The organism is Nocardiopsis oceanisediminis, from assembly GCF_048595525.1.
GTDB classification, from domain to species: Bacteria; Actinomycetota; Actinomycetes; order Streptosporangiales; family Streptosporangiaceae; genus Nocardiopsis_A; species Nocardiopsis_A oceanisediminis.
Window position 1 is genome coordinate 550,029 of record NZ_JAFMZJ010000001.1, and the last position, 56,345, is coordinate 606,373.

General features: G+C 76.6%; 49 protein-coding genes and 1 tRNA gene (2 of these 50 cut by a window edge). 28 read left to right on the top strand and 22 right to left on the bottom strand.

Annotated elements, in window-relative coordinates:
* Together J0910_RS02960 and J0910_RS02965 are read left to right on the top strand one after the other, a co-directional pair.
* Nucleotides 1–858 carry the final stretch of an AAA domain-containing protein gene (locus tag J0910_RS02960; protein WP_420156961.1) on the top strand. The gene continues 3,195 nt to the left of window position 1, outside the view, so the window shows 858 of its 4,053 coding nt (coding positions 3,196–4,053); its start codon lies off the left edge, out of view; it ends in the stop codon at nucleotides 856–858.
* Entirely contained in the window at nucleotides 858–1,694 is an 837-nt protein-coding gene (locus J0910_RS02965; RefSeq protein ID WP_420156962.1) for a hypothetical protein, read from the top strand. Before J0910_RS02960 ends, J0910_RS02965 begins: the two co-directional genes overlap by 1 nt.
* Nucleotides 1,695–1,754: 60 nt before the next feature.
* Here J0910_RS02965 and J0910_RS02970 read toward each other — a convergent pair whose 3' ends face one another.
* The 4 genes from J0910_RS02970 to J0910_RS02985 form a co-directional block, all read right to left on the bottom strand.
* Nucleotides 1,755–3,158: a DHA2 family efflux MFS transporter permease subunit gene (locus tag J0910_RS02970; protein ID WP_420156963.1), complete on the bottom strand. Its 1,404-nt coding sequence runs from the start codon at nucleotides 3,156–3,158 to the stop codon at nucleotides 1,755–1,757.
* Nucleotides 3,155–3,802 (bottom strand): DsbA family oxidoreductase, encoded by a 648-nt coding sequence (locus J0910_RS02975; protein WP_420156964.1) that lies wholly within the window; start codon nucleotides 3,800–3,802, stop codon nucleotides 3,155–3,157. Before J0910_RS02975 ends, J0910_RS02970 begins: the two co-directional genes overlap by 4 nt.
* Nucleotides 3,803–4,032: 230 nt before the next feature.
* Nucleotides 4,033–4,977, bottom strand: a complete 945-nt coding sequence (locus J0910_RS02980) for a quinone oxidoreductase family protein (RefSeq protein WP_420156965.1) — start codon at nucleotides 4,975–4,977, stop codon at nucleotides 4,033–4,035.
* A gap of 413 nt (nucleotides 4,978–5,390) precedes the next feature.
* Entirely contained in the window at nucleotides 5,391–8,099 is a 2,709-nt protein-coding gene (locus J0910_RS02985) for an ATP-binding protein (RefSeq protein ID WP_420161873.1), read from the bottom strand.
* A 508-nt stretch (nucleotides 8,100–8,607) separates the two neighbouring features.
* Here J0910_RS02985 and J0910_RS02990 point away from each other — a divergent pair.
* The 3 genes from J0910_RS02990 to mobF all read left to right on the top strand — a co-directional run bounded on the left by J0910_RS02990 (nucleotide 8,608) and on the right by mobF (nucleotide 12,707).
* Entirely contained in the window at nucleotides 8,608–8,781 is a 174-nt protein-coding gene (locus J0910_RS02990) for a hypothetical protein (RefSeq protein ID WP_420156966.1), read from the top strand.
* Nucleotides 8,782–9,040: 259 nt separating this feature from the next.
* On the top strand, nucleotides 9,041–9,544 hold the full coding sequence (locus J0910_RS02995; protein ID WP_420156967.1) for a hypothetical protein: 504 nt from the start codon (nucleotides 9,041–9,043) through the stop codon (nucleotides 9,542–9,544).
* Between the two features lie 55 nt (nucleotides 9,545–9,599).
* Nucleotides 9,600–12,707, top strand: a complete 3,108-nt coding sequence (mobF, locus tag J0910_RS03000; RefSeq protein ID WP_420156968.1) for a MobF family relaxase — start codon at nucleotides 9,600–9,602, stop codon at nucleotides 12,705–12,707.
* A 54-nt stretch (nucleotides 12,708–12,761) separates the two neighbouring features.
* Here mobF and J0910_RS03005 read toward each other — a convergent pair whose 3' ends face one another.
* From J0910_RS03005 to J0910_RS03025, 5 genes are all read right to left on the bottom strand, one after another.
* Nucleotides 12,762–14,009 carry a relaxase/mobilization nuclease domain-containing protein gene (locus J0910_RS03005; protein ID WP_420156969.1) on the bottom strand — a complete coding sequence of 416 codons (1,248 nt, stop codon included), beginning with the start codon at nucleotides 14,007–14,009 and terminating at the stop codon, nucleotides 12,762–12,764.
* Nucleotides 14,006–14,362: a hypothetical protein gene (locus J0910_RS03010; protein WP_420156970.1), complete on the bottom strand. Its 357-nt coding sequence runs from the start codon at nucleotides 14,360–14,362 to the stop codon at nucleotides 14,006–14,008. Before J0910_RS03010 ends, J0910_RS03005 begins: the two co-directional genes overlap by 4 nt.
* A gap of 147 nt (nucleotides 14,363–14,509) precedes the next feature.
* Complete coding sequence (locus J0910_RS03015; protein WP_420161874.1) at nucleotides 14,510–17,032, bottom strand: PEP/pyruvate-binding domain-containing protein; 2,523 nt, start codon at nucleotides 17,030–17,032, stop codon at nucleotides 14,510–14,512.
* On the bottom strand, nucleotides 17,010–17,507 hold the full coding sequence (locus J0910_RS03020; protein ID WP_420156971.1) for a MarR family winged helix-turn-helix transcriptional regulator: 498 nt from the start codon (nucleotides 17,505–17,507) through the stop codon (nucleotides 17,010–17,012). The genes J0910_RS03015 and J0910_RS03020 overlap by 23 nt, the downstream gene beginning before the upstream one ends.
* A gap of 239 nt (nucleotides 17,508–17,746) precedes the next feature.
* Nucleotides 17,747–17,820 (bottom strand) — tRNA-Gly (locus tag J0910_RS03025).
* 130 nt (nucleotides 17,821–17,950) lie between these two features.
* On the opposite strand from J0910_RS03025, the gene dcd reads away from it, so the two are divergent.
* Nucleotides 17,951–18,526, top strand: a complete 576-nt coding sequence (dcd, locus tag J0910_RS03030) for a dCTP deaminase (protein WP_420156972.1) — start codon at nucleotides 17,951–17,953, stop codon at nucleotides 18,524–18,526.
* A 70-nt stretch (nucleotides 18,527–18,596) separates the two neighbouring features.
* Here the strand turns inward: dcd and J0910_RS03035 are convergent, their stop codons facing one another.
* A complete protein-coding gene (locus J0910_RS03035; RefSeq protein ID WP_420156973.1) occupies nucleotides 18,597–19,205 on the bottom strand; it encodes a rhomboid family intramembrane serine protease in 609 nt (202 codons plus the stop codon).
* 507 nt (nucleotides 19,206–19,712) lie between these two features.
* On the opposite strand from J0910_RS03035, the gene J0910_RS03040 reads away from it, so the two are divergent.
* The 3 genes from J0910_RS03040 (at nucleotide 19,713) to J0910_RS03050 (ending at nucleotide 23,310) form a co-directional block, all read left to right on the top strand.
* Nucleotides 19,713–21,065, top strand: coding sequence for a quaternary amine ABC transporter ATP-binding protein (locus J0910_RS03040; protein WP_420161875.1), 1,353 nt, complete (start codon nucleotides 19,713–19,715; stop codon nucleotides 21,063–21,065).
* Nucleotides 21,062–22,297 carry an ABC transporter permease gene (locus J0910_RS03045; protein ID WP_420156974.1) on the top strand — a complete coding sequence of 412 codons (1,236 nt, stop codon included), beginning with the start codon at nucleotides 21,062–21,064 and terminating at the stop codon, nucleotides 22,295–22,297. The genes J0910_RS03040 and J0910_RS03045 overlap by 4 nt, the downstream gene beginning before the upstream one ends.
* 74 nt (nucleotides 22,298–22,371) lie before the next feature.
* The gene (locus J0910_RS03050) at nucleotides 22,372–23,310 is read left to right on the top strand and encodes a glycine betaine ABC transporter substrate-binding protein (RefSeq protein ID WP_420156975.1); all 939 of its coding nucleotides are present in this window, start codon (nucleotides 22,372–22,374) and stop codon (nucleotides 23,308–23,310) included.
* A 99-nt stretch (nucleotides 23,311–23,409) separates the two neighbouring features.
* Here J0910_RS03050 and J0910_RS03055 read toward each other — a convergent pair whose 3' ends face one another.
* Complete coding sequence (locus tag J0910_RS03055; RefSeq protein WP_420156976.1) at nucleotides 23,410–23,898, bottom strand: hypothetical protein; 489 nt, start codon at nucleotides 23,896–23,898, stop codon at nucleotides 23,410–23,412.
* A 268-nt stretch (nucleotides 23,899–24,166) separates the two neighbouring features.
* On the bottom strand, nucleotides 24,167–26,503 hold the full coding sequence (locus J0910_RS03060; RefSeq protein WP_420156977.1) for a penicillin acylase family protein: 2,337 nt from the start codon (nucleotides 26,501–26,503) through the stop codon (nucleotides 24,167–24,169).
* 620 nt (nucleotides 26,504–27,123) lie between these two features.
* Here J0910_RS03060 and J0910_RS03065 point away from each other — a divergent pair.
* Nucleotides 27,124–28,455 (top strand): DUF5685 family protein, encoded by a 1,332-nt coding sequence (locus J0910_RS03065; protein ID WP_420156978.1) that lies wholly within the window; start codon nucleotides 27,124–27,126, stop codon nucleotides 28,453–28,455.
* 245 nt (nucleotides 28,456–28,700) lie between these two features.
* Nucleotides 28,701–29,201 (top strand): DUF6069 family protein, encoded by a 501-nt coding sequence (locus tag J0910_RS03070; RefSeq protein WP_420156979.1) that lies wholly within the window; start codon nucleotides 28,701–28,703, stop codon nucleotides 29,199–29,201.
* 494 nt (nucleotides 29,202–29,695) lie between these two features.
* Here the strand turns inward: J0910_RS03070 and J0910_RS03075 are convergent, their stop codons facing one another.
* The gene (locus J0910_RS03075) at nucleotides 29,696–31,333 is read right to left on the bottom strand and encodes a PH domain-containing protein (protein ID WP_420156980.1); all 1,638 of its coding nucleotides are present in this window, start codon (nucleotides 31,331–31,333) and stop codon (nucleotides 29,696–29,698) included.
* A 14-nt stretch (nucleotides 31,334–31,347) separates the two neighbouring features.
* Nucleotides 31,348–31,884: a PH domain-containing protein gene (locus tag J0910_RS03080; RefSeq protein WP_420156981.1), complete on the bottom strand. Its 537-nt coding sequence runs from the start codon at nucleotides 31,882–31,884 to the stop codon at nucleotides 31,348–31,350.
* 95 nt (nucleotides 31,885–31,979) lie between these two features.
* Between J0910_RS03080 and J0910_RS03085 the strand changes: the two genes are divergently transcribed.
* Nucleotides 31,980–32,897: an SPFH domain-containing protein gene (locus J0910_RS03085; protein ID WP_420156982.1), complete on the top strand. Its 918-nt coding sequence runs from the start codon at nucleotides 31,980–31,982 to the stop codon at nucleotides 32,895–32,897.
* 16 nt (nucleotides 32,898–32,913) lie between these two features.
* Nucleotides 32,914–33,168: a type II toxin-antitoxin system antitoxin gene (locus J0910_RS03090; RefSeq protein WP_420156983.1), complete on the top strand. Its 255-nt coding sequence runs from the start codon at nucleotides 32,914–32,916 to the stop codon at nucleotides 33,166–33,168.
* A 398-nt stretch (nucleotides 33,169–33,566) separates the two neighbouring features.
* Here J0910_RS03090 and J0910_RS03095 read toward each other — a convergent pair whose 3' ends face one another.
* Both J0910_RS03095 and J0910_RS03100 read right to left on the bottom strand, forming a co-directional pair.
* Nucleotides 33,567–35,576 carry a sensor histidine kinase gene (locus J0910_RS03095; RefSeq protein WP_420156984.1) on the bottom strand — a complete coding sequence of 670 codons (2,010 nt, stop codon included), beginning with the start codon at nucleotides 35,574–35,576 and terminating at the stop codon, nucleotides 33,567–33,569.
* A complete protein-coding gene (locus J0910_RS03100) occupies nucleotides 35,557–36,273 on the bottom strand; it encodes a response regulator transcription factor (RefSeq protein WP_420156985.1) in 717 nt (238 codons plus the stop codon). Before J0910_RS03100 ends, J0910_RS03095 begins: the two co-directional genes overlap by 20 nt.
* Before the next feature lie 173 nt (nucleotides 36,274–36,446).
* Here J0910_RS03100 and J0910_RS03105 point away from each other — a divergent pair, with 173 nt between their 5' ends.
* The 3 genes from J0910_RS03105 (at nucleotide 36,447) to J0910_RS03115 (ending at nucleotide 39,512) form a co-directional block, all read left to right on the top strand.
* Nucleotides 36,447–37,175 (top strand): L,D-transpeptidase family protein, encoded by a 729-nt coding sequence (locus J0910_RS03105; protein WP_420156986.1) that lies wholly within the window; start codon nucleotides 36,447–36,449, stop codon nucleotides 37,173–37,175.
* A 46-nt stretch (nucleotides 37,176–37,221) separates the two neighbouring features.
* Complete coding sequence (locus J0910_RS03110) at nucleotides 37,222–37,530, top strand: hypothetical protein (protein WP_420156987.1); 309 nt, start codon at nucleotides 37,222–37,224, stop codon at nucleotides 37,528–37,530.
* A gap of 464 nt (nucleotides 37,531–37,994) precedes the next feature.
* Nucleotides 37,995–39,512, top strand: coding sequence for an amidohydrolase (locus J0910_RS03115; protein ID WP_420156988.1), 1,518 nt, complete (start codon nucleotides 37,995–37,997; stop codon nucleotides 39,510–39,512).
* Between the two features lie 214 nt (nucleotides 39,513–39,726).
* On the opposite strand, the gene J0910_RS03120 is transcribed toward J0910_RS03115, so the two are convergent.
* The 3 genes from J0910_RS03120 to J0910_RS03130 form a co-directional block, all read right to left on the bottom strand.
* The gene (locus tag J0910_RS03120) at nucleotides 39,727–40,191 is read right to left on the bottom strand and encodes a hypothetical protein (RefSeq protein ID WP_420156989.1); all 465 of its coding nucleotides are present in this window, start codon (nucleotides 40,189–40,191) and stop codon (nucleotides 39,727–39,729) included.
* A 257-nt stretch (nucleotides 40,192–40,448) separates the two neighbouring features.
* The gene (locus J0910_RS03125) at nucleotides 40,449–41,207 is read right to left on the bottom strand and encodes a putative protein N(5)-glutamine methyltransferase (RefSeq protein ID WP_420161876.1); all 759 of its coding nucleotides are present in this window, start codon (nucleotides 41,205–41,207) and stop codon (nucleotides 40,449–40,451) included.
* Nucleotides 41,208–41,495: 288 nt separating this feature from the next.
* Nucleotides 41,496–42,353, bottom strand: a complete 858-nt coding sequence (locus tag J0910_RS03130; RefSeq protein ID WP_420156990.1) for a TetR/AcrR family transcriptional regulator — start codon at nucleotides 42,351–42,353, stop codon at nucleotides 41,496–41,498.
* A gap of 152 nt (nucleotides 42,354–42,505) precedes the next feature.
* On the opposite strand from J0910_RS03130, the gene J0910_RS03135 reads away from it, so the two are divergent.
* The 9 genes from J0910_RS03135 (at nucleotide 42,506) to J0910_RS03175 (ending at nucleotide 51,480) form a co-directional block, all read left to right on the top strand.
* Nucleotides 42,506–43,198, top strand: coding sequence for a GTP cyclohydrolase II (locus tag J0910_RS03135; RefSeq protein ID WP_420156991.1), 693 nt, complete (start codon nucleotides 42,506–42,508; stop codon nucleotides 43,196–43,198).
* Nucleotides 43,185–43,991: an inositol monophosphatase family protein gene (locus J0910_RS03140; RefSeq protein ID WP_420156992.1), complete on the top strand. Its 807-nt coding sequence runs from the start codon at nucleotides 43,185–43,187 to the stop codon at nucleotides 43,989–43,991. Before J0910_RS03135 ends, J0910_RS03140 begins: the two co-directional genes overlap by 14 nt.
* Nucleotides 43,978–45,321: a CDP-alcohol phosphatidyltransferase family protein gene (locus J0910_RS03145; protein ID WP_420156993.1), complete on the top strand. Its 1,344-nt coding sequence runs from the start codon at nucleotides 43,978–43,980 to the stop codon at nucleotides 45,319–45,321. The genes J0910_RS03140 and J0910_RS03145 overlap by 14 nt, the downstream gene beginning before the upstream one ends.
* A gap of 1 nt (nucleotide 45,322) precedes the next feature.
* Nucleotides 45,323–46,297 (top strand): zinc-dependent alcohol dehydrogenase, encoded by a 975-nt coding sequence (locus J0910_RS03150; RefSeq protein WP_420156994.1) that lies wholly within the window; start codon nucleotides 45,323–45,325, stop codon nucleotides 46,295–46,297.
* A gap of 34 nt (nucleotides 46,298–46,331) precedes the next feature.
* On the top strand, nucleotides 46,332–46,730 hold the full coding sequence (locus J0910_RS03155) for a 6-pyruvoyl trahydropterin synthase family protein (protein ID WP_420156995.1): 399 nt from the start codon (nucleotides 46,332–46,334) through the stop codon (nucleotides 46,728–46,730).
* A 47-nt stretch (nucleotides 46,731–46,777) separates the two neighbouring features.
* Nucleotides 46,778–47,890 carry a glycosyltransferase family 4 protein gene (locus J0910_RS03160; RefSeq protein WP_420156996.1) on the top strand — a complete coding sequence of 371 codons (1,113 nt, stop codon included), beginning with the start codon at nucleotides 46,778–46,780 and terminating at the stop codon, nucleotides 47,888–47,890.
* Between the two features lie 511 nt (nucleotides 47,891–48,401).
* Nucleotides 48,402–49,244, top strand: a complete 843-nt coding sequence (locus tag J0910_RS03165; protein ID WP_420156997.1) for a methyltransferase domain-containing protein — start codon at nucleotides 48,402–48,404, stop codon at nucleotides 49,242–49,244.
* A gap of 608 nt (nucleotides 49,245–49,852) precedes the next feature.
* The gene (locus tag J0910_RS03170; protein ID WP_420156998.1) at nucleotides 49,853–51,172 is read left to right on the top strand and encodes a lysylphosphatidylglycerol synthase domain-containing protein; all 1,320 of its coding nucleotides are present in this window, start codon (nucleotides 49,853–49,855) and stop codon (nucleotides 51,170–51,172) included.
* A gap of 14 nt (nucleotides 51,173–51,186) precedes the next feature.
* Complete coding sequence (locus tag J0910_RS03175; protein WP_420156999.1) at nucleotides 51,187–51,480, top strand: putative quinol monooxygenase; 294 nt, start codon at nucleotides 51,187–51,189, stop codon at nucleotides 51,478–51,480.
* 452 nt (nucleotides 51,481–51,932) lie between these two features.
* On the opposite strand, the gene J0910_RS03180 is transcribed toward J0910_RS03175, so the two are convergent.
* The 3 genes from J0910_RS03180 to J0910_RS03190 form a co-directional block, all read right to left on the bottom strand.
* Nucleotides 51,933–52,631, bottom strand: coding sequence for a creatininase family protein (locus J0910_RS03180; protein ID WP_420157000.1), 699 nt, complete (start codon nucleotides 52,629–52,631; stop codon nucleotides 51,933–51,935).
* Nucleotides 52,628–53,470 (bottom strand): isocitrate lyase/PEP mutase family protein, encoded by an 843-nt coding sequence (locus J0910_RS03185; RefSeq protein WP_420157001.1) that lies wholly within the window; start codon nucleotides 53,468–53,470, stop codon nucleotides 52,628–52,630. The genes J0910_RS03180 and J0910_RS03185 overlap by 4 nt, the downstream gene beginning before the upstream one ends.
* A 142-nt stretch (nucleotides 53,471–53,612) precedes the next feature.
* Nucleotides 53,613–54,233, bottom strand: coding sequence for a flavin reductase family protein (locus J0910_RS03190; RefSeq protein ID WP_420157002.1), 621 nt, complete (start codon nucleotides 54,231–54,233; stop codon nucleotides 53,613–53,615).
* Nucleotides 54,234–54,298: 65 nt separating this feature from the next.
* On the opposite strand from J0910_RS03190, the gene J0910_RS03195 reads away from it, so the two are divergent.
* From J0910_RS03195 to J0910_RS03205, 3 genes are all read left to right on the top strand, one after another.
* On the top strand, nucleotides 54,299–55,024 hold the full coding sequence (locus J0910_RS03195; RefSeq protein ID WP_420157003.1) for an ArsR/SmtB family transcription factor: 726 nt from the start codon (nucleotides 54,299–54,301) through the stop codon (nucleotides 55,022–55,024).
* A gap of 34 nt (nucleotides 55,025–55,058) precedes the next feature.
* On the top strand, nucleotides 55,059–55,466 hold the full coding sequence (locus J0910_RS03200) for an NUDIX hydrolase (protein WP_420157004.1): 408 nt from the start codon (nucleotides 55,059–55,061) through the stop codon (nucleotides 55,464–55,466).
* Between the two features lie 534 nt (nucleotides 55,467–56,000).
* Nucleotides 56,001–56,345: the 5' portion of a hypothetical protein gene (locus J0910_RS03205; RefSeq protein WP_420157005.1), read on the top strand. It continues 237 nt past the right edge of the window; only the first 345 of its 582 coding nucleotides appear in the window; its start codon is at nucleotides 56,001–56,003; its stop codon lies off the right edge, out of view.

The window sequence follows — 56,345 nt, forward strand, 5'->3', positions numbered from 1 at the left end:
GCACGCGGATTCGGTCCGCTCAACCGGGAGGGCGGCAAGCGGAGGCTCAACGTCGCGGTCACCCGGGCGAAGCGGCGAATGACCGTCGTCAGCTCGTTCCCGCCCGCCGCTCTCGCGCCCTCCGACCGGGAGACCGGTACCGAGCTGCTGCGGCGCTTCCTGGAGACCGCCGCCGCCGGAGGCGACCCCGATGCCTCCGGGCGTTCCACCGGGGGCGAGCTCAACGGGTTCGAGGCCGACATCGCGCGGCGGCTCTCCTCAAAGGGGATCCCGGTGTACCCGCAATGGGGATTCTCCGGCTTCCGCATCGACTTCGCCCTGGCGCACCCGGACGAACCGGGCCGGATGGTCCTCGCGGTCGAAGCCGACGGCGACACCTACCACCGAGCCCCCAGCGCACGCGACCGCGACCGTCTCCGCCAGGAGCACCTCGAACGACTGGGGTGGCGCTTCCACCGGGTATGGGCGTCCGCCTGGTTCGCCGACCCTGAAAGGGAGGCCGAGCGGATAGCGGACGCATGGCGTTCCGCAGCCTCCTCCCCGCCCCCTCGACAGCCTGAGCGGACGGAACCGGTTCCGCAGGACCGAAAGCCGGCAGGGGGCGGGCGGTCCGCCGGGGCCGTCCGCGGACCGCGGCCCGAAGTCGCCCCGGGCCTGGGGATCGGGGCCTACGGAGAACAGGAGCTGATCGCTCTCTGCCTGTGGCTCCTCGAAGACGGCCTGCAGCTCAGCAGGGACGAGCGGATCAAGCAGGCCATGACCGAACTGGGGTTCCGCAAGCGCGGCCGCAAGATCGTCGCCCGCTTGCAGCACGTCATGGAGATCGCCCAGCACCTGACCGATCAGAAGGAGAGCTGATGCACTCGCTCGATTCGAAGACCCTGAGGCGCTTGGCCGAGGTCATCGCCGACATCGGAGGCCCCTACGAGCGCAAGGGCTGGGAACTGGAAGAGCTGCTCCGAGGAGCCGCCTGGCCGGGAGAACCAGAGTACGACGGGGAAGCCCGCGTGCCGTGGCTCCTCGAAGAGATGACCGCTCGGCGCGACGATCACGCCGCCATTGAGCGGCTGCTGTGCCGCGTGTGCGACCCCCTGGAATATGACGAGGGAGCCGACGCGGCCGACGCCGTCCGAGAGGCGGTCAACGAGAAGCTGCGGCCCGAAGGCCTGGTCATCAGCCAGATCGGCGGACGGCCCGTGGCGGGGAGGTTGGGGGCGGGCGGCGCCGTCCAGATGTCCGAGCCTCCTGAGCTGGAAAAGCGCCTTCGGGCGCTCGTCCAGGACGAGAAGACGGCGGAAGTACTCCTCAACCGCCTTGAGGAGACTCGCATCTGCGCGAGCAACGGCGCCTACACCCTTGCGATCATCGGTGTCGGCAGCCTCATGGAAGGGCTGCTGCTGACGATCCTGAGAGAGCGTGACGGAGAGGCCTGGGCCGAGAACTTCCCCCGGCGCCAGGGCAAACTCGTAAAGCCGGACCAGGTCAGCCTGCACGGTCTGATCGAAGTGATGCACCGCAAGCAGCTGATCGAATTCGACGCCAAGGATTTCATGCACAGGGTCCGGGATTTCCGGAACTATGTTCATCCGCATAGAGAGCTCGTCGACCAGCCGGGGTTCGATGCCGACAGCGTCGGGCTCTGCTGGGCGCCCGTACAGGCGGTGCTCAACGACCTGGAGAAGCGGCTCGGGTGAGGCCGCGAGGGACGGTGGGACCGCCTCTCTTTGGACAAGGGAGGCGGGTCTCTGCCTGGTTCATCCTCGTCGAGCGGAAGCGGTCTTGGAGCAGGCCGCCAAAGGGAGCAGGGCGCTCGCCAGCAGTACGCCCGCCGCGGTCAGGTAGGCGGTGCCGATGGAGTCCTCCATCGGGCCGGGGCCGAAGGCGAGGGCGCCGAGGGCGACGGTGCCCGCCGTGCCGCCGATCTGGCGGAAGAAGGTGAACAGGCCGCTGGCCAGGCCAACGTCCTCCGGGGGTACCCCGTCCTGCAGGGCGACCACCACCACCTGGAAGAAGGCCCCGGTGCCCAGGCCCATGGCGGTGGCGAGCAGGCCCACCGCCCACAGCGGCGAGTCCGCGCCGAGGGCCGCGAAACCGGCCATGGAGCCGGCCATCCACGCCGTGCTCAGCACCAGCATCGGGCGGTGTCCGCCGCGGACCGCGAGCGGGCCCGCGACCCGGCCGGCCGCGATGATCGCCGCGGTCTGCGGCACCAGCATCAGCCCCGCCTGCGTCGGGGAGAGCCCCATCACCGCCTGCAGGTGCAGCGGAAGCAGCAGCAGACCGCCGAAGACCCCGATCCCCACCGCGAAATTCACCGCGTTGACCAGGGTGAACGCGCGGTTCCGGAACAGGCGGGGCGGGAGCAGCGCATCGCCGCCCATCGCCCGCTCGACGCGGACGAACAGCACCGCGCCCGCCGCCGCCACCGCGCCGGCGGCGGCCGAGGCCGGCGAGGCCCACCCCCACTCGGCGCCGAACTCGGCCAGCAGCAGTACCGGGACGACCGCGGTGACCAGCAGCACCGCGCCGAGCAGATCGATCCGGCGGGCAGCGCCGCGGGCCGGCCCCGGCCCCGGCCGCGGCAGCGCCCCCGCGACCAGGGCCAGCGCCGCCGCACCGACCGGCAGGTTCACCAGGAACGCCCAGCGCCACCCGTCGAGCCCCAGCACGGTCTCGGCCCCTGCGAAGAAACCGCCCAGCACCGGCCCGGCCACGCTCGCCACCGCGAACGCCGCGCCGAGCCACGCCTGGTGGCGCACCCGGCGCTCGGGCGGCAGCAGGTCGGCGAGGATCGCCAGGGCCAGCGCCATCAGCCCGCCAGCGCCCACCCCCTGCACGGCGCGGAACACCGCCAGCGCAGGCATCGACCAGGCCAGCCCGCACAGCAGCGACCCGGCGAGGAAGACCCCGACCGAGGCGGCGTAGAGCGGGCGCCGCCCGTACACGTCGGAGAGCTTCGCGTAGACCGGGGTGGACACCACCGAGGCCACCAGGTAGGCCGACATCGCCCAGGCCTGGACCTCCGCGCCGCCCAGCCGGTCGGCGATGGTGCGCAGCGCGGCGGCGACGATCATCTGATCCAGCGCGGACAGCAGCACGCCCAGGAGCAGCCCGGTCGAGACCGCAGCGACGGTGCGCCGACCCGGCTCCGCGCTCACCCCTGCCCCGCTTCGCGGATCAGGGACAGCAGCTCGCCGGGGCCGAGCGCGCCGGAGACCGCCCTACCGCCGTTCACCCGGTAGGACGGCACCCCGGTCACCCCCGCCTCGACCGCCAGCTCGCGGTCGCGCCGCACGCCGTCGGCGTGCGCGCCGGTGCGCCACATCTCCTCGGCCGCCGCCGGGTCCAGACCGGCCTCGGCGGCCAGCGCGGTGAGCACGTCCCGCCCGCCCAGGTCGGCGTGCTCGATGTTGTAGGCGCGGAACAGCCGCTCCAGCACCGGCCCGGCCACACCGTGCCCGGAGGCGAGCCGGACCAGACGGTGCGCGTCGAAGGTCTCGAACGGCCGCACGTTCTCCGGGTCCAGGTCGAGCCCGGCGGCCCGGCCGCCGGCCTTCACCCGGGTCACCAGCGCGGCGGCCTGCCCCTCGTCGAAGCCCCACTCGGTGCGCATCACCTCGGCGAGCCGCAGGCCGGGCCGCCCCGGCCCTCCGGGGCCCAGCTCGAACGCCCGCAGGCGCACCTCGACCCGTTCCTCCTCGGGGAGGCGGTCCAGGGCGGCGGCCAGGTTCCGGGTGCCGATCCAGCACCAGGGGCAGACGATGTCCAGCCAGACGTCCACGGTGGTGGAGGTGGAGGCCATGGGGGTCCTTCCTTTCCGGGCGCATCCGCGCCCTGGATCGTCGGTCGGGTTTTCGCCGCCGCCGAGCCCCGCCGCCATCGGCCCCGGCCCATCCGGGTGGAAGCCGGCCCGGGGGCAGTGCCGACTCGACGCCGCCGTGACCGCGGAGGGGGTCCTGCAGGGGAAAAACGGGGTCGGCGGGCGGCGCGCTTACCCGCTGCTCCGGCCGTGGGAGGGGCGCGGAGCCGGGCTCACGCGCCGGTCGCAGCGTGCAGGGCGTCGGTGGTGAGCACGATCTTTCCGCGGATGCCGCCCGCCCTGTAGTGGCGGTGCGCGTCGGCCGCCTTCTCCAGCGGGAAGGTGCGGTGCAGGTGCACCCGGAGCCTCCCCTGGGCGTACAGGTCGGCGAGCTCGGCCAGGCGCGCCGCGGAGCGCCTCGGCGGGACGGTCCGCACGCCCAGGCCGGCGGCCTTGCCGTGCTCGACCAGGGTGAAGATGCGCGACCGGTCCGCGACCAGCTCCAACGACGCGTCCAGGGCGTGCCCGCCGACCCCGTCGATCGCGCCGTGCACCGCCCCGCCCGGGGCCAGCGCCCGCACCCGGTCGGCGAAGCCGTCGCCGTAGGAGACCGGGACCGCGCCCAGCGACCTCAGGTGGTCGTGCTGCGGCTCCCGGGCGGCGCCGATCACGGTCGCCCCCTTCAACCGCGCGAGCTGCACGGCCATCGACCCCACCGCCCCGGCGGCGCCGTGCACCAGCAGCGTCTCGCCCGCGCCGAGCCCCATGTCCTGCAGGGCGATGTGCGCGGTCTGCGCGGCCGCGGTGAAACCCCCGGCGACCTCCCACGGCATGTTCGCGGGCTTGGCGGTGATCTGGTCGGCGGGGAACACCGCGTGCTCGCGGTAGGAGCCGAGCACGTTGAACCCGAGCACCTCGTCCCCGGGCGCGAACCCGGAGACCCCCTCGCCGACCTCCCGCACCACCCCGGCGTACTCATTGCCGGGGATGCGCGGGTACTCCATCGGCCCGACCGCCGCGGGCAGCCACCCCTCGACGACGGCCACGTCGAACGGCTGCACCCCGGCGGCCATCACCTCGACCAGCACCTCCCCGGGACCGGCCCCGGGCACCTCGGTCTCGACGACCCGCAGCACCTCGGGCCCGCCCGGCTCGTGGAACACGACGGCCTTGCTCATCGGACTCCCGCCCTTCCGCTCCGCGCCCGGCCCGGTGCCGGGGCGCAGAACAGGACGGTAGGCGCGCACCCCGCCGGTCCGAATCCGTGCCGCCACTGGGCCGGCCACCGGTCCCGCCACGTGGCGGCACCGGGTCCGGCCCGGCGGGGCGACCACGCGGGCCGCGGCCGCCGTCCCGCCGAGCGCTCCGACCAGACCGCCTCGACCGCCGGCAGGGCTTCGGCGGCCCTGCCCTGCCCGGCCCGGGCCGCACCGCTGAGCGGGGGAGGTGCCCGGGGCGCCGCCGCGGAACGCTCCCCCGACCGGTCCCCCGGGCGGCTCTTCCGCCGACCGGCCGGGGCCGCCCCGGCGGAGGCGGAGGACGGCTCCGGGAGGCGCGGGGACGGAACGCGCTCGCGGGGCCCGGCGAACCCTCAGCCGTCGGAGAGGTCCAGGCGGGCCAGGTCCGCACGGGACCGGACGCCGAGCTTCGGGTAGGCCTTGTACAGGTGGTACTCGACGGTGCGGTGGCTCAGGAAGAGCCGCGCGGCGATCTCGCGGTTGCTCACACCCCCGGCGGCCAACCGGGCGATCTGCAGCTCCTGCGGGGTGAGCAGGGACGCCGGCGCGCCGCCGCCCCCGGCCGGGGCGGCCTCACCGGCCGCGCGCAGCTCGGCGCGGGCCCGGTCGGCCCACGGGGCGGCGCCCAGCCGGTCGAAGACCTCCAGCGCCGTGCGGAGCAGGTCTCGCGCCTCGCCCCGCCGCTTGCGCCGCCGGAGCCACTCCCCGTACAGCAGCGCGGTCCGGGCGCGCTCGAACGGCCGCCCGCCGGCCTCGTGCTCCGCCATCGCCGCGGCGAAATGCCCGCCCGCCTCGTCCGGATCGGCGAGCAGGGCGCGGCAGCGCGCCGCCAGCGCCCGGGCCCACGGCCGGTCCGAGGCCTGCGCCCACACCGCGAACCCGGCGAGCGCCTTCCGGCCGTGCTCGGGCTCCCCGGCCAGTACCGCCGCCTCGACCAGGTCCGCGGAGGAGGAGACGGCCGGCCCGGTGGCGCGCGCCGGACCGGACAGCGCCCCGGCGAACCGGCGCAGCGCCTCGGCCGGGCGGCCGGACACCAGGTCGAGCAGGCCGAGCGCGCACTCCGCGGCCGCCGCCGACTCCGCTGTCCCGGCGGACCGCCCGGCGAGGCGCTGGCAGCGCTCCGCGTCGCCCTCGATGGCCGCGGCCCGCGCGGCCACCGCGTTCAGCCGGGCGCCGCGGTGCGTCTGCCCGGTATCGCGCGCGAAGGCCGACGCCTCCGCCAGTGACAGGGCGGCGTCGCGGTGCCGCCCGGCCATCAGCTGTGCCTGCGCATGCATCTGCAGCACCGCGGGGAGCGCGCCGAGCAGGCCGCGCCGGCAGGTGGCGGCGGCGTCCGCGCCCGCCAGCTCCGCGGCCGCCTCGTCGTCCCCGATGAGCAGCGCCACCGCGCACAGGTGCAGCCGGACGATGAGGCTGTCCGGCGGGCTGGACAGGCCCGACGCGACCGCGCCGCGCAGCCGCGGCAGCGCTTCCCGGACCTCGTCCGCCGCGAGCAGGCCGAGTGCGGCCACGGACGCGGCGACCGGCCCCGGAGCGGGGAGGAACCCGTCCGCGCCGCCCGGCTCCGCGGAGATCCCCTCCGCCAACCGCGCAGCCTCCCGGACCGCCCCGCCCTCGCCGGCCGCCCAGGCCGCGTCGGCGGCCATGACCAGCAGGGTCAGCGCGAGGGCCGGATCCCGTCCGGTGATCGGCGCGGCGCGGTCGAGCAGCACCCGCGCCGCCCGGGCCGGCACGCCCCGCTCGATCTCCACGGCGCCGCGCACCATCGCGGTGCCCGCCAGCAGCACCGGGTCGCGGGTCAGCGCCGCCGCCTGCTCGGCGAGGGCGTCCGCCCGCTCGGTCCGGCCCACGGTGATCGAGGACTGGGCGGCCCGGGTGAGCCGCCGGGCCCGGTCCGCGGGGTCGGTGCTGAGGCCGGCGGAGCGCTCGTAGAACGGCACCGCGGACGGGAGGGCGCCCCGGCGCCGGGCCCGCTCGGCGGCCCGCTCCAGCTCGGCGGCGGTTCCGTCGTCCGGCCCGGTGGCGGCCGCGGCGAGCTGCAGCGCCCGCCGGTCCCCGTCAAGGACCCCGGCCAGGGAGCGGTGGATCGCCAGCCGCAGCGACGGCGGCGCCGCCTGGTAGCACGCGGAGCGGATCAGCGGGTGGCGGAAGGCGAGCGCGACACCAGAGACGTGCACCAGGCCGGCCCGCTCGGCCGGGTCCAGGTCGCTCTCGGCGGCGCCGAGCGCCCGCGCGGCCTGCAGCACGGTGCCCAGCTCGCCGGTGCCCTCGGCGGCGGCGATGGCCAGCAGCAGCCGGGTCCCCTCGGGCAGCCGGTCGATGCGGGCGCCCAGCGAGTCCAGCACGCGCCGCCGGACGGGGAACGCGGCCGGCGCGGCGGCGCGGCCGGCCCGCTGCTCACCGGTGAGGCCGCCGGGCAGCTCGACCAGGGCCAGCGGATTCCCCTCGGCTTCGGCGAGGACCCGGTCCCGCACATCGCGGGGGAGGCCGGGGAAGCGGTCGGCGAGCAGCCCGACGGCGGCCTCCCGGTCCAGCGGCGCGGGCGCGAGCTCCTCGATGCCGGGCGCGTCGAATCCGTCGCGCGCGGCGAAGAGGAACGCCACCCCCTCGGCGTGCAGCCGCCGGGCGGCGAACAGCAGTACGTCGGCGGAGGCGTCGTCGAGCCAGTGCGCGTCGTCGACCAGGCACAGCACCGGCCGCCGGGCGGCCAGGTCGGACAGGAGGGTGAGCACCGCCAGGCCGACCAGGAACCGCTCGCCCGGCTCGGCTTCGGAGAGCCCGAGCGCGCCGCGCACCACCGCGGCCTGCTTCTCCGGCAGGTCGTCGACGGCGGGGAGCACCGGCCGGAGCAGCATGTGCAGCGCGCCGAACGGCAGCCCGGCCTCGGCCTCCACCCCGGTCGCCCGCAGCACCCGCACCCCGTCGGCGCCGCGCGCGGCGGCGTCCAGCAGCGCGGTCTTGCCGATCCCGGCCTCCCCACGCACCACCAGCGCCCCGCTCAGCCCGGCCCGCGCCCCGTCGACCAGCAGGGCGACGGCGGCCTCCTCTTCGTCCCGCCCCATCAGCACGCCATCAACGTAGCGCCCACCACCGCACCACCAGCGCGCCGGAGCCAGGAATCGGGACAGAACCGGACGAGATACCACTCCCGTGCGGCGAATTCCCAACTAAGTCAGACAAAAAGAACAAAGAGAGCGAAAAGAGAAAAAGAGGCGAAAGCTGGAAGGGGTGGAGGAAGGGAGGAAGAGGAAGGGGGAGGGAGAAGAGAAGAAAGGAAGCAAGTTATATCTAAAGGTTTCTTTAGCGGCGTGCCGGCGGTGGCCGTACAAGCGCGCTGGGATCTGCGATCCGGCCGGGTTCCGGGCCCACCCGATTGTTTCGGAGCCCACCCCGCCGGGTCCCTCCCGGCCCGAGCCGGGGGGCACGGACGGCAACAGTAGGGGCGAGGGAGACCCCCGCCCTATTCGGAGCCGATTGTGAATGCCCCCCGGCCCGGCCCGGCCCGTCGGGCCGAGCCCCACCGCAACAATCGCGCGACCCCTCGCGCGGCATGGACGCCAAGGAGGAGCCATGGCGAAGGACAAGGACAAGAACAAGGCCACCCCGGGTTGGAAGCACCGCCCCGCCCGCAGCGTGGCGGACACCCCGGGTAACTGCACCAACACGCCGAGCTGCAACAACATCGGCACTTTGCCCAACGGCGAGGTCTGCACCTGCGGTAACGGGATCCGCGCCAACCAGTAGGTTTACCCACCAGCAATAAGGGTAGACTCTTAAGTGAAGGCCCCCCGAGGCCCCGAGCTTTGAGAACTCAACAGTGAGAGGAGGTGAACCATGAAGGAACGGATCGACCCGATCGTCCGCGAGCACTGCGGCGCGCACGACATCGAGGACTGCGACATGTGCAACCCGAACGGAAAGCGCTAAAGCATCAGAGCGCTGGTATCGTCACAATTCCCCCAAGCGTGTCGGCCCGCCCGACACCGGTGCGAAAGGCGGGCAGATGCCGTCCGATCCGCGCCGCGGCCCCGAAGAGCGGCCGCTGGTAACGCTCAAGGAATGGGCCGCCGAAGTCGGCTACAGCCACGCCTACGCAGTGCACGTGATGCCGCGCTACTACCCCGACTTCCCGCGCCCGGAGCGCTACCGCACCGGCATGAGCGAAAAGGGCGGCGGCGGGGGCAGCGCCCTCTACGACCCCGTCGCACTCGAGGCCTTCCGCCCGCGCCGCCCCGACCCCGCCGAGCTCCCGGCCGCCGATCTGGAGCGCGAGGTCACCCTGGTGGGGTTCGCGAAGCTGATCGGCGTGGACGGGCGCAGCCTCACCCAGATCAAGGACGACCGGCCCGACACCCTGCCCGACACCGTCGACGGCCGGCGCTGGTACCCGCGGGCGCGCTACCGCGCCGCGGACCTGCTGCTGATGTGGAACGCCCGCCCGGGGCCGGGGCGCGGCTCGGACAAGCGCAGAGCGGAGCTGCCCTGGTGGGCCGCGGACCGGGAGTGAACCGGCCCGGTCCCGCTGCGGCACCGGGGCCCTCCTGCGGCCGGGCGGAGGCGCCGTGGCCGCGGTGGTGAAACTGCGCAGCGCCGAGCAGATCGAGTACCGCCTCAGCGGCCAGTGCGGCTGCGACCACCGCGCCCACGACCATGACGCGGCCGGGAACCGGCAGGTGGAGTACCGGCTGGGCGGGGCCGACCGGCCCCTGGAGCGGATCGGGTCGGGCTGGGGCCGGTTCGGCCGGGCCCCCGGCACCACCGTGGACACCGAGGCCGAGGTCGATGAGGTGCGCGCCGCGCTGGCCGGGCGCGATCCGCGCACCGGCGAGCAGCTGGTCGCCCCCAAGACGGCGGTCGACCCCCGGGCCAAGCTCTCCGCCCAGCCCCTGGTCGAGGCGGTGCGGGCGGTGGCCGCGGCCGCCGACCCCTCCCGGCATGAAGGCATGGACCCGGTCGAGCTGCTGGGGTCGGAGCGCCTGGCCGCGCGGTGGCGGCGCCTGGAGCGCGGCGTGCTGCGCGACGGCGCGGCCCACCGGGCCGCGGTGGGCGACCTGGAGGCGGTGGCCGGGGCCGCCGGGATCGATCCCGGGATCCTGTGGGAGGCCGGTGAGCTGGCCAGGGCCCGCCGCCACGCCGATGACCGCGTGGCCGTCGGCAATATGGGCTATGACCTGGTGCTGAACATGCCCAAGAGCATGTCGGTGGCCTATGGGCTGATGGACGAGGCAGATGCGGCCGAGTTCGAGGAGATCTACCTGGACTCGGTGCGCGAGACCGTCCAGGCGGTCGAGGAGTGGACGGCCTACGGGCTGGCCGGCCACCACGGCGACGGGGCCCGCGCCCGGCGGGTGGAATCGGCCGGCTTCGCCGCGACGGTGACGCTGCACCGCTCGGCCCGGCCGGTGGCCGGGCAGGCCGGCGACCCGCACATCCACGCCCATGTGACCATCCCCAACCTGATCGAGTGCGAGGACGGCCGCTGGCGCACCCTGGCGGCCGGCGGGCGCGACCTGCACCGCCACGTGGCCGTGGCCGGCGAGCTGGCCAAGGCCCGCATGCGCCGCCGGCTCAGCGAGCGCTACGGCGCCGTCTGGAAACGGGACGAACGCTCGGGCGAATGGGAGATCGCGGGCTTCGATGCCCGGTTGCGCTCCGGTTTCAGCTCCCGGGCCCGCCAGATCGACGCGCACGCCGCCGCCGGCGCCTCTACGGCGCAGCGCCAAGCGGTGGCCCGCGCGCTGGCCGAGGCGAAGCGGCCCGATCAGGAACCGGGCAGTGCCCGGCGGTCCTGGCGCCGTCGAGCGCGCGAGGCGGGCTATGACCCCGATGCAGTACTGGCCGCGGGCCTGCCGGGCCTGCGCTCGGGGGTCGGGCGCGGCGGTGCGCGGGTGGACCTGCAGGAGCTGTGCGCGGCGGTGTGGGACCCCGAGACCGGGGTGACGGCCCAGCGCAAGGTGGCCACCCGCACCCAGGTGATGGCGGCGGTGCTGCAGGCCCTGCCGCAGGGGGTGTCCGGGCTCTCGGAGCTGGAGGTGCTCACCGACGCGGTTCTGCGTGGCCCGGACGCCGTCGCGCTGGGAGGCGGGCCGCAGACGCATCTGTCCAACTCCGCGCAGTGGACCTCGCGCAGGATCGTGGAGTCCGAGCGGACGATCACCCTGTCGGCGCGCCGGCGCCTGGGCGCGGGGGCGGCCGCGGTGCCGGTGGAGCAGGCCGAGCAGGCGCTCGCGGCCTTCGAGGAGCGCCGCGGGTTCGCCCTGTCGGGTGAGCAGCGCGCGTGCGCCCTGCGGCTGCTGGTGGAGGGGCACGGCGTCGAGGCGGTGCGGGGGGTGGCCGGGGCCGGCAAGACCACGCTGATGAGCGCGGTCTTCGAGGGCTGGTCGGCCCAGGGGCTTCGGGTGGCCGGGGCGGCGACTGCCGCGGTGGCCGCGGCGAATCTGGAGGCCGAGTCGGGGATCGCTGCGCGCACGGTGGCCTCCTGGTTGGCGCGGATCGAGTCCGGGGAGGGCCTGGAGGGGGTGGACGTGCTGGTCATCGATGAGGCCGCCATGGTCGACGACCACTCGATGGCCGCGCTGACGGCCGCCGCCGAGCGTGCCGGTACCAAGGTCGTGGGCATCGGCGACCCGGCCCAGCTGCGCGCGGTGGGCGTGGGCGGCTCCTTCGCGGAGGTGCACCGCATCGTCGGGGGCCACACCCTGCGGGAGAACCGCCGCCAGCGCCGCGATGTGGACCGCAAGGCCCTGGAGCTGTGGGTGGAGGGCGGCCACTCCAGTGCGCTGGCCGTGTGGGGCGGGGCCGGCCGGGTGCATGCCGCGCGGCGCGCCCATGAGGCCCATGCCGCCATCGCGCAGGCGTGGCTGGCCGATCGCCGGGGGATCGCCGACCCGCACCGCGCGGCCGAGGACGTGCTGGTGCTGGCGGCGCGCAACAGCGACGTCGACGAACTCAACGCCCGGATGCGCTCACTGGCGCGCGACGCGGGGTGGCTGGGGGAGGCCGAGGTCGGGTTCGCGCTGCGCGGCGGCGGGCGCCTGGAGCTGTCGGCGGGGGACGTGGTGCGGGTGCGGCGCAACGACTACCGGTCCCGGCGCGGGGAGGGGCCCGATGTCCTGAACGGGGTGCGCGGCGTGGTCGCGGAGGTGGATGCGCGGCGGGGGGTGCGGGTGCGGTGGCGCTCGCGCGAGGGCGAGCGCAGTGCGTGGTTCTCTCCGGAGGCGCTGGCGCGCGGTGACGTGAGCCTGGGGTATGCGATGACTATCGCCGCGGCCCAGGGGCTGACGTGCGAGCGGGTGCACGTGTACGGCATCGGGGCCGACGCCAATTCGCTGTATCCGGCGATGACGCGTTCGCGCGAGCGGGCCGACCTGTATCTGGCGGCCGAGGCGCTTCAGGGCCTGGACCCAACGGCGTTCGGTTCCGATCGTGCTCTGGTGCAGGCGGCGATCGGCGCCTATGGGCGTGATCTGGAGGCCCGCAAGGAGGTCATGGTCGGCGCTCTGCTGGAGGCCCGCCGGGGGGAGGGGACGCGGCGTTCGGCGCCGCCTTCGATCCGCGAGGCGCTGCGGCGCCGGCACGGGGCGGATCGCGGCGGGCCGCGGACGGGCCGGGGAGGGCCCTCGGCCCGGCGCGGCGGCCCGCGCGGCCCGGGCCGGGGCCGCCGGAGGTGATCAGCGGCGGCCTGAACCCCGCCCCCGCCCCCGACCCCGACCCGCCGGAGGTGATCACGTGCGGAGGGCGTCGAGGGCGGCGCGCGCCGCCGCGGCCTGGGGGCGCCAGCCGTGTTCGGCGCACCAGCGGGCCACGGCGAGCGCCAGGGCCGTGATCTCTTCGCGGGTGCGGGCGGTCTCGCCGGGGCGGGCGGGTGTGCCGGGCAGGCGGCGGGCGGCTTGGCGCAGTGTGCGTGCGGCGGGGTGGTCGGCGGCGCGCAGGGGCGGTCGGGCGGCGTGTGCCCACGCGTGTTCGGCCCGGCCCAGGGCGGCGGCGATGTCGGAGGGGGCGGTGGCGGCGGCGCTGAGCGCGTCGCCCAGGGCGGCGGCTGTGGCGGCGCGCCGGTCGGGGCCGTGGTCCGCCCATTGGGCGTGTGCGGCCTGCAGCGCCAGGACCAGGCCGGGCCAGCCGGGGTCGGGGTCGCGGTCGGGGGTGGTGAAGCGGGCACGGACGCGGGCCAGTGAGAGGTCGGGGGCGAGTTTGGAGCCGGAGAACCACACCGGTGCTCCGGCGGCGGTGCGGTCGTGGGGCCAGGCCAGGGCGTAGCCGTCCAGTGTGCCGCGGGTGCGGTGGTGGTGCACCAGTGCGCCGCCGGCGCTGAGGGCGTCGAAGAAGTCCGTGTCGCTGCCGCTGGTGGCGGCGGAGCGCCGGGCGAGGCGGGCCAGTCCGGTGCGGGAGGGCTCGGTGCGGCCTGCACGGCGGGCGCGCTCCTGTTCGGCGCGGGTGGGGTGGGGGGCGGCGGTGCGGTCGGCGGGGGCGGTGGGGCGCAGTCCGAGCCGCTGCTCGATCCGCCGGCAGCCGTTGCGCAGGCGCAGGGCGTCGTTGTGGATGCGCGGCAGGGTCCCGTCCTGGCGGGCCAGGGTGGCGACCAGGTGGATGTGGTGGCTTTCGTCGCCGTCGTGGCGTACGGCGATCCAGCGGCAGGCGCGGGAGTCGCCGCGGGGGGCGATGCCGGCGGCGTCGACGAGGTCGCCGGCGATGGAGGCCCATTCGGCGTCGGTCAGGGCGCGGTCGGTGTGGGCGATGCGCACGGCGCAGTGCCAGACGTGGCGGGGCCGGCCGGGCAGGACGAAGCGGTCGAGGCGGTCGGCCAGGCGTGCCAGCTCGGGGCCGGGGTCGGGGGCGGGGCCGGGGTCGTGGACGCCCCAGGTGCGCCAGGCGGCTACGAGGTGGGGGTCGCTGTGCTCGTTGGCGCGTCCGGGGCCGTAGAGGTAGTCGAGCAGGCCGCGGGTGTCGCCGCCGCGCATGACTTTGGCGATCATGGCCGGGCGCTCTTCTGGAGGGCCTCGCAGGCGTCTTCGAGGGTGCCGATGGCGGTGGCGGCCCGCTGCAGCAGCTCGGGGGTGGTGCCGTCGGCGTGGAGGCGTTCGGCGAGGGCGTCCAGGGCGATGATGCCGTCGTTGAGGGCGATCATGGCTTCGCGCCGGCCGGGGGTGGTCTCGAGTGTCGTGCGGGCGACGCCGAGGCAGGCGTGGGCGGCGAAGCCGCCCAGTGTCATGTCGTGGTCGGTGGCGGCGCGGGAGAGCAGTTCGTGCTCTTCTGCGCTGAGGCTGAGCTTGACGTGGTGGTCCCGGCGCACGCCGGTGCGGCGGTCGCCGCGTCGCTGAGGGGGCATGGGCTATTTCCTACCGGCTTTCGGGCCGGCGGGGAATGGGCGGTGCGCCTCTGGGGACGGCCGACAGGGGCCAGGGGCGCCGGGGCGGAGAGCGGACGGCGGTGTCGGGACCGGCCGCGGGGCCGTCCTCCCCGGGCCGGTCCCGGGTCAGTTCCGGTCGGCGTGCTCGGGTTCGCGGCCGGCGGCTTGCTGCGGGCCGTCCCCGCCGTCCCCGCCGTCCCCGTCCTCTTCCACCGGCATCACGGTCCCGGCCGTGCCGTCGATGGTGATCAGGTCGCCGTCCTTGATCCGCCGGGTGGCGTCGTGCAGGCAGATCACCGCGGGGATGCCGTACTCGCGGGCCACCGTCGGCCCGTGCGCGATCGGCGACCCCGTCTCGGTGACCAGTCCCGCCGCGGTCATGAACAGCGGTGTCCAGCCGGGGTCGGTGGTCGGGGCCACCAGGATCTCGCCCGGTTCCAGGTGCGCTCCCGCCGGGTCGCGCACCACCCGGGCTCTGCCGGTGGCCTGTCCTGCGGCCGCGGGCTTGCCCATCATCGCGCCCTCCACCGGCGGGGGCGCCGGGATCAGCGCCTCCACGTCGGTGCCGTCCGAGAGCAGCAGGGAGGGCACCGTCGGGCGGCGCAGCTCGCGCCGGTAGAACGCCCGGCGCCCGGCCACCGTGTCCCGGTGGTCGGCGCCCTGCTCCAGCGCGGTGTGGACCTCGGGGAGTTTCAGGAACATGATGTCGCCGGGTTCCTCCAGGAGCCCGCGGGCGGCCAGCTCCTCGCCGATCAGGACCAGCTGGCGGCGGGTCGTCCAGTAGGGGATGAGCCAGCCGAACTTGGCGATCTCGCGGAGCCCGGTCAGCTCCCGGGAGCGGCGCATCAGGAACAGCCCGAGGCGGCCGCGGATCCGGTGCCGGCGGCGCACTCGCCGCTCGACCTCGGCGATGACCGCCTCGGCACGCTCGGCCGCGCGGGCGAACCGGCGGTCCGGGGCCTGCTCGGGGTCGTCCACCCGCAGGTAGTTGGCGATGGTGCCGAACAGCGGTGAGGGGTCGTCGCCCCACCGGGGCATGCCGATGTCCACTTCGGCGGCGGCCCGGTGCCCGTAGACCTGGAGGAACTCCTCCAGGCCGATGTCGGGGAGGGTGCCGGCCCGGTACTTCTCCGCCAGTTCCTCGGGCGGGGTCCGCAGGAAGAGGTCGCGGTGCTCGCGTGCGCGGACGGCCATGCCCCACAGGGCCATGTCCATCTGGGTGGTGACGTTGTGCGGCATGCCGCCCAGTGCGGTGTCCGCCTCCTCCTCGGTGACGATGCCCTTGAGCACCGCGCCCGGGGCCGTGGTCAGGATGATGCCGGTGAACAGCGGCCACATCAGTTCCATGATCCCGCGGAACATCGCGTCGTCGCCGCTGCTGTTCTCGACGAACCTGAGCCGCTCGGCGGCGGTGGCCCCGGTGGGCGGGGGCGCGGCGCTCTCCTCGCGGAGGATGCGGATGCCCCGGTCCACCTGGGCTCTCGCCTGCTCCGGCCTGGCCACCGCGCGGACGATGCCGGCCACCGCGGGGAGGGCGTACCGCAGGGCCAGGCGGACCGTCGGCCCGAAGCTGAACGGCATGCCCTTGACCGGTGAGAACCGGGGGTCTTTCAGCAGGTGCTCGATACCGGCCTTCGCCCGGGGGCCGTAGATGTCCGCCATCGAGGGCAGGCGCGGCCGCATCCTCTTGTTGCGGAGGAGGTCGGTCATGTCGAGGTAGAGGCGGTCGCCGACGCCCGCCATCAGCCGCGCGGTGCCGCCCGTGCGGCGGTCCTTCACGTAGGACCCGACCCACTCCTCCATCATCGCGTCCATCATGGACATCCCCATCGGGGTGAGCGGGCGGAGCAGCCCTTGGATGTTGCCGACCTCCATGTAGGCGCGGGGCCGGGGCAGGCCCGCGTCGTCGGGGAGCGGGAACAGGGTGGTGATCGCGCGGGACTGCAGCAGCCACAGCACGCCGTCGGCGTCGTAGGCCCATTCGGCGTCCTGCGGTGAGCCGAAGTGCCGCTGCAGCCGTTCGCCGGCGGCGCGCAGCTCTTCCACCCGGGCGCGGGTGAGGCAGCCGTCCTCGGGGCCGTCGATCCCTTCGGGGCCCATTTCGTAGTGGTCCGGTTCGGCGCTGCCGTCGACCACCGCGGTGCCCAGCCCGCGCACGGCGTCGGCGACCATGACCGACCGGCTGCCGCTGAGCGGGTCGGCGGTGAACAGCACCCCGGCGGTGTCCGCGTCGACCATCCGCTGCACGACGACGGCCATGTGCACGTCGTCGCCGCCGATCTCGTTGTCCCGGCGGTAGGCCACCGCGCGCTCGGAGTCCAGTGACTCCCAGCACCGGCGGACCGCCTCCACCAGTTCTTCGGTGCCCTCTACGTTGAGGATGGTGTCCTGCTGCCCGGCGAAGCTGGCGTCGGGCAGGTCTTCGGCGGTGGCGCTGGAGCGCACCGCCACCCGGCCTCCGCCCAGCCGCTCGTAGGCGCGGGCCAGTGCGTCCTCGGGGATCGCGCCCGCCCGGTGCGCCTCGGTGGTCAGGCAGAAGCCGGGCGGGACGCGCTCGCCGGCGGCGATCATCTCGCCCAGGCCGGCGGCCTTGCCTCCGACCAGGCCGATCATGCCGGCGTCGATCTCACTCAGGCCGACCACGTGCATCGCGTTCACTCCTCATCCTGCGCGCCGCCGCGGCGAGCAGCTCCATCGCGCCCACCACGGATTCCAACTCCTCCGCCGTCAGGTGGGTCCACAGTTCGGACTGCGCCTCCACCCGGGTGCGGGCGATGCGTCCCAGCACCGCGTGGCCCCCGTCGGCGAGGCGCACCCGCCTGACCCGGCGGTCGGCGCCGTCCTCGTAGCGCTCTACGAGACCGCGCCGCACCAAGCGGTCGACCAGGCGGCTCGTCCGCGATGTGGAGCGGCCGAGTACCGCCGCGAGCTCTTTGAGGGTGGGGTCCCCCGGGAACGGCGCGCGGTCGTGGTCGAGCGTCTGGAGCAGGGCGATATCGATGAGCGACAGGTCTTCGTCCTCATTGACCCGGACGAGGCTGGGCACCGTGTCGCGCTGCAGGGAGCGCAGCACCGCCAGCAGCCGCTCTCCCTGATTCTTGTGCTCATCTGCATTGGTTGCCATGGCGCAATTAAATCTAGTCCGCCGGACCCGGGGAGTCCAGAAGGGGGATCCGTTCCATACGCGCTCTTGACGCGGGGCCGCCGGCCCGCCCGCGGGGCCGGACGGCACCGAAGAGGGCGGCGCCGGAGCGGGACTCCTCCGGGCGCGGCGCGTATGCGGCACGGGGGACGCCGCATACCCCCGGAAAGCAGTAAGGCCAGGCCCCCGGTTTAACCGGAGCGACCTGGCCTTTCATGCTCTGGAGCGGATGACGGGAATCGAACCCGCGTTATCAGCTTGGGAAGCTGAAGTTCTACCATTGAACTACATCCGCATGGGCAGCCGTTGGGCTGTCCTTCGCCGGACAGCTTACCCGATGCCGCGGGCGATCGGGAACACGGCGGGCGGGGTGCGGCGGGCCGGGGCGCCCGGAGCAGGGGGGCGCAGCAGGTAGGTTCTGGAGCGTGCTGCTCTCTGATCGGGATATCAGGTCCGAAATCGAGTCCGGGCGGGTGAAGATCGACCCGTACGACCCGGGGATGATCCAGCCGTCGAGCATCGACGTCCGGCTGGACCGGTTCTTTCGCGTGTTCGAGAACCACCGGTATCCGCACATCGATCCGGCGGTGGAGCAGCCGGACCTGACCCGGCTGGTCGAGGTGGGGGCGGACAGCGAGTTCATCCTGCACCCGGGGGAGTTCGTGCTGGCGTCCACCTACGAGGTGGTGACGCTGCCGGAGGACATCGCCAGCCGGCTGGAGGGGAAGAGCTCGCTGGGGCGGCTCGGGCTGCTGACCCACTCGACCGCGGGCTTCATCGACCCCGGCTTCTCCGGGCACGTGACGCTGGAGCTGTCCAACGTGGCGACGCTGCCGATGAAGCTGTACCCGGGGATGAAGATCGGGCAGCTGTGCATGTTCCGGCTGGCCTCCCCGGCCGAGCACCCCTACGGGTCGGACCGGTACGGGTCGCGCTACCAGGGGCAGCGGGGGCCGACGCCGTCGCGGGCCTACCTGAACTTCAGCCGCGCGGAGATCTGAGCGCGGCGGGGACGGGAAGAGGGCGGGGCGGCCGACGGCCGCCCCGCCCTCTTCCCGTCCCCGCCGCCGGTCAGTACCGGTAGTCGGGGTAGGGGCCGTAGCCGCCCTGGACCGAGGGGGCGGGGCGGGTGCGGGTGGGCAGGATCCAGGCGGCGAGCAGCCCGCCGAGGAAGCCGAAGAGGTGGGCCTGCCAGGAGACGCCCGCCGACTGCGGCAGGACGCCCCAGATCAGCGTGCCGTAGAAGATGACGACGCTGATCATGATGACGATGTCGACCGTCTTGCGCTCCACGATGCCGCGCAGCACGGTGTAGCCGAAGTAGCCGAAGACCAGGCCGCTGGCGCCGACGGTGAGCGTGCCCGGGGCGGAGAGCAGCCAGGTGCCGATGCCGCTGACCGCCATCACGATGAGGGTGGTCCACACGAACCGGCTCAGGCCGCTGAACGCCACCAGCGCCCCCAGCACCAGGAGCGGCACCGTGTTGCTCATCAGGTGGGTGAAGTCGGCGTGCATGAAGGGGGCGGTCAGCACGGTCCAGGGTGCGCCGAGGTCCCAGGAGCGCAGACCGAAGGCCGCGTCGAGCGCACCGCCGAAGAGGGTGTCGGCGATCTCGATGATCCACATCGCGGCGGCGAACGCCGCGACGGTGAGTATGGCGACTATCCGCGAGTGCGTCACCCTTCCGACTGTATGCGACCGGAGCAAGGGGCGCCGGGCCGATTACGGTTTCGGGTCGGAAGTGTCCGGAGTGTAGCGGTCAGAGCCGCTTTGCTGGAGTATTTGTGACGCAGTTCACTCTCGGATAGTGGGTGATGTAGATCACTATCCGAGGGGTGGTCGGGAGCGGCGGAGGCGGCTCGCCTTGGGATCGAGGTCTGGACCAGGTTAAACGTGTTACTTGGGCGTGACCTTTTGTGAAAGGCCGAACAGCTTATCTCGCTAAAGTTGCTTAACGCCATAAAAAGGACTTAAGGCGCGGAGGTCGGCTCAAGCCGCGGTGCACGCCGGCGGGTCCGAGGGGGCGGTCCCGCACGGCGCTTCTCGGCTCCGTGCCGTTTCGCTCGCACACCCCGCAGGGGCGGGACCGGCGAGACGGGGGAGCACGACTGCGCCGCCTCGGTCCCGAACGAGCAAAGACGCTAAGAGGAGACCGTGCCAGCAGTACGCGCAGAGAAGCTCTACAAGGTGTTCGGGAAGAAGGCCGACAAGGCCGTCGAACTCCTCTCCGACGGGCGGCACCGGGACGAGATCGCCGACCTGAACGTGACCGCCGCGGTCATCGACGTCTCCTTCGAGGTAGAGCCGGGCGAGATCTTCGTCGTCATGGGCCTGTCCGGGTCGGGCAAGTCGACCCTGATCCGGATGCTCAACGGCCTGCTCACCCCCACGTCGGGGCAGGTCGAGGTGGACGGCACCGACATCACCGCGCTGCCCAAGCAGGGGCTGCGCAAGCTGCGCAGCGAGAAGATCAGCATGGTCTTCCAGCACTTCGCGCTCTTCCCGCACCGCACGGTGAAGGAGAACGCCGCCTACGGCCTCGAGGTCCGCGGCGTCCCGCGCGAGGCCCGGGAGGCCAAGGCGGTCGAGGCGCTGGAGATGGTCGGCCTGGCCGGCTGGGAGGACAAGGTCCCCGGCCAGCTCTCCGGCGGCATGCAGCAGCGCGTCGGCCTGGCCCGCGCGCTCGCCGCCGACACCGACATCATCCTGATGGACGAGGCCTTCAGCGCCCTGGACCCGCTGATCCGCAGGGACATGCAGACCCAGCTGCTGGAGCTGCAGGAGACGCTGGGCAAGACCATCATCTTCATCACGCACGACCTCAACGAGGCGATGCGGCTGGGCGACCGGATCTGCGTGCTGCGCGACGGCCGGACCGCCCAGATCGGCACCGCGGAGGAGATCCTCAACGACCCGGCCAACGACTACGTGGCCCAGTTCGTCGAGGACGTCGACCGCACCCGGGTGCTCACCGCCTCCTCCGTGATGGAGGCGCCGATCCCGGTGGTCGCGCCGGACAACGGCCCGCGCGCCGCGCTGCGCACCATGCGGGAGAACCAGACCTCCTACGCCTTCGTGCAGCGCCGCGACCGCCGCCTGGTGGGCGGGCTGAAGGAGAGCGCCGTCGGCAAGGCCGTCCGGGAGAACGCCAAGGAGCTCTCCGGGCTGGTCGACACCGGGATCGAGCGGGTCGCACCGGACACCGCGATCGCCGACCTGTTCGCCCAGGCCGCGGAGAGCACCTTCCCGCTGGCCGTGGTGGACGGCGACGAGCGCCTGGTCGGGGTGATCCCGCGGGGGACCCTGCTGGCCGCGCTGGCGCCCCCGGAGGAGAACGGCGGCGGGGACGCCGCCGATGGCGGTGCCGGCGGCGCCGGGGCCGATGCCGGCGGCGAAGAGGCCGGCGGCACCGAGGACGCCGAGAGCGACTCGGACGGCGCCGGCTCGGAGGGCGGCGACTCGGAGGACGGCGCTGAGAAGAGCGGCGAGGGAGCCGCCGTCGAAGAGCCGACCGCCGCAGAGGAAGGGGGAAGCAAGTGAGCACGCTGACCGTGAGCATCCCCCGCCTGCCGGTGGGGGACGCCTTCGAGGCCGGCATCAACTGGATGCGGGAGACGCTGAGCGGCCTGTTCGAGGTCATCGGACTGGTCATCAAGACCTGCGTCGACGCGCTGTACGGGCTGTTCGCCGAGACCTCGGCGACCCAGTTCACGCTGCTGGCCGCCGCGGTGATCGCCGGCGGGCTGCTCCTCCGCGGCAAGTACCGCCCGACGCTGATCGCGATCGGGGCGTGGGCGGCGCTCTACGTCGCCGAGCTGGTCGGAGGGGTGGCCGCCGCGGTCATCACCTCGCTGCCGGCCGGGCTGTTCACCCCGGCGATGAGCCTGTTCGGCGCGGAGTACGTCTACCCGCCGCTGGTGCTCGCGCTGCTGCTGCTCGCGGCCCTGATGGTGATCAGCTTCACCGCCGCCCGCAACACCCGCCAGGAGCTGCTGGCCGCGCTCTCCGCGGTGGCGCTCTTCGTCATCCTGGGCCTGCACTTCATCGTCGGCGTACAACTGTCCCTGCTGGTCATGCCGCTGTTCGCGCTGCTCGCGCTGGTGGTGGCCGGCTGGCGGGTCGCGCTCTTCACGGTGCTGGGCTTCCTGCTCATCATGAGCATGGACAAGTGGGACAACGCGATGAGCAGCCTGGCGCTGATCATCGTGGCGACCGCGGTCGCGGTCGCGGTCTCGCTGCCGATCGGCATCCTGGCGGCGAAGAACAACAAGGTCAGCGCGGTGGTCAAGCCGGTGCTGGACTTCATGCAGACGCTGCCGGCCTTCGTCTACCTGCTGCCCGCGATCGCCTTCTTCAGCATCGGCGCGGTGCCCGGCGTCATCGCCACCGTCATCTTCGCGATGCCGCCCGGGGTGCGCCTGACCGAGCTGGGCATCCGCCAGGTGGACAAGGAGCTGGTCGAGGCGGGTGAGGCGTTCGGTGCCCCGGAGATGCAGATCCTCCGCCGCATCCAGCTGCCGCTGGCCCTGGCCACCATCATGGCCGGCGTCAACCAGATCATCATGCTGAGCCTGTCAATGGTCGTCATCGCGGGCATGGTCGGCGCCGGCGGCCTGGGCAACGACGTCTACACCGGTATCGCGCAGGGCAACATCCCGGTCGGCTTCGAGGGCGGCCTCGCCGTCGTCGTGCTGGCGATCTACCTGGACCGGCTGACCGGTGCGGTCACCCGCTTCTCCCCGGCGGCCCGCGCCGCGCGCGCGGCCAAATGACCCGCTCCCCGGGGCCGCACCCGCACGCGGCCCCGGGGCAACCGTTCACCCAGCACGAAGAGGAGAGACCGGACATGCGCAACGCCATCCGATCCCGCCGTTTCCTCACCGCCGGGGCGGTCGCCGCCTCGGTCACCCTGCTCGCCGGAGCCTGCGGCGGCGGTGGCGGCGGTGTCGCCACCGGCCCGGAGGAGGGCGACGGCGGCGGCAAGGAGATCAGCATCGCGATGATCCCCTGGGACGAGGACATCGCCATCACGAACCTGTGGAAGGTGATCCTCGAGGAGAAGGGGTACACGGTCACCGTCGAGGAGGTCGACGTCGCGCCGACCTTCGAGGGCGTCGCCAACGGCGACATCGACATGTTCATGGACGTCTGGCTGCCCACCACCCACGGGAAGTACTGGGACCAGTACGGCGACAAGCTCGAGAAGCTCGGAGTCTGGAACGAGAACGCCTCGCTGGAGCTGACCGTCCCGGAGTACGTCGAGGACGTGGACAGCATCGAGGACCTCAAGGGCAAGGAGGAGATGTTCGGCGAGCGCATCGTCGGCATCGAGGCCGGGTCCGGCCTGGTCCAGCAGACCGAGAACGAGGCCATCCCCACCTACGGCCTGGAGGGGTACGAGCTGGTCAAGTCCTCCACCCCGGCAATGCTGGAGGAGCTGGAGACGGCGATCAAGGACGAGGAGCCGGTCCTGGTCACCCTCTGGCGCCCGCACATCGCCTACTCCAAGTACGAGCTCAAGGACCTGGAGGACCCCGAGGGCGCGATGGGCGAGGCCGAGACGATGAACATCATCGGCCGGGACGGCTTCAGCGAGGAGTTCCCTGAGGTCACCGAGTGGATGAAGAACTTCAAGCTGGACGACGGCCAGATTCAGGAGCTGGAGACGGCCACTCGGATCGATCACGAGGACGACCCGGAGGCCGGCGCTCGCGCGTGGCTGAAGGAGAACCCGGAGTTCCTGGAGGCCTCCATGGGCGAGGACGCCGAGGGCCTGAAGTTCTGACCCCGGCCCCGCTCCGCCCGGAGCGGCCCCGGAAGCGAGGGGAGGGCCCCGCCGAGTCCGGCGGGGCCCTCCCCGTGTCCGTGCCCTCGGCGGCGCCGGTCAGCGGCCGGTGCCGCCGGAGGTGATGGAGCGGTCCCGGGGCGGGATGCCCGCGGCGGCCATGAACATCTCGATCCTGCCGATCGGGGCCAGGCCGGTCAGCGGCAGGTACGGCCGGGCGGCCCGGCGGCCCTCGGTGGACGGGAAGGCCCGGGGCCGGCCGGTCAGGTCGCACAGGCCCAGCGAGCGGTTGCGGCCGGTGAGCAGGTAGTAGGAGCCGATGTCGGCGAAGGGGATGCGCACCACGTACCGGCCGCGGACGTAGCGGAACTCCCCGTCGGAGAATTCCAGGACCGGCGAGTGCAGCCTGCTCCCGTGCCAGACCAGCGCGGCTCCGGCGGCGGCCAGCACCAGGCCCAGCACCAGGTTGGCCCAGTGCGCCGGGGAGAGCGCGACGGTGATCGCGCCGAGGACCACCAGCGCCGACCCGCTCCAGATCTCGCCGTGCTTCCGACCCGAAGGGCAGACCAAGCGAACCGTTTCGGACACGGCTATGCCTCTCTCGTACCGCAGGGTGGGGATGGCGGGGATCGCAGTCCGAACCTTATCGGCTCGGCCGCCGTTCCGGCGCTGGAATCGGTCATATGGGCGTGCCGCGCCGAGCGCGGTCGGCCGCCTCGGCCCGGTGGCCCCGATCGGCCCCGGCCCCGGCCCCGGGAGCGGGCGGGCCGCGGCGGCGGAGCGCGGCGCGGTTTTCGGTCGGCCCCCGGGCCTCCGGGAGGAGCGGGGCGCCGACCGGGCCCCGCCCGGGGCCGTTTCAGGGGGCCGGGAGCAGCCGGATCGTGCGCTCGGTGTGCTCGACCACCGCGGCCCGGGTGTAGAGCAGCGGGAAGTAGTCGCCGCGCCGCCACATCGGGAGCAGGTCGGCGTAGTGCGGTGACGACGGGTCGCCGGACTGGCCGGGGGCGTTGACGGCGCGGGAGGCGTCCCAGGCGCCCACGTCCAGCACCATCCGGGCGCTGGCGCCGGTGTGGTGGGTGAAGTCGGCCGGGCCGTGGCCGGTGGCGTCCACCGAGTGCGGGGCGCCGCCGCGCGGGAACGGCCCCAGGTGCGCGCCGGCGGCGTGCGCGAACCAGGTCTGCTGCAGGCCGCCCCAGCGCCAGCGGGCCGGGTCCGGGCCGAGCAGCCACTCCGCCTCCGCGTAGGCGCCGGCCAGCGTCGCGGTGAGCAGCGCGTCCCGGTCGCCGGGGTCCAGCGCGCGCAGTGCGGCGGCCAGTGCCTCCGGGTCGGCGCCGGGGTCGGGGAGCGGCGAGGGAGGGAGCGCCGCCTCCCGCACCGCGGGGGCCAGGTGCCGGGAGGCCCAGATCCGGAAGAGCGCGGCGCCCGCCGAGTCCTCGGCGGCGGAGCCGTCCCATGCCTCCAGCACCGCCAGGGCGGCGCCCGCCCCGGCCCCGTCTCCGCGCCCGTGCGGGCCGAGGCCCTCCAGGAACGGCAGCAGCAGCCCGGACACCGGGTCGTACCGGTCGTTCTGCAGCGTCATCGCGTCGCCGGGGCCGAACGCCGGGTCGGCGGCGAGCGCCTCGGTGATCCTCTGGTGGCGCAGCGGCGGCGGCCACTCGTACCCGGCGGGCGCCCCCGGGCCGGGCCGGTACTCGTTGGCGGAGGCGAGGAACCCGGCGGCCGGGTCGCGCTCGGCGGGCAGCTCGGAGCCGGGGGCGAACCCGGACCACTCGTAGCGGCCGTCGCCGGGGACCGGCAGCAGCCCGTCGAAGCCCTCCCGGACCGGGACCCGGCCCCCGGCGGCCAGCGCGATCGACCCCGAGGCGTCGGCGTAGAGGTAGGTCAGCGGAGGTCCGCCCCACTCGGACAGGGCGGCGCCGAACGCCTCGGCGCCGCGGGCCCGCATCAGCTCCAGCGACCCCAGGTAGGGGGCGGTGCCCGGCTCGCTCCAGGCGGTGCGCACCGCGTAGGCGGCCCGCCCGGCCCCGTCGGCCAGCACCACCGGGCCGTGCCGGGTGAACAGCAGCTCCACTTCGACCGGGTCCCCGCCGCGCACCGGGATCCGCTCGGTGGTGCGCCGCATCCGCTCCCAGCCGCCCCGGTAGGCGTACAGCCCGGGGTCGTCCGGGTGGAGCCGGTAGACGTAGAGGTCCTCGGCGTCGGCGGAGAAGTAGGTCAGGCCGAACGCGGCGGTGCCGTTGTGCCCCATGGCCACCCCGGGCGCGCCCGGGTCGCCGGCGCCGGCCACGTCGGTGCCGGGCGCGGAGAGGTGGGCGAAGTACCGGGTGGAGGGCGCGGTGAGCGCCCGGTGCGGGTCGCCGGCCAGGAGCGGCCTGCCGGTGCCGGTCCGCTCCGGTGCGACGGCCCAGGCGTTGCTGCCCTCGGCGGCCGACGGCGGGTGCGCGGGCGGGGAGGGCCGGGTCAGGTCGGCGGGCGCGGTGGCCAGCAGGTAGTCGTCGAGCACCCCGGGCGGGATCGCGCACGGGTCGAGGCCGTCGGGGACCTCGGGGCCGGCGTCCGGGCGGAGCGGCGCGCGCAGCGCGTCGGCCCGCACCCCGGCCGCGCACGCGGTCCGCGCACGTACCACCTCGCTGACCACGTTGCCGGTCAGCGCCGACGAGCGGATCCGCACCACGTCCTCGGCGCGCCACCGGCCGGGGCGGTGGCCGAGTTCGGCGAATTCGGCGGGCAGGTGGCCGGGGTTCTCTTCCAGCCAGTCGATGTAGGCGTTGACGCCGTCGGCGAACCGCCGGGCGGCGAGCCGGGTCCGCTCCCCGTAGGCCGCCCACTCTGCCTCCATGTCTCCGCGGTACAGGAAGAGCCGCGCGGCGCGGTCCTGCTCGGTGAAGGCCGGGCCGAACGCCTCGGAGAGCAGCCCGAGGCCGCGCCGGCGCTCCAGGTCGATCTGGAAGAGCCGGTCCCGGGCGGCGTTCACCCCCTGGGCGAAGTACAGGTCGCCGGTGCTCTCGGCGTAGATGTGCGGGACACCCCACCGGTCCACCCGGATCTCCGCGGCCTCCTCCAGGCCGGGCAGGGGGTAGGCCGACGGTTCGGGCCGGTGGACCCCGGTGGCGGCCGCGGCGGGGGCGAGCAGCGCCGCGCACGCGGCGGCGGCGGCCAGGCGGCGCCGGAGCGGTGCTGCGGTCGGGGCCATGGCGGTCGGTCGCTCCGGGGGTCGGGGACGGCGTCCCGGCGCAGCCTACCGAGCAGCGCACGGCCACGGGTGCGGAGTCGGCCGCGGTCTCGGGCGGAGCGCACCGGTAGAGGGCCCGGGCGGTTCGGAGAGCGGTCGGCGGTGGCCGGTGCTCTCCGTCCGGGGTCCGTCCGTATCCGGGGACGCCGCAGCCTGCGCGGAGGGAGCCGTGCCCCGATCGGCCGTCTTCGGCGTTCCCGCTGCCCGGGGCCGCGCCGCCGACACGGCCGGGCCGGAGGCGCCGGGGACCGCTCGCACCGGTCGGGCAGGCCGCGCACCGGGGCGGTGGTCCGGACGCCGAAGGACCGACTCGGCCCGGAGCGCCGCCCCGCGCGCACCCCCGAGGGCCTGCGGGCGCGGACCCGCCGACGCGTGTGCGCGGCGATCCGGTACGACCGGCCGATCGCAGCCCCGGCCGAGCGGCCACCGATCGCCTACGGCCACCGGCCAGGACACCGATCTCCCATCAACGATCGAGGGGCGCGGGGGCGGTGCCCGCTCGGATCCGCCCGGGAACCGGAGCGGCCCGGGGCACGTCTGAACCGCCGTTCCGCTCCCCATCCGCGAAGAAGAGCCCGCACATGTTCGGAATCCTGAGACCGTGCCGCCACACCCTTCCCGCCCCTCTCGCGGACGAGTGGATGGGGCACCTCTGCGGCCTGTGCCTGGCGCTGCGCGACGGCCACGGGCAGGCGGCCCGGGTCGCCACCAACTACGACGGGCTGGTGGTCTCGGTGCTGGCCGCCGCCCAGTCGGAGGAGTGCGCCGGCACGCGCCCGGCGGGGCCCTGCCCGCTGCGCGGCATGCGCCGGGCCGACGTCGCCGAGGGCGAGGGCGCCCGGCTGGCGGCGGTGGTGTCGCTGCTGCTGGCGTCGGCGAAGATCAGCGACCATGTGGCGGACGGCGACGGGGTGTACGCCCGCCCCGGGGTGCGTACCGCCGCGCGCCGGGCGGCCGCCCGCTGGGGTGCGGGCGCCCTGGCGGCGGGGGAGGGACTGGGGTTCGACGGGTCGGCCCTGGCCGCCGTCGCCGACCGGCAGCGGGAGGCGGAGGCCGCGGCGGCCGAGGGGACCGACGTCCTGCGGGTGACCCGGCCGACCGAGGAGGCCACCGGGGAGGCGTTCGCGCACACGGCGCTGCTGGCCGGGCGGCCGGGCAACGCGGGTCCGCTGCGCGAGGCGGGCCGGCTGTTCGGCCGCGTCGCGCACCTGCTGGACGCGGTGGAGGACCTGGAGCAGGACCGGGAGGCGGGGGCGTGGAACCCGCTCGCCGCCACCGGGACGCCGGTGGATCGGGCCCGCGGGCTCTGCGACGACGCGGTGCTCGGCGTCTCCCTGGCCCTGCGCGAGGCCGAGTTCGCCGACGACCGGCTGGTGCACGCGCTGCTCGTGCACGAGCTGCGGCGGGCGGTGGAGCGGACCTTCGCCCACGCGGGGTACCCGGGGCAGGACCCGCGCCACCCGCGCCACCCGCACCACCCGCAGCAGTACCCCGGGCACCCGGGCCACCCGCACGACCCGCAGCATCCCGGGTGGCGGAACCCGGGGCACCACGGGCCCTACCGGCAGGGCGGCGGACCGGAAGGGCTGCCCTCCTCTGGGGACGGCTCCGGATGGGGCGGTGGCGGCGGGGGCTTCGGCGGCCGGGGCGGTGGAGGCGGCGGCGAAGACGGCGGCGAGCGGCGCAAGTTCAAGGACCAGGGCGAATGGTGCTGCAGGACTCCGGCGATCTGGCACCCGCCGAAGAAGCGCGGGTTCTTCGCCGGCTGCGGGGTCGCTCTGTTCATGTGCTGCACCTGCCAGCAGTGCTGCCGCGACCCCCATCCCGGACCATGGAGCGGTGAGAAGCGGGAGGAATGGTGCTTTGACTGGGCCGGCTGCGACTGCAACTGCAACTGCTGCTGTTGCGAGTGACCTCGGGGCGTCTTCCGAACGGCCGACAGGCCGAGCACAGCCGGGCGCGCACCACGTCGGCCCGGCTCTTCTCCGCGATCGGCCCCGGCTCGCTGCGGCCGATTCGGTCCGGGCGGTCGCAGCCTTCCGCACGGCGCGCCACTGGCCCGAGTACCGGGGCGAGGGCGCCGGGGCGGCGCTCATCGATGTGGAACGGTCGGCCGGGGCCTGCCGTGCAGGGCCTTCGCCGAAGAGAGGAGCAGGGCGTGAGTGATCTCGGAACCGCCCCCGCCGCCGGGGCCGGGCGGAAGCCGGAGCCGTCGGTGGCGGCCCGTCGCCGTGTCCGCGCGCTGGCCGTCGCGGCCGCGGTCGTGCTGCCGCTGCTGCTGTGGACCGCGGCCGTCCCGATCGGCGGCCACCCGCTGGAGGTGAGCTTCGGGATGCGCACCGGGGCGCTCGCCCCGGAGCCCATGGGGCTGGGCGCGGCCCCCTTCGGGCTGGTCCCGCTGGTGTCGGCGCTGCTCGGCTGGGCGCTGCTGGCCCTGCTGGAGCGGTTCGCCGGCCGCGCGGCCCGGTGGATCTGGGGCGTGCTCGCCGCCGCTGTACTGGCGGCGTCCTTCCTGCCGCTGACCGACCCCGCGCTCAACGGGGTGACGGTCGCGGTCCTGGCCGCCGCCCACCTGCTGGTCGGGGCGGCGGTGATCCCGGCCTTCCTGCTCACCTCGGCGCGCACGCCGCGCCGGGTGCCCCGGGCACCGGCCGGCTGAGCCGGCCCGGGGCGGGGCGTCCGCCGAGAGCCCGACCCCGGCGGGGCCGCTCCTCCCGCGCCGATCCCTGCGCCGTCTCCGTCCCGGCGCCGGTCGAGCCGGGGAGGAGGCGAGGACGGCGCCTCGCGGGGCCGGTCCCGTCCGCGTGCGCGGAACGTCCGGGGAGAGACCCGTCTCCCTCCGGGTGCTCCGGGGCGTGCGTCCCGGCCGGCCGCATGCCCGGCGCCGTTGAGCGGGGAGCCGGGGGCGGCGCCGGACCAGGGCAGGACACCGCGCGGGGAGGGACGCCCGGCCGCCGCCGATCGGCCGGTGCCGGTCCCGCCGCCGCCCGCGGAGACGGGCGCCCGGCCGTGCCCCGGCGCTGTTCCGCCGGCGGGTTCCCGGCCGCTCGGGCGGGCGGGAAGAAGCGCCCCGCGCGGAGGCGGGCGCCCGGGGCAGGGCCGCCGGCTCGCGGAGGGCCTCCGGCGGTGCCGCCCGCCCCCCGAGGCGCCGGTTCAGTCCCGGATCAGGAACGGGGCGAGCAGGCCGGGGACGGCCTCGTCGGCGAGGGCGAGGCCCTGCCCGTGGCCGATGTCGCGGGCCTTGTGCACGCCGCTGTCGGCCGCCACCGTGGCGCCGAGGGTGGACAGCCCGGCCCGGCGCTGCAGCGGGGAGCGGGTGACGGTCCAGCCGATCACCGCCTCCCGCTTGAGCGCGACCGTGGACCGGGCCGCCATGCCGCCGCGCAGGTAGAGCAGGCGCCGGTCCAGGCCGTGGCCGAGGCCGCGGTAGGCGCCGACCGCGTAGGGCGCGCAGAGCAGGGCGGAGAGCGCCGCGGCGGCCGCGGTGCCGCCGGCGGCGGCGTCCGCCGGGACGGCGGGGACCAGCCAGAGCGGGGCGCCGGCCGCGGCGGTGAGCACCGCGGTGGCGGCGGCCGCGCGGAACAGCCTGCGGCGCAGTGCCGCGCGCGGGTGCCGGGCGAGTTCCGGGAACCCGGCGCCGGGCAGCACGTCCCCGGCGGTGCGCACCGCCTCGGCGCGCGGCATGTCCGGGGAGAGCGTCCGCTTGGGGACCAGCCCCTTGCTCTGCTGGTCCTCGCCGAGTCCGGAGGCGACGGCGGCCACCGAGGCCGCGCCGAACCAGCGCAGCGGCAGGTACTCGCAGAGCTCGACGCCGCGCAGCCGGCGCTCTTCGATGGAGACCGAGGAGAGGTTGAGCAGGCCGCGCTTGACCAGCAGGGTGCCGTCGGGCTCCCGGGTCAGCCGGTAGCCCCACCAGGCCTCGACGTGCACCGCGAGCGCGACGGCGGTGCCGAAGGCGACCACGCCGAGCAGCGCCGCGGGGACGGTGACCAGCGCCGTGGACACGACGAACTCGTACAGGCCCATGCCGATCGGTACGAACAGTTCGCTCGCGAAGTCGCCGATGATCTGGGCGGTGGTGCCGGCCAGGGCGGCCAGTGCGCCGTAGCCCAGCGCCATCGGGCCCCAGGAGAGCGCGCCGTACCGGAACCAGCGCGGGGCGAGCGCGGCCAGCACCACCGGTTCGCCCTCGCCGGCCCGCCCGGCGGCGTCCGCCGCGGCGCCCTCCGGCCGCGCCTCCGCGGCGGCCGGGGCCCCGGCGGAGCGGCGCAGCAGTTCGCGGCGGAGCCGCTGCCCCTCCTCCGCGGTGACCAGGTCGAGCGTGAGCTCGTCGCCGGGGTCGCCGCTCTGCCCGCTGCCCACGGTGACCCGGCACAGCCCGAACGGGCGGGCCCACAGCGAGGCCGCCACGTCCACGGTGCGGATTCGGTCCCGGGGCAGGGAGCGGTGCGAGCGCGCGATGACGCCGGAGCGCATCTCCATCCGCTCCTCGGTGACCCGGTAGCGGGTGAGCCGGTAGCGGAAGACCTCGCCGCCGCCGATGGTGAGGGTGAGGAGTGCGGCGGCCAGCAGGATGAGCGCGCCCCACGGCCAGAACGCCCCGAAGAAGGCGGTGGTCCCGGCGCCGGCCAGCCCCGGCAGCACGAAGAACAGGGTGACGGCGAGCAGGCTCACCCGGACGGTGAAGGGGCTGAGCCGGCGCCACTCGGAGTCGGCGGGTGCGGCCGCGCCGGGATGCGCGGCGGCGGTCGGTGCGGCGGCGTTCACAGCGGCGTTCACGGTGTCGTCCATGCCGGTCACGCCCTTCATGTCGCGTCGCCGGGGATGGCCTGGGTGGCCTCGGAGAGCCGGGCCGCCAGGTCGGCGGCGAGCTCGGCGTCGAGGCCGTCCACCTTCAGCGGGCCGGCCGCCGAGGCGGTGGTGACGGTGAGGGTGGCCAGCCCGAACGCGCGCTGCAGCGGCCCGCGGTCGGTGTCCACGGTCTGGATGCGGGAGAGCGGGGCGATCCGCCACTCCTGCCACAGCCAGCCGGAGGCGGTGTAGACGGCCTCGTCGGTGATCTCCCAGCGGTGCACCCGGTAGCGCCAGACCGGCATCACCGCGGTGACGGCCAGGCCGATCGCGGCGACGGCCGCGGTGGCGGCCCCCAGGGTCAGGACGAGCCAGGGCACCACCTCGAACAGGGCCAGGGTGACCGCCGCGATTGCGGTCGGTGCCGCCGCGGCCGCGGTCGCGAACAGGGTGCGCACGGTCCAGTGCGCGATGGCGCGGCGCTGCACCCGGTGCCGCGGCGGGCGGAGCCGGGGCTCGGCCACGTGGCGGGCGGCCTCTCGTGTCGTCATGGGCCCTCCTTCGGGTCGTCCTAAAAAAGTGATATCACAATGCTATGCTCGCGTCATCAAGTAATCTGGACCACCTCGACCGTGAGGAGCACCGAATGGAAGCGGAGATCCCGCCTGCGGCGGCCGTGGAGATGCCGGAACCGCAGTACAGGGAGCGCGTCGCGTTCGGCGCCGCCGGGCTGCCCGTCGCACTGGTCTGCCTGGCCGCGGCCATCGGCGGAATCGCCCTGGGGGTGGTCGGGCTGGCCGGCGCCGCCTGGGGCCTGCTCGGGGCGGGCGCGGTGCTGCTGCTCGCCGCGGCGGTCACCGCGCTCGGGCTGACCGTCGTCGCACCCAACGAGGCGCGGGTCGTCCAGTTCCTCGGCCGCTACACCGGCACCGTCCGCAAGGACGGCCTGCGCTGGGTCAACCCGCTCACCACCCGGCGGGCGATCTCCACCCGGATCCGCAACCACGAGACCTCGGTGATGAAGGTCAACGACGCCGAGGGCAACCCGATCGACATCGCCGCGGTGGTGGTCTGGCAGGTGGAGGACACCGCCCGGGCCGCCTTCGAGGTCGACGACTTCGTGCAGTTCGTCTCCACCCAGACCGAGGCCGGGGTGCGGCACATCGCCAACCGCTACCCCTACGACGCCCACCAGGAGGGCGTGCTCTCGCTGCGGGACAACGCCGAGGAGATCACCGAGCAGATGTCCCGGGAGATCACCGAGCGGGTGGAGTCGGCCGGCGTGCGCATCGTCGAGGCCCGCTTCACCCACCTGGCCTACGCCCAGGAGATCGCCCAGGCCATGCTCCAGCGGCAGCAGGCCAGCGCGGTGGTGGCGGCCCGCCGGCAGATCGTGGACGGCGCGGTCAGCATGGTCGACCTGGCCCTGCAGCGCCTCTCCGAGCAGGAGGTGGTGGACCTGGACGAGGAGCGCAAGGCGACCATGGTCAGCAACCTGCTGGTGGTGCTCTGCTCGGACCGACCGACCAGCCCGGTGGTGAACACGGGCTCGCTCTACCAGTAGGAACGGCCTGATAGCAGTGGCCGAGCGGAAGAAGATCCTGCTCCGCCTGGACCCCGCGGTGCACGACGCACTGGCGCGCTGGGCCGGCGACGAGCTGCGCAGCACCAATGCCCAGATCGAGTTCCTGCTCCGCCGCGCCCTCAACGACTCCGGCCGGATGCCCCGCAACGCGGGCGCCATCCCCCGGCGGGGCCGGCCGGCCGGGAAGACCGGCGGCGCCGCCGGCGGCGAGGACGGCGAGGACGGCGGCGGGGGCGTACCCGGGGAGTGACCCGGGGGCGCCCCGCCCCGTGCGGCCGGGGCGTACCGGGACCGCCGTCCGGTACGGGGGCGGCCGCCCGGATCCGCGCGGTCCCCGGAACGCCGATGGGAGGCGCCCGCCCCGGCCGCCGGCGGTCGCCGCCGGGGGTGCCTCCCGGCCCCGCCCATCGCAGGGCGGGAGGGGGCCGGAGGCGGGGCGTTCCGCCCGTACGGGCCCGCTCCGCGCGCCCGGAGGCGACGGCCGCACCGCCCGGTTCGGAGAGGCGGCCGCCCGGGGCGGTTCCGGCCGTCCTCCCAAGGGAGGCAGGGCGGCACCGGCCCCCGGAGCGGCCGGGTCCCTTTCCCGTGCGGCCCGGTGTCCGCGCAGGCCGGCGCGGTGGTCCGGGCGGTGCGGGGCGGGGGCTCCGGTCAGCGGCCGGGGCCCGCGGCGGGCTCCCGGGGGCCGGAGGCGCCCTCCGCCGGGCCGGTAGGGCCGCCGAGGGGGACGCGGACGGTGAACGCCGCGCCGCCGCCGGGGGCGTGCGCCGCGCCGGCGGCGCCGCCGTGCAGCTCGGCGATGTTGCGGACGATCGCCAGGCCCAGGCCGCTGCCGCCGGTCCGGCGGTTGCGCGACTTGTCCGCCCGCCAGAACCGGCCGAAGACGTGCGGCAGGTCCTCCGCGGAGATCCCGCTCCCGGTGTCGACCACCTCGATCAGCGCGTCCCCGCCGTCCCGGCGGCCGCGCACCGTCACCGCCCCGCCCTCCGGGGTGTGCCGGATCGCGTTGCCGACCAGGTTCCCGATGGCCTGCAGCAGCCGGGCCCGGTCGGCGATCGGCACCACCCCCGGCTCGGTGTCGGCCGCCAGGCGCACACCGGCGCCCTCCGCGGTCAGCGAATGGCTCGCCACCGCCTGGCCGACGAGCCGGTCCAGGTCGACCGGCTCCAGTGCCAGGTCGAGCCGGCCCGCGTCGGCCAGCGCCAGGTCGCGCAGGTCGTCGATGATCCGCTGGAGCAGCAGCGTCTCCTCGACCAGCATCGCGGTGCGGTCCGGGGAGAGCTCGGTGACGCCGTCCTGCGCCGCCTCCAGCCAGCCGCGCAGGTTGCTCAGCGGGGTGCGCAGCTCGTGCGAGACGTCGCTGATCATGTCCTTGCGCTGCCGCTCCAGCCGGTCCAGGTGCTCGGCCATCTCGTTGAACGCGGCGGCCAGCCGGCCGATCTCGCCGGAGTCGCGCACCTCCACCCGGCGCGCGCCGGCGCCCGAGCCCATCCGCCGCACCGCCGTGGTCAGCGAGCGCACCGGGCGGACCAGGCGGGTCGACACGGCGACGCTCACCCCCACCGTCAGCACCAGCACCAGCAGCGCGACCCCGCCGATCCGGAGCCACCCCTCGGAGGAGAGCGAGATGCCCATCGGGGACGCGTCGCCCGGGTCGTCGATGAAGAGCAGGGCGCTCGGCGCCACGTACGAAGCGAGCTGGGCGCGGCGGCTCTCGTCGACGCAGGAGGCGATGCGCGGGTCGATGCCGGCGGACCCGTCGGCCTCCGCGCCCGGGTCCGGCACCAGGGACGGCTCCGAGGGCGCCGCCACCGGCGGCGTGGGCGTGGGCGAGGGCCGCTCCTCCCCGCCGCCCCACGGCGCCCCCGGCCTCTGCTCCGGCGGGGCGAAGTCCGGGACCTCGAAGAAGTCGCCCTCCCCGGTCGAGGGGTCGATCGTGTACACCGCCTCCAGGCCGGAGGGCTCCAGGCAGCTCCGGATGAGCGTGTTCAGGTCCTTCAGCGCCTCCTCCTCGGTCTCGGTGGGGGCCGAGAGCGCGTCCTGGCCGCAGGAGGGGTCGTAGAGGTCCGCCTCCTCCTCGGGCAGCCCGACGAACGGCCGCCCGCTGGGGGACTCCTCCACCCGGGCGTCGATCCCGTAGGAACCGGCCAGGCAGGACGCGGCCCACTCGGCGGCCTCCCGGAGCCTCTCCCGCTCCCCGGCCGGCAGCTCGAACGGGCCGACCGCCCGCGGGTCGATCCGGTCCGCCCCCTCCGCGGCGGAGGAGACGTCCACCGCCAGCGGGTCCACCACCGACGACGCGCGCGGCGGCAGCGGGGCGCCGGCGTCGTCGGAGTCGGCCAGCGGCGCCCGGTTCTCCGTGGTCAGCACGATGCGCCGGCCGGTCTCCCCGGCGAGCCGGTCCACCACCGGCTGCACCCCGCCCCAGGAGGTGTGCTGCGCCGCGTACCCCAGCAGGGCGTCGTTGATCCGGGTGTCCACGGCCAGCGTCTCGCCCTGGTCGACGCTGATCGACTCCGAGGCGCCCTGCGCGGTCAGCCACGCCGTCGCGGTGATGGAGCAGACCGCGACCAGCGCGGAGCTGGCCATCAGCCGGGCGAGCAGGCTGTGCCGGAGCGGGACGCCGGTGGCCCGGTGCCGGTTACGCCGTGCCCTCGGCACGCAGGTCCCCGTTGAGCTTGTAGCCGACCCCGAACACGGTCACCAGCCAGCGCGGCGACCGCGGGTCCGGTTCGAACTTCTTGCGCAGGTTCTTCACGTGCACGTCGATGCTGCGCTCGGTGATGAACCGGTCGATGCCGTGGATGTGCTCCAGCAGCCGGGACCGGGTGAACACGTGCCCGGGGCGCGCCGCCATCGCGGCGAGCAGCTGGAACTCGCCCGGGGTGCATTCCACCGGGGCGCCGTCGAAGTGCACGGTGTACCGGGACGTGTCCACGGTGAGCGGCCCGGCGCGGAGCACCGTGTCGGCGGCGCGGGCGGATGAGGAGCGCCGGGCCCGGCGGAGCAGGGTGCGCACCCGGGCCATCAGCTCGCGCGGGCTGTAGGGCTTGGTGACGTAGTCGTCCGCGCCGAGGTCAAGGCCGTCCAGCAGGTCTTCTTCGGTGGAGCGGGCGGTGAGCATCAGCAGCGCGACGTCGTCGGAGGCGGCGCGCAGCGCCCGGCAGGCCTCCCGGCCGTCCAGCACCGGCATCATCACGTCCAGGATCACCAGGTCGGGTCCGCTGCGGTGGAACTCGGCGAGAGCGGCGCGCCCGTCGTGCACGACGGACGCGGTGTGCCCCTCGTGCTCCAGGTAGCGCCGGACCAGCTCCGCCTGGTTGGCGTCGTCCTCGGCGATCAGCACGTGCGCGCACACCCTCGGGGCCTCCTGCGGTTCTGTCCGGTATCGACCGATGCTAGGCCACGCCGGCGGGGCGACACGGCCTTCACACCGCGCGCTCACGACCTCCTCACATCGGGTGGCCAGAGTGGAGGCCGTTCCGGCGCGGAATCGTGCCGGAGAACCCCCGGCAGACCTGGACGGAGACCATGCCCCGAACCCCCGCCGCCGTGCTCGGCGGTTTGTCGGCCGCGGTCGTGCTGCCGGCCGCGCTGACCGCCTGCGGTGCGGGCGGCGAGCCGGGGCCGCCGGGCGGCGAGGGCGCCGCCCCGGAGGCCGCGGGAAAGGCGCGGATCGCCACCGCGATCGGCGAGGAGGTCGACGTCCGCGACGGACCGGACGGCAAGCCGGTCGAGACCCTCGCCAACCCGAACGACCTCGGCGCCGAGCGGGTGTTCCTGGTCGAGCGGGCCGAGGGCGACTGGCTGGAGGTGCTGCTGCCGATCCGGCCGAACGGCGGCACCGGCTGGATCCGGCGGGACGAGGTGGAGCTCACCTCGACCGCCTTCCGGCTGGAGGTCGACATGGACGCCTTCTCCTTCTCCGTGCTCGACGGGGAGGAGGAGGTGCGCGGCGGCGAGATCGCCATCGGCGTGGAGGACACCCCCACGCCGCCCGGCCGGTACTACTTCACCGAGCTGCTGGAGCCCCCCGACCCGGACGGGGAGTACGGCGCCTACGCCTTCGGGCTCAGCGGCTTCTCCCCGACCCTGGAGACCTTCGCCGGCGGCCCGGGCCAGCTCGCGGTGCACGGCACCCCGGACGAGTCGGTCCTGGGAACCGAGGTCAGCCACGGGTGCGTACGGGTCTCCAACGACGACATCGCCTGGATGGCCGGGCACCTGCCGCTCGGCACCCCCGTCGAGATATCCGAGTGACCTCCGGCGCCGACGCCGGAGGACCCCCGCTCTGAAAGGACATCGCATGCGATTCACCGGATTCCTGCTCGCCGCCGCGCTGGCCGCCGCCGCGCCGGTCGGCGCGGCCCCCGCCTTCGCGGGGGACGGCGCCCCGCCCGCGGTCCCCGCGGACCCGTCCGCCGCCCCCGTCGAGCCGAGCCCGGCCCCCGGGGAGGACTCGCCCGTCGAGCCGAGCCCCGGGGAGGACTCGCCCGTCGAGCCGAGCCCCGCACCGGGCGAGGGGACGGTCCAGCCGAGCCCGGCCCCCGGCGGGGACGTGCCCGAGGCGGGCCCCGCCCAGGCCCTGCCCAAGGAGCCCGCCTACACGGGCTGACCCACCGACCCCGGCGGGGGAGAGGCGCGTCGCCTCCGCCGGTCGCGCCGCGGCCGGGCGAAGGACGCACCGCCCGGCCGCGGCCCATGCGGCCCCGGACGGCGGGTACCGCGGGCCGGTACCCGGGACGCCGGGAGGGCCCCGGCCTTCCCGCGTCTCCGCGGGTCGCCGCCCCTGCCCCTGCCGCCGAGCGGGAGGGGGCCGGGGTGCCCGGGAAGCGGGCGCGGGGCCCGCTTCCCGGGTCCTTGACCGTTGATGGGAAAAGGCGGTGGGCGCGGAAGAACACCGCCTCACCCGCCCTTCCCCCGATGATCTTGACGTTGCGGGCCTATCAGAGCGCTCTGATAGGCCCGCAACGTCAAGATCATCGCCCGGGGGCGGGCCGGGGCCGGGCCCTGTCGGCACCCGGCCGGTGCGGCAGTATGGCACCGGTGCAGCGCCGACCGAGCCGCCCGGGAGGGGACATGCCCGATCGAACCGAGGAGACCGCCCGGCCGGAGCCCGGCCTGCTGCTGCGCGGGGTGCGCCGCGGGCCGCGCGGCCCGCTCCGGGACGTGCGGATCCGGGGCGGCAGGGTCGCCGCGATCGAACCGCCCGGCGCCCGCGCCGACGGCGAGGAGCAGATCGAGGGGCGCGGCGGCACGCTGCTGCCCGGACTGGTCGACGCGCACGCGCACATGGGCCAGTGGTCTGAGCACCGGCGCCGGGTGCCGCTGGGGCACGCCGCCTCGGCCGCGGCCGCCGCCGACGCCGTCCGGGACGCGGTCCGGGAGCGCGGCGCCGCCCCCGGCGAGCTCGTGGTCGGCGCGGGGCTCCGCGACGCGATGTGGCCCGACGCCCCGCACAAGGACCTGCTGGAGCGGGCCGCCCCCGGGGTGCCGGTCGCGCTCATCGCCAACGACCTGCACATGTGCTGGCTGAGCCCGGCCGCGCTGCGGCTGCTCGGCCGGGACCACCCCACCGGGGTGTTCATCGAGGGCGCGTGCATGGAGGTCACCGCGGCGCTGCCGAGCGCACCGGAGGAGGTGCGCGACACCCGGGTGCTGGAGGCCGCCGACGCCGCGGCGGCGCGCGGCGTCACCGGCGTCGCCGACTACGAGCTCGCCGACACCGCCGCCGACTGGCTGCGCCGCGCCGGGCGGCGCACCCCCGTGGTCCGGGTGGCCTGCGTGATCGCCCGCCCCCTGCTGGACACCGCCATCGAGCGCGGCCACCGCACCGGGCTGGCGCTCCGCCCGGACGGGCTGCTCACCGTCGGCCCGTTCAAGCTGTTCACCGACGGGTCGCTGAACACCCGGACCGCCTACTGCGACGACCCCTACCCGGACGCCGGGCCGGGCGCGCCGCACCGGTTCGGGGTGCTGGAACTGCCCCCGGAGGAGCTGGTGCCGCTGATGCGCAAGGCCGCCGCGCACGGCCTGCACCCCGCGGTGCACGCCATCGGCGACGGCGCCAACCGGATCGCGCTGGACGCGTTCGCCGAGGTCGGCTGCGCCGGGCGGATCGAGCACGCGCAGCTGCTCCGCCCCGGTGACGCCGAGCGGTTCGCCCGGCTCGGTGTGGTCGCGAGCGTGCAGCCGGCGCACGCCCCCGACGACCGGGACGTCGCCGAGCACCACTGGCGCGGCCGGACCGGTCGCGCCTTCCCCTACGCCGACCTGCTCGCGGCCGGTGCCCGGCTGGAGATCGGCTCGGACGCCCCGGTCGCGCCGCTGGACCCCTGGGACGGGATCGCCTCCGCGGTGGCCCGGACCGACGACGAGCGGCCGCCCTGGCACGCCGAGCAGGCCGTCCCGCTGGCGGCGGCGCTCGCCGCGGCCGCGGGCGGCCGCTCCGAGGTCCGCCCGGGGGACCCCGCCGACCTGGTGCTCACCGGGGCCGATCCGGCCGAGACGCCCCCGGCCGACCTGCGCTCGATGCCGATCCTGCTCACCCTGCTGGCCGGCCGCCCGACCTTCCGCTCGGAGCGGCTCGACCGCTGAGCGAGGCGGGCCCGGCGGCGGCCTCGGCGCCCTCGCCGCCCCGGCCGTCTTCAGGGCGGCGAGGGCGCGGAGGCCGCCGCGGGACGGGGTCCGCGCGGGGGCGCCGGCCGGCGCGGCGGAGGCCTGCGCGGCCCTGCGCGGGGCGGTCCCGCCCCCGCCGGTCCCGGGCGTGCGCCGGGCCCGCCGGCGCGGGGCCCGGTGGACCCCGCGCCGGTCACCTCCGGTGCAGGGCGCGGGAGAGGCCCAGCGCGACGAGGCCGCTGATCAGCCCGACCAGTACACCGGTGACCAGGCTGCTCACCATCGACGCCCCGCGCAGCACCAGGTCCTCGGCGGCGGGGGAGAGCGTCCCGGCCAGCTCGCCGCCGAGCTCGGGGGCGCCGGCGGCGAACGAGTGGCTCCACAGCACCTGGTGCACCGCGCCGAGCAGCACCCCGTAGACCAGGCCCACCGCGAGCAGCGCCACCAGCGGGTTGGGCACCCGCTTCCGCAGCACCACCGCGATCCAGGCCGCGAGCGGGACGAACACCAGTACCGCGTTGACCGCCTGAGGGGGCGGTCCGAGGTCGTGCGCGACCACCCGGGGCACCCCGAGCAGCGCCAGGCCGAAGATCCAGGGCAGGGAGAGGCCGAGAAAGCGGCCCCGCCCCGTGTTCCTCTCCGCGTCCGCCGTCGCCATCGCCGCCCTCTTCCTTCCGCCGGTTGCGTTCCCGGTGACGCTAGGCGGAGGGCGGGCGGCGCGGCGTCCGCCTGCGGTGGACTCCCGGTGTCATCCCCGGGATGGACGCGGGACGCCCGGCGCCGCCCGGGTACTCCGCGAGGGGGAGCGGGCCGGACCCCGGCCGGGCGCCCCGGCCGGCGTCCCCGGTCCCGGGGCCCCGACCCGGTGCCCGGACGGGGCCGCGGCGCCGGGACCGGCCGCGGGCGGCGCAGCGGCTACGGAAGGACGCCGACGACCGCGGTCGCGTCGAGTTCATCGTCCTCGACGGCCTGCGGGACCAGCCCGGCCCGGGTGAAGATGTCGCAGGTCATCGGGGCCTGCCGGGTGCTGGTCTCGATCAGCAGCGCCCCGCCGGGGCGGAGCCAGCCGGGTGCGGCGGCGGCCACCCGGCGCTGCACGTCCAGGCCGTCGGCGCCGCCGTCCAGGGTGGCGAGCGGTTCGTGGTCGCGGGCCTCCGGGGGGAGCGTCCCGATCGCCCCGGTGGGGACGTAGGGGGCGTTGGCCGCGACCACGTCGATCCGGCCGCGCAGCCGTTCCGGCAGCGCGTCGAAGAGGTCGCCCAGGTGCACCCCGCCCGCGCCGTCCAGGTTGCGGCGCGCGCAGTCCACCGCGACCGGGTCGATGTCGGCGGCGTGCACCTCGGCGCCGCCCACCGCGGCGAGCAGCGCCGCGCCGACGGCGCCGGAACCGCAGCACAGGTCGACGGCGACGCCGCCGGGGCGGAGCAGCGCGGCCGCCCGCGCGGCGAGGAACTCGGTGCGCCGCCGGGGGACGAACACGCCCGGCCCCACGCTGATCCGCAGGCCGGCGAATTCGGCCCAGCCCAGCAGGTGCTCCAGGGGGAGTCCGGCGGAGCGGCGCTCCACCAGGGAGGCGAGCAGCTCGGGGGTCTCGGCCGCTTCGACGAGCAGCAGGGCCTCGTCCTCGGCGAAGACGCAGCCGGCCGCGCGGAGCCGCTCGGCGGTCGCGGCCAGGACGGGGGCGGGCGGGAGGCCCGGAGGAGGGGAGAAGAGGGGGGACGGAGAGGACGCTGCAGAGATGCGGGTCACCGCGGAGAGCCTTTCAACGCAGGGCGAAGGGTGCTCTCCCGTCCTCCTAGCGGAGGCGGGCCGCGCGGTCGCGAGGCGGGAGCACCCGGCCTGTACGGATAGGAACGGGTCTCACCTCCTCGGTCGGTCCGTTTCCGGTCGCCGCCGAGGTTAGCACGCACCCCTGCGGGGCCCGGCGCGGCGGTGCCGGCTCGGCGGTCCGGGGCAATACGGCTAGGGCCGCTCCTCCGCGAGCAGGGTGCGGCGGACCTCCTCGATGCGGGCGTCGTCGAAGACCGCGTCCGGGTCGGGCTCGATCAGGGCGCTGAACAGGGCGCCGAGGCCCAGGCCGGGCTGGGACCACTCGGCCTCCTCCGGGGCGCCGAACGGGTTGGCGGGGGCGGTGCCGGCGATGATCTCCGGGGTGGAGGGGACCATGATGACCAGGCCGCGGACCACCGCGTTGGCGAGTCCGGCCAGGGTGGCGTAGGAGGCGCCGCTCTCCGGGCGCACCCTGAGGCCGAGCAGCCCGGCCATCCGCCGGTAGGTCTCGGCGAGGCGGGCGGAGACGTCGCGCTCCGAGGCGGCGAGCGCGGACCGCACCTCGTCCCGGAGCTCCCCCTCGGGGAGGCTGAGGAAGGTCGCGTGCAGGGCGAGGTAGGTGCGCCACTGCGGCGACCGGTGGAAGGTCTCCACCTCCCGGAGCGCCCCCTGGCGGGCCACCTCGGCGATGAGCGCGACGCGCCGCTCGGGGACGCGCAGCCAGTCCAGCCGGTCGAGGACGATCCGGCGGACCGCGGCGAGGGCCCCCGGGGCGCTGCCGGAGATCGCCGGGTCGGAGCCGCGGGCCAGCTCCTTGAGCAGGTCGCTGAAGAACAGGTCCTTGTAGGGCCAGCGCCGGTAGACCGCGCTGCGCGACACCCCGGCGTCGCGGATGACGTCCTCCAGCCCGATGTGCTCCAGGCTCACCGTCAGGCCGCTCTCCTCGACCATCTGCTTCGCGGTGTCCAGCATCCGCCGCTCGGTCTCGGCGTCGGACAACCGGCGGCGCCGCCGCGTCGGCCCCAGGCCCGCCCGCTGGTCCCCGCCCATGGGCTTCCTCCCCCAAATGAGATATGGTGTCCCAAGTTTCGAGTATCGAATCCTGAGTCTACGACTCCGCCGGGCACGCTACCAGCGCGAAGCCGGGTAGGAATCCACGGCGGTACGATCCACGGCCCGGTTCCGCGAACCGAGGGGGGAAGATGCGCGAACACGCACTCGACCTGGGCGACGTCGCCGAATCCGACCTGGTGACCCGGCGCGGAACGTTCCGCGCCGTGGCCTTCCGGGACCCGGTCGACGGGCACGAGCACATGGCCCTGGTCCGCGGGGACCCGGCCGCGCGGGAGGCCGCCCTGGTCCGGGTGCACTCCGAATGCATGACCGGGGACGTGTTCGGCGCGGTGCGCTGCGAGTGCGGCGACCAGCTCGGCGCGGCCCTGGACGCGATCGCCGAGGAGGGCGCCGGGGTCCTGGTCTACCTGCGCGGACACGAAGGGCGCGGGATCGGCCTGGTGGCCAAGGTGCGCACGCACATCCTCCAGGACGAGCAGGGCCTGGACACGGTCGACTCGGCCACCTCCCTCGGCCTGCCGGTGGACGTCCGCGACTACGGGCCGGCCGCCCGGGTCCTGCGCCACCTCGGCATCGGCGCGGTCCGGCTGCTCTCCAACAACCCGGACAAGACCGAGGCGCTGCGCGCCCACGGCATCGAGGTCGCCGCCCGGGTCCCGCTGCTCGCCCCGGTGCACGACGGGAACGTCCGCTACCTCACCGCCAAGCGCGACCGGCTCGGCCACGACCTGCCGAACCTCGGACCGGACCCGGTGGAGGGCGGTGCCGGGCACGCCCCGGCCGCCCCCGCCGAGGAGGGAGGCCGCGGTGCACGGCCCTGACGGCCCCGTCGGCCTGCTGCCCCTCGCCCGCGAGGCGGTCGCGCGCGCCCGCCGCACCGTCCGCTCGCGCGGCCCCGCCGCGGTCACCGCCAAAGGCGACCGCGACCTGGTCACCGACGTCGACTTGGCGGTCGAGGAGGAGGTCAGGTCCTTCCTGGCGCGCGAGACGCCGGAGATCGGCCTGCTCGGCGAGGAGCACGGCCTCAGCGGGGCGCCCGCCGGCCCGCGCTGGGTGCTCGACCCGATCGACGGCACCGCCAACTTCGCCCGCGGCATCCCGCTGTGCGCGGTCTCGCTCGGCCTGATCACCGGTGGGCGCAGCGTGCTCGCCGTCATCGACCACCCGTTCCTCGGCGCCGTCTACACCGCCGTGCAGGGCGGCGGGGCGCACGCCGACGGCGCGCCGATCCGGGTCTCCTCCGAGACCGACCCGGCCCGCGCCGCCGTCGCGATCGGCGACTTCGCCCGCGGCGAGGGGGCCGCGGAGCGGAACCGGGTCCGGCTGGCGCTGATGGACCGGCTCGGCGGCCGGGTGCAGCGGCTGCGCATGTTCGGCGCGGCGGCGATCGACCTGGCGTGGACGGCCTCCGGGCGGATCGACGCCGCGGTCATCCTGGCGAACCTGCCCTGGGACACCTCGGCCGGCGCGCTGCTGGTGCGCGAGGCGGGCGGCCTGGTGCTGGACGCCGACGGGAGCGAGCACACCGCCGACTCGGCGGCGACGATCGCCGTCGCCCCCGGCCTGCGCGGGATGCTCCTGGACGAACTGGGGAGGGCGCGTGCGGCCGGTTAGCGCAGCGGACGGGGCGACCGCCGGCGGTGCGGCGCCGGACCGGGGCCCGCGCGGCGGCCCGGCCCGGACCGGGATCGGCCCGGTCGCCGGCGCCGCCGCCCAGCCGGTCCTGCTCGGGCTGGTCTGCGCGGCCATCGGGCTGGGCGCGGTCGGCTGGCTGGCCGGGCTGGGCTACGCGGCGGCGCTGTGCGCGCTGCTGGCGGCCGCGGTGCGCCGCTCGGGCGCGCGCCCGCTCAGCCCGGCCGACAAGGTCACCCTGGCCCGCGCGGTGCTGGTCGGCGGGGTCGCGGCGCTCGTCGCCGACCGCGCGCTCGACGGCGCCGCCGGCACCGACGGCCCGGCCGCGCTGGCCATCGCCGTGCTCGCCGCGGCCGGCCTGGTCCTGGACGGGGTGGACGGCAGGGTGGCCCGGCGCACCGGGACCTCCTCGCCGCGCGGGGCCCGCTTCGACATGGAGGTCGACGCCTTCCTCATCCTGGTGCTGAGCCTGCACGCCGCGCTCTTCCTCGGCCCGTGGACGGCGGCGATCGGCGCGATGCGCTACGCCTTCGCCGCCGCGGCGCGGGTGCTCCCCCGGCTCCGCGGCGAACTCCCGCCGAGCCGGGCCCGGAAGGCCGTCGCGGTGCTGCAGGCGGTGGCGCTGATCGCCGTCGCCCCGGACCTGCTGCCCCGGCCGGCCGCGGCCGCCGTCGCGGGCCTGGCGCTGGCGCTGCTGGCCTGGTCCTTCGGCCGCGACGTGCGGTGGCTGTGGCGCGCCGGGCGGGCGGAGCCCGGCCCGGACCGGGCCGGCGGAGGGGCGGCGGGGGCGCGGACCGGCGCTTTCCGGCCGGCGGGGGGCGGTACCGGTGCCCGCCCGCCGGCGGGGAGCGAGGCTCCCCCCGGCTCGGCGAGCGGCGGGGAAAGGCGGAGCGGCGCCGGTGGGCAGGTGCGCGGCGGCGTCCGTACGTCGGCGGGGGGCGGCGCTCCTCCGGACCCTCGGAGCGGCGGTCCGCGAAGGGGGCGGGGAGGCGCTCCGCCGGTGGCAGGGAGCGAGGCCTCCCCGGAGTCTTCGAGCGGCGGGGAAATGCGGAGCGGCGCCGGTGGGCAGGTGCGCGGCGGCGTCCGTTCGCCGGCGGGGGGCGGCGCTCCCCCGGACCCCCGGAGCGGTGCCGAAGCGCGGAGCGGCGCCTTCAGGGAAGCGCGGGCCGGCGCCCCGCCGGCGCGGAACGGCGCCGCTCCGACGCCCCGGAGCAGCCCCCTCCCGAAGGCGCGGGGCGGCGGCCTTCCTGAACCCGGCCGGACCGGGGCGGCCGCGGGCCGCCCCCGGCGGGCCGGCCGGACGGAGGGCTGACATGGCGGAGACCGCGCACGCGTTCTGGATCGCCGCCCCCGGGCGGGGCGAGATCCGCGCCGTCGAGCTGCCCGAGCCCGGACCCGGCGAGGTCCTGGTGCGCACCCGCTACACCGGCGTCAGCCGGGGCACCGAGGAGCTGGTCTTCCGCGGCGGCGTCCCGGAGAGCCAGCACCGCGCGATGCGCGCCCCCTTCCAGGAGGGCGAGTTCCCCGGGCCGGTCAAGTACGGCTACCTCAGCGTCGGAACGGTCGAGCACGGACCGCCGCACCTGCTCGGCCGGGACGTCTTCGCGCTCCACCCGCACCAGACCCGCTTCGTCGTCCCGGCCGGCGCGGTGACGCCGCTGCCGGACGGCGTGCCGCCGCGCCGCGCCGTGCTGGCCGGCACCGTGGAGACCGCGGTCAACGCGCTCTGGGACGCGGCTCCGCTGCTCGGCGACCGGGTGGCGGTGGTCGGCGGCGGGATGGTGGGCTGCTGCGCCGCCCGGCTGCTGGCGCGCTTCCCCGGCGTCCGGGTCCAGCTCGTGGACACCGACCCGGACCGCGCCGCGGTGGCCCGCCGGCTGGGGGCCGAGTTCGCCCTGCCCGAGCGCGCCCGCGGCCACTGCGACCTGGTTCTGCACGCCAGCGCCACCGAGGAGGGGCTGGCCCTGTGCCTGCGGCTGCTCGCCGCAGAGGGGGAGGTCGTCGAGCTGAGCTGGTACGGCGACCGCAGCGTCGCGCTCCCGCTGGGCGAGGCCTTCCACAGCCGCCGGCTGGCGATCCGCGCCAGCCAGGTCGGCACGGTCTCCCCGGCGCGCGCTTCCCGGCGGACCTTCGCCGACCGGATGGCCCTGGCCCTGGAGCTGCTCGCCGACCCCGCCTTCGACGCGCTGATCACCGGGGAGAGCGCCTTCGGCGAGCTGCCCGCGGTGATGCCCCGGCTCGCGGACGGGTCGCTGCCCGCGCTGTGCCACCGGATCGCCTACCCCTGACGCCCGCCCCGACCAGACGACGAGGAGTCGGCTCTTGTTCAGTGTCACCGTCCGCGACCACGTGATGGTCGCGCACAGCTTCCGCGGCGAGGTGTTCGGCCCCGCCCAGGCGCTGCACGGCGCCACGTTCGTGGTCGACGCGGAGTTCCGCCGGCCGGAGCTCGACGCCGACGGGGTGGTCGTCGACATCGGGCTGGCCTCCCGGGAGCTCGGCGCGGTGCTCGCCCCGCTCAACCACCGCAACCTGGACGAGGTGCCGGAGTTCGCCGGGGCCAACACCACCACCGAGTTCCTCGCCGGGGTGGTCGCCGACCGGCTCGCCGAGCGGATCGCGGCCGGCGCCCTCGGCGCCGGCGCGCACGGCCTGACCGGGCTGGCGGTCACCCTGCACGAGTCGCACGTGGCCTGGGCGACCTGCGAGCGGGACCTGTGACCCCGCCGCGGGCCCCGGACGGCTGCGGGCCCCCGGGCCCGGTCCCTGTGGCCGCGGCGAGCGCGCCCGTCGCCGTGGTGCTGCCCGCCGGGGCGGACGACCCCGCCGGGCTGAGCGGGGGAGACCTCTACGACCGGCGGGTCGTCTGGGGGCTGGCCGAGGCGGGGCGGCCGGTCCGCGAGCACCGGGTCCCGGGGAAGTGGCCGGACCCGGGCCCGGCGGACCGGGCGGAGCTGGCCCGCGCCCTCGCCGCCTGCCCGGACGGCTCCGTGGTGCTCGCCGACGGGCTGCTCGCCTGCGCCGCGCCGGACATCGCGGTGCCGGAGGCGGGCCGGCTGCGCATCGCGGTCCTGGTGCACCTGCCGCTGGCCGACGAGACGGGACTGGCGCCCGCGGCCGCCGCCGGCCTGGAGGCCCGCGAGCGGGAGGTGCTGCGGGCGGCGGCCGCCGTGGTGGCGACCGGGCCGTGGGCCGGCCGGGAGCTGGCCGCGCGGTACCGGCTGCCCGCCGACCGGGTGCACGTCGTCCCGCCGGGCACCGACCCGGCCCCTCCCGCTTCCGGAACCGACGGGGCCTCCGGGCTGCTCTGCGTCGCCTCGGTCACCCCGCGCAAGGGCCACGACCTGCTGGTCGAGGCGCTCGCCGCCGTCGCCGACCTGCCCTGGGAGTGCCGCTGCGCCGGCCCGGCGGAGCGCGCCCCGGAGTTCACCGCGGAGGTCCTCGGACGGGTCGCCCGGCACGGCCTGGGCGGCAGGGTGCGCCTGGCCGGTCCGCTGGCCGGCGCCGAGCTGGAGGCCGCTTACGCCGCCGCGGACCTGGTGGTGCTGCCGTCCAGGGCGGAGACCTTCGGGATGGCCGCCGCCGAAGCGCTGGCGCGCGGCATCCCGGTGCTGGCCGCGGCGGCGGGCGCGCTCCCGGAGACCATCGGCCGCGCCCCGGGCGGGGACGTGCCGGGCCTTCTGGTGCCGCCCGGCGACGCCCCGGCGCTCGCCGCGGCGCTCCGCCGCTGGCTCACCGGTACCGCCCTGCGGCGCCGCCTCCGCCGCGCGGCCCGCCTCCGCGCCCCGGAACTCGGCGCCTGGCCGGAGAGCCTGGCCGCGATGTCCGCGGTCCTGGACACCGTCGCCGCCGCGCCGCTGCGAGGGGAGGGCCCGCGATGAGCGCGCCAGAGGTCCGCGGCCGCCCGGGGCGGGCGCCGGCGTGCGCCGGGCGGGGCGGACCGGAGGCCCGGTCGGCGGCGGGGGCACCGGAGGGCTGCGGCCGTCCGGTGCACGTCGGGCGGGCCGCCGCCCGCCGGGGGGCGGACCTGCGGAGGCGGCCGCCGGTCGGCGGTACCGGGGGCGCGGGCGGGGGGCGGCGCGCTGGACGCACCGCCTCCGGTTCCGGGGGTGCCCGCGGCCGCCGGGGCCGGGTGCCGGCCGGTGCGGGATGCCCGGTCGGGGCGCCGACGCGCGGCGGGCGGGGCGGCCCGGAGCGGGAGGGCGCGCGTCCGCCGGACGGCCGCCCTCCGGCCGGGACCGGGCGGGCGGCGGCCGCCGCCCGGAGCGGAGGCGAGGGAGGCCCGTTCGGGCGGCCGACCGCTCCGGGGCGCGGCGGATCGGGCACCGGCGCCTTCGGGTCTGCGGAGCGTGCGGCCGCCCTGGACCGGCCGGCCGCGGAAGGCGGTCGGCGATGAGCGGCCCGGACCCCTCCGGATACGCCCCGGACTGGTTGGCGCTGCGCGAGCCGGCCGACGCGGAGGCCCGTTCCGCCGAGCTGGCGGCGGTGGTGCGGGAGCGGCTCGCCGGGCGGGTTCCCGGGCCGCTGCTCGTCCGGGACCTGGGGTGCGGGACCGGTGCGATGGCGCGGTGGCTGGCCCCGCGGCTGCCGGGGCCGCAGCGCTGGGTGCTCTACGACCGGGACCCCGCCCTGCTCGCCCGCGCGGCGGCCGCCGCTCCGCCGCACGCGGACGGCGGGCCGGCGGTCGGGGTGGAGGTGTGCGAGGCCGACCTGGCCGCGCTGGGCGCACCGGACCTCGCCGGTGCCGGGCTGGTCACGGCCTCCGCGCTGCTCGACCTGCTGACCGGGGACGAGGTCGCGGTGCTGGCCGCGGCGTGCACCGGGGCCGGGTGCGCCGCGCTGATCACCCTGTCGGTGGCCGGCCGCGTCGAACTCGACCCGGCCGACCCGCTCGACGCGGACGTCCGGGCCGCCTTCAACGCGCACCAGCGGCGGGCCCGCGGCGGCCGCCGCCCCCTCGGTCCGGACGCCCCCGGCGCCGCCGCCCGCGCCTTCCGGGAGCGCGGTGCCGAGGTGCTGCTCCGCCCCAGCCCGTGGCGGCTCGGCCCGGACCGCCCGGGGCTGCTCCGGACCTGGCTGCGCGGCTGGGTCGCCGCCGCCGTCGAGCAGGCCCCCGAGCTGGCCGGCGCCGCCGCCCCCTACCTGGACCGCCGGACCGGCCAGTGCGAATCCGGTCGGCTGCGCGCCACCGTCCACCACACCGACCTGCTCGCCCTTCCGCCGGGTCGGCGCTGATGCTCCGCCCGCGCGGCCCCGGGGCCGCGCGGGCGGCGCCCCGGAGAGCGGGGCCGGCGGGGAGGGGCGTGCCGTCCGCATACCGCGGCCGGAGGCCCCCGGAAGTGCGGCGGCGGGACGGGAAGGGGCGGCCGCCCCTTCCCGCGCTGCGCTCTGTCGCGCCGGCCGGTCCGCCCGCTCCGGGCCGGCCGGTTCGGCGGGTGGGGAGGCGCGGGCGGAGGAGGGGCGGTTCTCCCTCTCTCCGTCCGCTTCCGTCTGCGGCGGCCCGCCGCGCCGGCCGCTCCGCCCGTTCGGACCGCCCGCGCGGGTGCCCTTGCGGCACAGGTCCGGGAGGGGAGGCGGCCGTCCGGGGTGTCTCCGGCCGCTCCGGTGGGCGGGCGGCGCGGCCGGCGGCCGTCCACAGGGTGGGGAATCCCCTCGCCGGAGGCGCCCCCGTGCGGAGAGGATCGTGGTGAGCGGGCCGGCGGTGCTCCGCCGGGCGGTCGGGGATGAACAGGAGGGGGAGGAGCCATGCGGTACGAGCGGCCGGGAGCGGAGCGGCCGGTGAGCAGGGCGCGCCGTGCGGAGCGCGCCCGGCGCGCACGCGGCCCGGCAGGGGGAGGCCCGAGGTGAGCAGGGCGGAACCCGGGGGGCGCCCGGCGCCGGGGTCGCGCCGGTCCGGTGCGGCGGACGGCCGGTGCCCGCGTCCCGGCGGCAGCGGGGCGCCCGCGCGGCCGGGGGCGGCCGACCGGGGCGGTGCGCCGGGGCCGGCGCCCGGACTCCGCCCTGCTCCGCGCGGCGGCGCGGACCGCCGCTCCGGCTCCGCGACTCCGGCCTCCGCGCCTCCGGGCGGCTCCGCGAGACGCGGCGGGGCGCTCCGCTCCGCCGCGGTACGGGCGGCGGGGCCGTGGGGGAGGGCCCTGGGCGGTCTGGCCGTCCTCGCGGCCCTGGCCTGGTGGTTCAGCGCGGACGCGTTCGCCGGCGCGCTGCTCGCCATCGACGGGCGGGCGCTCGCCGCGGCGCTGGGGATCGGACTGGCCACCACGGTGCTGAGCGCCTGGCGGTGGCGGATCGTCGCACACGGGGTGGGGCTGCGGCTGCCCGCGGCCGCCGCCCTCGCCGACTACTACCGGGCCCTCTTCCTCAACGCGGTGCTGCCCGGCGGCGTCCTCGGCGACGTGCACCGCGGGGTGGCCCACGGGCGCCGCGCCGGCGACGTCGGCCGGGGCGTGCGCGCGGTCGTCCTGGAGCGCGGCGCGGGCCAGGCCGTGCTGGCCGCGGCCGGCGCCGCCGTGCTGCTCATCGCGCCGCCCGCCTGGGCCGCGGCGGGCCGTCCGCCGTTACCCGGTCCGCAGGCGGCGGTGTGGGCCGCGGCCGCCGCCGCCATCGCGGGGGCGTTCGCCGCCTGGGCCCGGTGGGGGCGGGGCGGCCACCGGGTGCGGTCCGCCGCGGCGGCCTTCGCCGCGGACCTGCGCGGCGGGCTGCTGTCCCGGAGGGCCTGGCCGGGCGTGCTGCTGCTGTCGGCGGCCGTGCTGGCCGGACACGTCGCGCTGTTCGCGGTCGCGGCGCACACCGCAGGGGCCGCCGCTCCGCCGGCCCTGCTGGTCCCGCTCGCGCTCTTCGCCCTGCTGGCGATGGGCGTCCCGGTGAACGCGGCCGGGTGGGGGCCGAGGGAGGCCGCCTCCGCCGCGGCGTTCGCCGCCGCCGGCCTCACCGCCGAGCAGGGGCTGGCCGCCTCGGTGGCCTACGGCGCCCTCGCCCTCGCCGCGAGCCTCCCCGGCGCCGCGGTCCTGCTGCTCCGCCGCCGGTCGGGGCGGGCACCCGGCCGGGGCGCCGCCCCGGACGCCCCCGCCGGAGAAGGCCCGTACCCGGCCTCCGATGAGTTCTCCGGTCGGCGCCGGTCGGTACCGGTGGCGCACGACGCGCCCGCCGATGCCCGTACCGACTGAGAAGGAGGAGAGCCATGCCGGTGATCGTCGCGGGAAGGGTCTACGTGGATCCGCGGGACAGGGAGCGGTTCGTCGAGGAGCATCGCGGCACCATCGAGGCGGCACGCAACGCGCCGGGCTGCCTCGATATGGCGATCTCGCCCGACCCGGTGGACCCGGCCCGGGTGAACATCTTCGAGCACTTCGAGACCGCCGAGGCGCTGGAGCGGTGGCGCGCCGCCGCACCGGTGCCCGAGAACCCCGTGGCCATCGAGAAGGACCAGGTGCTCAAGCACGAGATCTCCGCCTCCGGTCCGCCCTTCGGCTGACCGGTGCGGGGGCGGGAGGGCGCGCCTCCGGGACCCGGGGGCCGTCCTTCCCGCCCCGCGCCCGCCGGGGACGGGGAGCGGGGCCGGTCCGCGCCCCGAGGGCCGGCGGCCGCCGCTTCGCGCGGGCCGCGTCGCCGGGGCGGGACGGATCCGGTCCGCCCGCTCGCGGGGCCGCCGGGGAGGCCCGGGTCCTCTCCGGGGCCGGGCGCGGCGGCCCGCCGACTCGGATGAGGCGGGGCCGGCCGCCGTGCGCCCGGTCCGGAACCGGGAAGGGGCGGCGCCCCGCCGGGCCCGGCGCCTCACCACCGCAGACCGGCCCGGGGCGGGCGAGGCGGGACAGGGCGCCTCTGCCGGCGGCCGCCGGGGACGCGGACGACCCCCGGCCCCGCCCGCCGGCGGGGGGAGGACGCGGGCGGGAACCCCGGCCGCCCGGCCGCGCGCCCGGCGTCCGGTCAGCCGCCCAGCGCGGCCAGGTGCGGCCCGAACGCCCCGGTCAGGTGGGCGAGGACGGCCCGGCCCTTCGCCGCGGAGGCCAGGGAGGGGCGGCCGACGACGCCGCTCTCGGTGTAGGCGCGCAGGCCCAGGGTGGGCATGTGCCTGCGGTCGTCGGCGGTGTGGTCGGCCGAGGCGTACCCGGGCCGCACCAGCTCGGGGCGGACGTGCAGCAGGATCGAGGTCTCCAGCTCGCCGGCGTGCATGTCGCTCCGGGCCGGGGACTCCAGCCCGGCGGCGGCGCGCGCGTCGTCCCAGTCCGCCTCGGCGGGGAACAGCGCCATGCCGCCGCCGGACTCCTGCACCGCGTTGCCCAGCACATGGTTGCCGCCGTGCCCGTTGACCAGCACCAGCCGCCGCACGCCCGACCGGCGCAGCGACGCGGCGACATCCCGCACCACCGCGTACAGGGTCGCCGCCGAGATGCTCACGGTGCCCGGCCACGCCTCGTGCTCGTGCGAGCAGGAGATCGCCACCGGCGGCAGCAGCAGCACCGGGTGGGCGGCGGCGATCCCGCGCGCGATCGCGCACGCGACCACGGTGTCGGTCGTCGACGGCAGGTGCGGCCCGTGCTGCTCGAAGCTCCCCACCGGCAGCAGCGCCACGCCCGCTCCCCGGTCGCGCTCCTCCACGGTCGTAAAGGTCGGCAGATCGATCATGCCCCCACTATCCCCGAGCGGGGGCCGCTACCCCCGGTCCGGTCCCGGCCGGCCCGGTAGAGCCCGGCGAGCGCCTGGGCCTCGGCGTAGGACGGCGGCGGGCCGTCCGGGACGGGCCGGTCCGCGGCGATCCCGCGGGCGGCGCGGACCGCCGCGCCGATCGCGGCGCGGAACGGCAGCGACCCGCTGCTCACCCGGGCCGCCCCGGCCTCGGCCAGCGCGCGCAGCGACGGGCCTCCCGGCCGGTGGAGCACGTTGAGCGGCAGACCGACGCGGCCGGCCAGCGCCTCGACGCCGGCCGCGCCGGGCAGGCCGGGGACGAACAGGCCGTCCGCCCCGGCGTCCTGGTAGGCCAGCGCCCGGTCCAGGGTCTGCTCCGCGTGCCCGGCGCCGGGCAGCCAGTGCGTGTCGGTCCGCGCGTTGACGAAGAGCGCCGGGGCGGCCTCCTTCACCGCCCGGATCAGGGCGCACTGCTCGGCGGGGTCGGCGAGGCCGGTACCGCGCCCGTCCTCCAGGTTGATCCCCGCGGCGCCCGCGGCCGCCAGTTCGGCGGCGAGCGCCCCGACGCCCTCCGGGCCCTCCCCGAAACCGCCCTCCACGTCCACGGTGACCAGCGCGTCCAACCAGGCCATCCCGCGCGCCGACCGGACGGTCTCCGCCCGGGTGGCGCCCTCCGCGTCCGGTTTTCCCGCCGCGGCGGCCACCCCCAGGCTGGTCGTCCCGATCGCGCGGAACCCGGCCGCGGCCAGCGCCGCGGCGGAGGCCAGGTCCCAGGCGTTGGGCAGCACGAACGGGTCCCCGGGGCGGTGCAGCGCCCGGAACTCCGCGAAGCGGTCCATCGCTCTCCTCCTCGCTTCTTCTCTTCACGGCCGCCCTCCGCCGGCGGGGGCGGCCCTCGGGCGCCGGTCCCGGCGTTCCGGGCCCGTCAAGCCGCGCCGGCGGGCCGGAACACCGGGACCGGCACGGGGCCCGTGAGCGGGCTCAGACCCCCGCGGCGGCGCGGTCCGGGGTCTCGCTCCGGCGGGACCGGCCGAGCTCGGGGCCGAGGCCGAAGTAGTGCCGGAAGTTGTAGACGAGAGGGCTCCATGCCGACGGGTCGATGTGCTGGGTGCCGGGCACCACGATGTGCGGCGCGGCGTGCACCCGGGCGACCGCCGTCTCCACGATCGCGAACATGCCGGAGGCGTCCGGGTGGATGCGGACCGCCCGCGCCTCCAGCTGGAGCGGGCACCCGGCGACCCGCGGCGGGCGGACGTCGGCGGAGGGCTCGGGGGACAGCCCGGAGGCGGCGAACTTGTCCGGTTCGTGGCGGAACCCGGGCGGGTGCCCTTCCGGCACCGGGTCGCGGCCGGTCAGCATCGCCATGTCCTCCACCGCCCGCCACATGTCGGGGGAGGGGAGGCTGACCACCAGCTCCGGGCGCTCGGCGAGGTTGGCCGCGCTCTGCCCCGTCCGCCCCAGGCCCAGCACGACGGTCCGGCCCAGCGCCCAGGCCGAGGAGATCGGGGCGAGGTTGGTCGAGCCGTCGGCGTTCTCGGTGGTCAGCAGGGCGACCGGCGTTCCGAAGTAGAGGATCCGCGGTTCCACGGTGAGGTGCTCCATGCCTCCGAGCCTGGCGGCCGCACGGTTCGGCGGCCGCCGAACCGTGCCCGGGCTAGCGTGGGAGCGTGAACCACCGAACCGACCCCGGCGGGGGACCCGACCTGGCCAGGGTGGCGGCGCTGCTCGCGGACGGCACCCGGGCCGCGTTCTGCCTGGCGCTGCTGGACGGCAGGGCGTGGACCGCCGCCGAGCTGGCCGGCCACGCGGGGGTGGCGCGGTCCACCGCGAGCGAGCACCTGACGGCGCTGGTCGGCGGCGGGCTGCTGCGCGAGGTCCGGCAGGGCCGGCACCGCTACCTGAGCCTGGCCTCGCCGCGGGTCGCCGAGGTGATCGAGGCGCTGTCGGCGCTGGCCCCCGGCGACCGGCCGCAGCGCCGCTCGCTGTCCGCGGTGCGCCGGAGCGGCGCGCTCTCCCGCGCCCGCACCTGCTACGACCACCTGGCCGGGGCGCTCGGCGTCGCCATCGCCGACGCCATGCACGGGCGCGGCCTGGTCGACGGCGAGCGCGGCCCCGCGCTGACCGACGCCGGCGCCGCCTGGTTCGCGGACCTGGGCATCGGCCTTCCGCGGCGGTCCCGGCGGCCGGCCCTGCTGTCCTGCCTGGACTGGACCGAGCGCCGCCCGCACCTGGCCGGGGCGCTCGGCGCCGCGCTCTGCTCGCACGCCTTCGCCGCGGGGTGGGTGGTCCGCCCGGGGCCGACCCGCGCCGTCGCGGTCACCGGGGACGGGCACGCGGCCTTCCGCGCCCGCCTGGGCCTCCCCGAGGACGTGCTGGCCGCCGCCCGCGGCTGACCGGCGCCCCGCACCCGGCGCTACCGTTGGGGCCATGCCTCGAACCATGCTCCACGTCGCGGCCGTCTGCTTCGAAGACGACCGGTCCCGGGTGCTGACCGTGCGCAAGCGCGGCACGGACGCCTTCATGCTCCCCGGCGGCAAGCTCGAACCCGGCGAGACCCCCGCCGAGGCGGCGGTCCGCGAGGTCCGCGAGGAGATCGGCGTCGAGCTGGCCCCCGGCGACCTGGCCCCGCTGGGCTCCTGGTCCGGCCCGGCCGCGAACGAGCCGGACACCGGCGTCACCGCCACCGTCTTCACCGCGCCCCTGACCCGGACCCCCGCCCCCGCCCGCGAGATCGCCGAATCCCGCTGGATCGCCCCCGGCGACACCGGCCTCGACGCGGTCCTCGCCCCGCTGCTGAGCGAGTACGTCTTCCCCGCCCTCGGCGCCGCCCGCTGACCCCCGCGCCGCCGCCGCTCGGCCGCCCCTGAGACCGCCGGCGGCGAAAGGGGCCGGGGGAAGCGCCCCGCCTCCCGCCCTTCCCGCGCAGCGCCGAGAGCACCGCCCCGGGGGGACGGCCGCGCCGGCCTGCGCGGCCAGGGGCCTCTTCCCCGTCGGCGGCCTGAGACCGCTGACGGGAGGAGCCCGCCTCGGGCGGCACCAAGACCGCCGGGGGAAGGGCGGGGAGCCGGGTGTTCTTCTGCGCCCGCCGCTTTTCCCGTCAACGCTCCGAGAGGCCGTCGGGTGTCCGGCCGGTCGCCCGGTGGGGCCGCCTCGCGCTTCTCCGCCCGCCCGGCCGGGCCGCGCCGGAGGCGCACACCGCCCGCCACAGGGCCCCCGCGAAACCTCCCCGCAGCGGCCGCGGCGGCGCCGGCACCGGCGGCCGTACGCCGGGCGCCTCCCGGGGCCGGGCCCGGGAGGAGGCCACGGCCGCCCCGGAGAGGGCCGGGGCGGAGAGCGGGGCCGCCGGGCGGGTGCGACGATGGGCGCGACGTGGAGGCACAGGCGCAGTTCCGCAGTGTGCGCGCCGCGGTGTTCGCCGCGGTGTGCGTCGGCGTGTCCGGGGTCGGGCACGCGCTGGCGTCGGGGCACGCGGTGCCGGCCGGTGCGGCGCTGCTCGGCGCGGCCGTGGTGTTCGGCTTCGCCCGGGCGGCCGCCGGCCGGGAGCGCGGCTACGGCCCGATCGCCGCCTGGATGCTGTGGGGCCAGCTCGCGCTGCACGCCGTGTTCAGCGCGGCGCAGGCGGCGGGCGTCCCGCACACCGCCGGGCACGCCGCGCCCGCCGGGGGAGGGGACTCCTCCGACCCCGGGATGCTCGCCGCGCACCTGCTGGCCGCG

Coding starts and splice junctions, on each gene's coding strand:
- J0910_RS03190 (WP_420157002.1), bottom strand. CDS start 54,233: ATGGAGCACCTCACCGTGGAACCGCGGATCCTCTACTTCGGAACGCCG.
- J0910_RS03110 (WP_420156987.1), top strand. CDS start 37,222: ATGCGATTCACCGGATTCCTGCTCGCCGCCGCGCTGGCCGCCGCCGCG.
- J0910_RS03015 (WP_420161874.1), bottom strand. CDS start 17,032: ATGCACGTGGTCGGCCTGAGTGAGATCGACGCCGGCATGATCGGCCTG.
- J0910_RS03050 (WP_420156975.1), top strand. CDS start 22,372: ATGCGCAACGCCATCCGATCCCGCCGTTTCCTCACCGCCGGGGCGGTC.
- J0910_RS03185 (WP_420157001.1), bottom strand. CDS start 53,470: ATGGACCGCTTCGCGGAGTTCCGGGCGCTGCACCGCCCCGGGGACCCG.
- J0910_RS03180 (WP_420157000.1), bottom strand. CDS start 52,631: ATGATCGATCTGCCGACCTTTACGACCGTGGAGGAGCGCGACCGGGGA.
- J0910_RS02975 (WP_420156964.1), bottom strand. CDS start 3,802: ATGGCCTCCACCTCCACCACCGTGGACGTCTGGCTGGACATCGTCTGC.
- J0910_RS03010 (WP_420156970.1), bottom strand. CDS start 14,362: ATGCCCCCTCAGCGACGCGGCGACCGCCGCACCGGCGTGCGCCGGGAC.
- J0910_RS02995 (WP_420156967.1), top strand. CDS start 9,041: ATGCCGTCCGATCCGCGCCGCGGCCCCGAAGAGCGGCCGCTGGTAACG.
- J0910_RS02985 (WP_420161873.1), bottom strand. CDS start 8,099: ATGGGGCGGGACGAAGAGGAGGCCGCCGTCGCCCTGCTGGTCGACGGG.
- J0910_RS03075 (WP_420156980.1), bottom strand. CDS start 31,333: ATGGACGACACCGTGAACGCCGCTGTGAACGCCGCCGCACCGACCGCC.
- J0910_RS03115 (WP_420156988.1), top strand. CDS start 37,995: ATGCCCGATCGAACCGAGGAGACCGCCCGGCCGGAGCCCGGCCTGCTG.
- J0910_RS03135 (WP_420156991.1), top strand. CDS start 42,506: ATGCGCGAACACGCACTCGACCTGGGCGACGTCGCCGAATCCGACCTG.
- J0910_RS03175 (WP_420156999.1), top strand. CDS start 51,187: ATGCCGGTGATCGTCGCGGGAAGGGTCTACGTGGATCCGCGGGACAGG.
- J0910_RS03020 (WP_420156971.1), bottom strand. CDS start 17,507: ATGGCAACCAATGCAGATGAGCACAAGAATCAGGGAGAGCGGCTGCTG.
- J0910_RS03130 (WP_420156990.1), bottom strand. CDS start 42,353: ATGGGCGGGGACCAGCGGGCGGGCCTGGGGCCGACGCGGCGGCGCCGC.
- J0910_RS03150 (WP_420156994.1), top strand. CDS start 45,323: ATGGCGGAGACCGCGCACGCGTTCTGGATCGCCGCCCCCGGGCGGGGC.
- J0910_RS02980 (WP_420156965.1), bottom strand. CDS start 4,977: ATGAGCAAGGCCGTCGTGTTCCACGAGCCGGGCGGGCCCGAGGTGCTG.
- J0910_RS03200 (WP_420157004.1), top strand. CDS start 55,059: ATGCCTCGAACCATGCTCCACGTCGCGGCCGTCTGCTTCGAAGACGAC.
- J0910_RS03080 (WP_420156981.1), bottom strand. CDS start 31,884: ATGACGACACGAGAGGCCGCCCGCCACGTGGCCGAGCCCCGGCTCCGC.
- J0910_RS03005 (WP_420156969.1), bottom strand. CDS start 14,009: ATGATCGCCAAAGTCATGCGCGGCGGCGACACCCGCGGCCTGCTCGAC.
- J0910_RS03120 (WP_420156989.1), bottom strand. CDS start 40,191: ATGGCGACGGCGGACGCGGAGAGGAACACGGGGCGGGGCCGCTTTCTC.
- J0910_RS02965 (WP_420156962.1), top strand. CDS start 858: ATGCACTCGCTCGATTCGAAGACCCTGAGGCGCTTGGCCGAGGTCATC.
- J0910_RS03065 (WP_420156978.1), top strand. CDS start 27,124: ATGTTCGGAATCCTGAGACCGTGCCGCCACACCCTTCCCGCCCCTCTC.
- J0910_RS02990 (WP_420156966.1), top strand. CDS start 8,608: ATGGCGAAGGACAAGGACAAGAACAAGGCCACCCCGGGTTGGAAGCAC.
- J0910_RS03105 (WP_420156986.1), top strand. CDS start 36,447: ATGCCCCGAACCCCCGCCGCCGTGCTCGGCGGTTTGTCGGCCGCGGTC.
- J0910_RS03060 (WP_420156977.1), bottom strand. CDS start 26,503: ATGGCCCCGACCGCAGCACCGCTCCGGCGCCGCCTGGCCGCCGCCGCC.
- J0910_RS03085 (WP_420156982.1), top strand. CDS start 31,980: ATGGAAGCGGAGATCCCGCCTGCGGCGGCCGTGGAGATGCCGGAACCG.
- J0910_RS03165 (WP_420156997.1), top strand. CDS start 48,402: ATGAGCGGCCCGGACCCCTCCGGATACGCCCCGGACTGGTTGGCGCTG.